General features: G+C 70.5%; 50 protein-coding genes, 1 tRNA gene and 1 pseudogene (2 of these 52 running past the window's edge). 26 read left to right on the top strand and 26 right to left on the bottom strand.

The window, feature by feature from the left end:
• The 3 genes in view from drmA to drmC are tightly spaced (each overlapping or abutting the next) and all read left to right on the top strand, a layout consistent with a single transcriptional unit that may run on beyond the window.
• Positions 1-642 carry the 3' portion of a DISARM system helicase DrmA gene (drmA, locus tag OG370_RS19075; protein WP_328465866.1) on the top strand. Its footprint begins 3,102 nt before the window's first position, so only the last 642 of its 3,744 coding nucleotides appear in the window; its start codon lies off the left edge, out of view; the stop codon is at positions 640-642.
• On the top strand, positions 639-2,672 hold the full coding sequence (locus OG370_RS19070; protein ID WP_328465864.1) for a DUF1998 domain-containing protein: 2,034 nt from the start codon (positions 639-641) through the stop codon (positions 2,670-2,672). Before drmA ends, OG370_RS19070 begins: the two co-directional genes overlap by 4 nt.
• Positions 2,669-3,415 carry a DISARM system phospholipase D-like protein DrmC gene (gene drmC, locus OG370_RS19065; RefSeq protein ID WP_328465862.1) on the top strand — a complete coding sequence of 249 codons (747 nt, stop codon included), beginning with the start codon at positions 2,669-2,671 and terminating at the stop codon, positions 3,413-3,415. The genes OG370_RS19070 and drmC overlap by 4 nt, the downstream gene beginning before the upstream one ends.
• A gap of 1,616 nt (positions 3,416-5,031) precedes the next feature.
• Here drmC and OG370_RS19060 read toward each other — a convergent pair.
• The 8 genes from OG370_RS19060 to OG370_RS19025 form a co-directional block, all read right to left on the bottom strand.
• Positions 5,032-5,997, bottom strand: coding sequence for a thiopeptide-type bacteriocin biosynthesis protein (locus OG370_RS19060; protein ID WP_328465860.1), 966 nt, complete (start codon positions 5,995-5,997; stop codon positions 5,032-5,034).
• The gene (locus tag OG370_RS19055; protein WP_328465858.1) at positions 5,979-7,205 is read right to left on the bottom strand and encodes a lanthionine synthetase C family protein; all 1,227 of its coding nucleotides are present in this window, start codon (positions 7,203-7,205) and stop codon (positions 5,979-5,981) included. The genes OG370_RS19060 and OG370_RS19055 overlap by 19 nt, the downstream gene beginning before the upstream one ends.
• Positions 7,202-10,279 (bottom strand): lantibiotic dehydratase, encoded by a 3,078-nt coding sequence (locus OG370_RS19050; protein ID WP_328465856.1) that lies wholly within the window; start codon positions 10,277-10,279, stop codon positions 7,202-7,204. The genes OG370_RS19055 and OG370_RS19050 overlap by 4 nt, the downstream gene beginning before the upstream one ends.
• Before the next feature lie 82 nt (positions 10,280-10,361).
• A complete protein-coding gene (locus OG370_RS19045; protein WP_328465854.1) occupies positions 10,362-10,556 on the bottom strand; it encodes an FxLD family lanthipeptide in 195 nt (64 codons plus the stop codon).
• A gap of 97 nt (positions 10,557-10,653) precedes the next feature.
• Positions 10,654-11,892, bottom strand: coding sequence for a methyltransferase, FxLD system (gene fxlM / locus OG370_RS19040; protein WP_328465852.1), 1,239 nt, complete (start codon positions 11,890-11,892; stop codon positions 10,654-10,656).
• Between the two features lie 151 nt (positions 11,893-12,043).
• Positions 12,044-12,610: a DUF6907 domain-containing protein gene (locus OG370_RS41510; RefSeq protein ID WP_443060703.1), complete on the bottom strand. Its 567-nt coding sequence runs from the start codon at positions 12,608-12,610 to the stop codon at positions 12,044-12,046.
• Between the two features lie 65 nt (positions 12,611-12,675).
• Entirely contained in the window at positions 12,676-13,077 is a 402-nt protein-coding gene (locus OG370_RS19030; RefSeq protein WP_328465848.1) for a hypothetical protein, read from the bottom strand.
• Between the two features lie 188 nt (positions 13,078-13,265).
• Entirely contained in the window at positions 13,266-14,249 is a 984-nt protein-coding gene (locus OG370_RS19025) for an ATP-binding protein (RefSeq protein WP_328465846.1), read from the bottom strand.
• 206 nt (positions 14,250-14,455) lie between these two features.
• Between OG370_RS19025 and OG370_RS19020 the strand changes: the two genes are divergently transcribed.
• From OG370_RS19020 to OG370_RS19005, 4 genes are all read left to right on the top strand, one after another.
• Complete coding sequence (locus tag OG370_RS19020) at positions 14,456-15,700, top strand: helix-turn-helix domain-containing protein (protein WP_328465844.1); 1,245 nt, start codon at positions 14,456-14,458, stop codon at positions 15,698-15,700.
• Positions 15,697-16,233 carry a GNAT family N-acetyltransferase gene (locus tag OG370_RS19015; protein ID WP_328465842.1) on the top strand — a complete coding sequence of 179 codons (537 nt, stop codon included), beginning with the start codon at positions 15,697-15,699 and terminating at the stop codon, positions 16,231-16,233. The genes OG370_RS19020 and OG370_RS19015 overlap by 4 nt, the downstream gene beginning before the upstream one ends.
• Positions 16,234-16,312: 79 nt before the next feature.
• Positions 16,313-16,459 carry a hypothetical protein gene (locus tag OG370_RS19010; RefSeq protein WP_328465840.1) on the top strand — a complete coding sequence of 49 codons (147 nt, stop codon included), beginning with the start codon at positions 16,313-16,315 and terminating at the stop codon, positions 16,457-16,459.
• A 9-nt stretch (positions 16,460-16,468) separates the two neighbouring features.
• Positions 16,469-17,422 carry an FAD-dependent oxidoreductase gene (locus OG370_RS19005; protein ID WP_328465838.1) on the top strand — a complete coding sequence of 318 codons (954 nt, stop codon included), beginning with the start codon at positions 16,469-16,471 and terminating at the stop codon, positions 17,420-17,422.
• Between the two features lie 151 nt (positions 17,423-17,573).
• Here the strand turns inward: OG370_RS19005 and OG370_RS19000 are convergent, their stop codons facing one another.
• The 5 genes and pseudogenes from OG370_RS19000 to OG370_RS18980 form a co-directional block, all read right to left on the bottom strand.
• Entirely contained in the window at positions 17,574-19,271 is a 1,698-nt protein-coding gene (locus OG370_RS19000; RefSeq protein WP_328465836.1) for a relaxase/mobilization nuclease domain-containing protein, read from the bottom strand.
• Positions 19,268-19,834 (bottom strand): MobC family plasmid mobilization relaxosome protein, encoded by a 567-nt coding sequence (locus OG370_RS41505; RefSeq protein ID WP_443060702.1) that lies wholly within the window; start codon positions 19,832-19,834, stop codon positions 19,268-19,270. The genes OG370_RS19000 and OG370_RS41505 overlap by 4 nt, the downstream gene beginning before the upstream one ends.
• A 333-nt stretch (positions 19,835-20,167) precedes the next feature.
• Complete coding sequence (locus OG370_RS18990) at positions 20,168-20,965, bottom strand: DUF2637 domain-containing protein (protein ID WP_328465832.1); 798 nt, start codon at positions 20,963-20,965, stop codon at positions 20,168-20,170.
• Between the two features lie 109 nt (positions 20,966-21,074).
• Positions 21,075-21,767 (bottom strand): ATP-binding protein, encoded by a 693-nt coding sequence (locus OG370_RS18985; protein WP_328465830.1) that lies wholly within the window; start codon positions 21,765-21,767, stop codon positions 21,075-21,077.
• Positions 21,764-22,686, bottom strand: a pseudogene (locus OG370_RS18980) (hypothetical protein). The gene OG370_RS18985 and the pseudogene OG370_RS18980 overlap by 4 nt, the downstream one beginning before the upstream one ends.
• A gap of 363 nt (positions 22,687-23,049) precedes the next feature.
• Between OG370_RS18980 and OG370_RS18975 the strand changes: the two are divergent.
• From OG370_RS18975 to OG370_RS18960, 4 genes are all read left to right on the top strand, one after another.
• Positions 23,050-23,568, top strand: a complete 519-nt coding sequence (locus tag OG370_RS18975) for a helix-turn-helix domain-containing protein (protein ID WP_328465828.1) — start codon at positions 23,050-23,052, stop codon at positions 23,566-23,568.
• 164 nt (positions 23,569-23,732) lie between these two features.
• Positions 23,733-24,080: a helix-turn-helix domain-containing protein gene (locus OG370_RS18970; RefSeq protein WP_328465826.1), complete on the top strand. Its 348-nt coding sequence runs from the start codon at positions 23,733-23,735 to the stop codon at positions 24,078-24,080.
• Positions 24,081-24,103: 23 nt separating this feature from the next.
• The gene (locus OG370_RS18965) at positions 24,104-25,612 is read left to right on the top strand and encodes a tyrosine-type recombinase/integrase (RefSeq protein WP_328465825.1); all 1,509 of its coding nucleotides are present in this window, start codon (positions 24,104-24,106) and stop codon (positions 25,610-25,612) included.
• A 121-nt stretch (positions 25,613-25,733) separates the two neighbouring features.
• On the top strand, positions 25,734-26,168 hold the full coding sequence (locus OG370_RS18960; RefSeq protein WP_328465823.1) for a hypothetical protein: 435 nt from the start codon (positions 25,734-25,736) through the stop codon (positions 26,166-26,168).
• Here OG370_RS18960 and OG370_RS18955 read toward each other — a convergent pair.
• The 6 genes from OG370_RS18955 to OG370_RS18930 form a co-directional block, all read right to left on the bottom strand.
• Complete coding sequence (locus tag OG370_RS18955) at positions 26,112-26,378, bottom strand: hypothetical protein (RefSeq protein WP_328465821.1); 267 nt, start codon at positions 26,376-26,378, stop codon at positions 26,112-26,114. The genes OG370_RS18960 and OG370_RS18955 overlap by 57 nt on opposite strands.
• A 270-nt stretch (positions 26,379-26,648) precedes the next feature.
• On the bottom strand, positions 26,649-27,491 hold the full coding sequence (locus tag OG370_RS18950; protein ID WP_328465819.1) for a hypothetical protein: 843 nt from the start codon (positions 27,489-27,491) through the stop codon (positions 26,649-26,651).
• Complete coding sequence (locus tag OG370_RS18945) at positions 27,488-31,567, bottom strand: AAA domain-containing protein (protein ID WP_328465817.1); 4,080 nt, start codon at positions 31,565-31,567, stop codon at positions 27,488-27,490. The genes OG370_RS18950 and OG370_RS18945 overlap by 4 nt, the downstream gene beginning before the upstream one ends.
• Positions 31,568-32,139: 572 nt before the next feature.
• Entirely contained in the window at positions 32,140-32,838 is a 699-nt protein-coding gene (locus OG370_RS18940; protein ID WP_328465815.1) for a hypothetical protein, read from the bottom strand.
• A 205-nt stretch (positions 32,839-33,043) separates the two neighbouring features.
• Positions 33,044-33,117 (bottom strand) — tRNA-Pro (locus tag OG370_RS18935).
• Positions 33,118-33,213: 96 nt separating this feature from the next.
• Complete coding sequence (locus OG370_RS18930) at positions 33,214-34,137, bottom strand: metallophosphoesterase (protein ID WP_328465813.1); 924 nt, start codon at positions 34,135-34,137, stop codon at positions 33,214-33,216.
• A gap of 210 nt (positions 34,138-34,347) precedes the next feature.
• Between OG370_RS18930 and OG370_RS18925 the strand changes: the two genes are divergently transcribed.
• Positions 34,348-34,809: a GatB/YqeY domain-containing protein gene (locus OG370_RS18925; protein ID WP_328465811.1), complete on the top strand. Its 462-nt coding sequence runs from the start codon at positions 34,348-34,350 to the stop codon at positions 34,807-34,809.
• 209 nt (positions 34,810-35,018) lie between these two features.
• Here the strand turns inward: OG370_RS18925 and OG370_RS18920 are convergent, their stop codons facing one another.
• Complete coding sequence (locus OG370_RS18920) at positions 35,019-37,397, bottom strand: transglycosylase domain-containing protein (RefSeq protein WP_328465809.1); 2,379 nt, start codon at positions 37,395-37,397, stop codon at positions 35,019-35,021.
• A 621-nt stretch (positions 37,398-38,018) separates the two neighbouring features.
• Between OG370_RS18920 and OG370_RS18915 the strand changes: the two genes are divergently transcribed.
• Positions 38,019-38,357: a WhiB family transcriptional regulator gene (locus OG370_RS18915; protein WP_328465807.1), complete on the top strand. Its 339-nt coding sequence runs from the start codon at positions 38,019-38,021 to the stop codon at positions 38,355-38,357.
• Positions 38,358-38,468: 111 nt separating this feature from the next.
• Here OG370_RS18915 and OG370_RS18910 read toward each other — a convergent pair whose 3' ends face one another.
• Both OG370_RS18910 and OG370_RS18905 read right to left on the bottom strand, forming a co-directional pair.
• Positions 38,469-39,764, bottom strand: a complete 1,296-nt coding sequence (locus OG370_RS18910; RefSeq protein WP_328465805.1) for an ArsA family ATPase — start codon at positions 39,762-39,764, stop codon at positions 38,469-38,471.
• Positions 39,765-39,830: 66 nt separating this feature from the next.
• Entirely contained in the window at positions 39,831-41,015 is a 1,185-nt protein-coding gene (locus tag OG370_RS18905; protein WP_328465803.1) for an ArsA-related P-loop ATPase, read from the bottom strand.
• 87 nt (positions 41,016-41,102) lie between these two features.
• Here OG370_RS18905 and OG370_RS18900 point away from each other — a divergent pair, with 87 nt between their 5' ends.
• The 6 genes from OG370_RS18900 to OG370_RS18875 all read left to right on the top strand — a co-directional run bounded on the left by OG370_RS18900 (position 41,103) and on the right by OG370_RS18875 (position 45,407).
• The gene (locus tag OG370_RS18900) at positions 41,103-41,261 is read left to right on the top strand and encodes a DUF4177 domain-containing protein (protein ID WP_107503983.1); all 159 of its coding nucleotides are present in this window, start codon (positions 41,103-41,105) and stop codon (positions 41,259-41,261) included.
• Positions 41,258-41,725, top strand: a complete 468-nt coding sequence (locus tag OG370_RS18895) for a RidA family protein (RefSeq protein ID WP_328465800.1) — start codon at positions 41,258-41,260, stop codon at positions 41,723-41,725. Before OG370_RS18900 ends, OG370_RS18895 begins: the two co-directional genes overlap by 4 nt.
• 107 nt (positions 41,726-41,832) lie before the next feature.
• On the top strand, positions 41,833-42,258 hold the full coding sequence (locus tag OG370_RS18890) for a DUF952 domain-containing protein (RefSeq protein ID WP_328465798.1): 426 nt from the start codon (positions 41,833-41,835) through the stop codon (positions 42,256-42,258).
• A gap of 91 nt (positions 42,259-42,349) precedes the next feature.
• The gene (locus OG370_RS18885) at positions 42,350-43,258 is read left to right on the top strand and encodes an NUDIX hydrolase (protein ID WP_328465796.1); all 909 of its coding nucleotides are present in this window, start codon (positions 42,350-42,352) and stop codon (positions 43,256-43,258) included.
• Positions 43,255-44,088 (top strand): MBL fold metallo-hydrolase, encoded by an 834-nt coding sequence (locus OG370_RS18880; protein WP_328465794.1) that lies wholly within the window; start codon positions 43,255-43,257, stop codon positions 44,086-44,088. Before OG370_RS18885 ends, OG370_RS18880 begins: the two co-directional genes overlap by 4 nt.
• Positions 44,085-45,407 carry a cytochrome P450 gene (locus tag OG370_RS18875; RefSeq protein WP_328465792.1) on the top strand — a complete coding sequence of 441 codons (1,323 nt, stop codon included), beginning with the start codon at positions 44,085-44,087 and terminating at the stop codon, positions 45,405-45,407. The genes OG370_RS18880 and OG370_RS18875 overlap by 4 nt, the downstream gene beginning before the upstream one ends.
• Positions 45,408-45,439: 32 nt before the next feature.
• Here the strand turns inward: OG370_RS18875 and OG370_RS18870 are convergent, their stop codons facing one another.
• Positions 45,440-45,613 (bottom strand): hypothetical protein, encoded by a 174-nt coding sequence (locus OG370_RS18870; RefSeq protein ID WP_328474900.1) that lies wholly within the window; start codon positions 45,611-45,613, stop codon positions 45,440-45,442.
• 18 nt (positions 45,614-45,631) lie between these two features.
• Here OG370_RS18870 and OG370_RS18865 point away from each other — a divergent pair, with 18 nt between their 5' ends.
• Entirely contained in the window at positions 45,632-45,841 is a 210-nt protein-coding gene (locus tag OG370_RS18865) for a hypothetical protein (RefSeq protein ID WP_443060701.1), read from the top strand.
• Positions 45,842-45,925: 84 nt separating this feature from the next.
• Here the strand turns inward: OG370_RS18865 and OG370_RS18860 are convergent, their stop codons facing one another.
• The gene (locus tag OG370_RS18860; protein ID WP_328465790.1) at positions 45,926-46,753 is read right to left on the bottom strand and encodes a diacylglycerol kinase family protein; all 828 of its coding nucleotides are present in this window, start codon (positions 46,751-46,753) and stop codon (positions 45,926-45,928) included.
• Between the two features lie 134 nt (positions 46,754-46,887).
• Here OG370_RS18860 and OG370_RS18855 point away from each other — a divergent pair, with 134 nt between their 5' ends.
• Positions 46,888-48,171, top strand: coding sequence for an adenylosuccinate synthase (locus tag OG370_RS18855; RefSeq protein ID WP_328465788.1), 1,284 nt, complete (start codon positions 46,888-46,890; stop codon positions 48,169-48,171).
• Positions 48,172-48,254: 83 nt separating this feature from the next.
• Here the strand turns inward: OG370_RS18855 and OG370_RS18850 are convergent, their stop codons facing one another.
• Complete coding sequence (locus OG370_RS18850) at positions 48,255-50,084, bottom strand: serine/threonine-protein kinase (RefSeq protein WP_328465786.1); 1,830 nt, start codon at positions 50,082-50,084, stop codon at positions 48,255-48,257.
• 163 nt (positions 50,085-50,247) lie between these two features.
• Here OG370_RS18850 and OG370_RS18845 point away from each other — a divergent pair, with 163 nt between their 5' ends.
• Complete coding sequence (locus OG370_RS18845; RefSeq protein ID WP_328465784.1) at positions 50,248-50,931, top strand: GntR family transcriptional regulator; 684 nt, start codon at positions 50,248-50,250, stop codon at positions 50,929-50,931.
• A 55-nt stretch (positions 50,932-50,986) separates the two neighbouring features.
• Positions 50,987-51,634 (top strand): hypothetical protein, encoded by a 648-nt coding sequence (locus tag OG370_RS18840; RefSeq protein WP_328465782.1) that lies wholly within the window; start codon positions 50,987-50,989, stop codon positions 51,632-51,634.
• A 274-nt stretch (positions 51,635-51,908) separates the two neighbouring features.
• On the opposite strand, the gene OG370_RS18835 is transcribed toward OG370_RS18840, so the two are convergent.
• Positions 51,909-52,658, bottom strand: coding sequence for an SLATT domain-containing protein (locus OG370_RS18835; protein WP_328465780.1), 750 nt, complete (start codon positions 52,656-52,658; stop codon positions 51,909-51,911).
• Between the two features lie 217 nt (positions 52,659-52,875).
• On the opposite strand from OG370_RS18835, the gene purD reads away from it, so the two are divergent.
• The 3 genes from purD to OG370_RS18820 form a co-directional block, all read left to right on the top strand.
• Complete coding sequence (gene purD, locus OG370_RS18830; protein WP_328465778.1) at positions 52,876-54,135, top strand: phosphoribosylamine--glycine ligase; 1,260 nt, start codon at positions 52,876-52,878, stop codon at positions 54,133-54,135.
• Positions 54,136-54,438: 303 nt separating this feature from the next.
• The gene (locus OG370_RS18825) at positions 54,439-56,079 is read left to right on the top strand and encodes a hypothetical protein (RefSeq protein WP_328465776.1); all 1,641 of its coding nucleotides are present in this window, start codon (positions 54,439-54,441) and stop codon (positions 56,077-56,079) included.
• 227 nt (positions 56,080-56,306) lie between these two features.
• Positions 56,307-57,267 carry the 5' portion of a N,N-dimethylformamidase beta subunit family domain-containing protein gene (locus OG370_RS18820; RefSeq protein WP_443060700.1) on the top strand. Its footprint extends 539 nt past the window's final position, so 961 of the gene's 1,500 nt are visible here — the first part of the coding sequence; the start codon lies at positions 56,307-56,309; its stop codon lies off the right edge, out of view.

The raw sequence follows: 57,267 nt of genomic DNA, 5'->3' as shown, positions 1-57,267 counted from the left end.
CTTGCGGACAAGCCTGGGCTGGTCCTCGCCCTCGGGAACTGGGCGCGGCCCAGGGACCTCGCGCACTTCGAGCAGTTCCGCCACTACCACGAGACCTTCTACGCCCAGGTCGAAGCACTCTCCGTGACGCCGTTCTCGGTGACCTCACTGGAGCGTGGCCTGGACGGCGTGCTGGTAAGCGCCGCGCGAGTCCTCCAGGCGACGAAGGCCGGCCGGGGGCTCTCCCCGGAGAACGGGGCGGGGTGGATCGAGGCCGAGCAGCACTTCGCCGGCGAGCTCATCGAGGCTCTCGTACGGCGGACACACTCAGCAGGCGGAGAAGACGCGGCAAACCGGGCCCGCCTGCGGCTGGAGAACCGGCTCGACCAGTGGGTCAAGCGGCGCAAGCAACTGATGGAGGACCGCAAGGCACTGGTCTACGAGAGGGTGCTTGACGACGGCCTGCACGACGCGCTGATGATGAGCGCGGAGAATGCCAAAGCGGGCATCGTCACACGCGACGCCCCACCCTTCGTCGTGGCGAACTCGATGCGCGAGGTGCAACCGGAGATCAATCTCCTCGTAAGCCCGATCAAGGAACGACTGGTGTACCGAGCACCCGATAACGCCCCCCAGTGGACGATGCAGGAGGACGACTCGTGAGCGACGAGACGCGTTATGTCTACGACGTCGCCCACGCCGTCGATCCGCTGGGCGATCTGGAAGAGGAAGCGGAGAAGGCGACCAAGCACAACCGTGCCAAGGTCGGCTCGGCCCGCCCCTCGTCTCTCCTCTACACCTACGGCCCCGGCGCGATCATGGACCTTCCGCAGTTCACGATCATGCCCACCGGCCTCGACGAGTGGGACCGCATCTGGAGCCGCCGCGAGTCCGCGCCGCCACAGATCCACGCCCCGCGCCTGCGCGACGTGGTGCGACTGATGCTGCGGTCGCCGGACGTGCAGTTGCGGCCGTATCCCTGGCAGCCGAAGAAACACAGCCGCTCCACGGAAGGCAACGACCTGGGAGTCCCCGCGCGGGTCTTCCCGCAGTGGTTGCGGTGCACAGGCTGCGACATGCTCGGACTGGTCACGCAGTTCGACTACCGCAATACACACCCGTTCCGAACCGACCTAGCCGTCTTCGAGCACGCCAAATGCACGGGCCGCGCAGGCGCCGGCGGGCGCAAACCCATGCGGCGTACCGCCATCCCGGCACGGTATCTGCTGGCCTGCGTCGACGGGCACCTGGACGAGTTCCCCTACGACCTGTGGGTGCACCACGGGCAGCCCTGCGCGCAGGCGGAACTGCCCGCCCTGAAGATGGTCGACCGGACCGCCGGCAAGGGCGCCTCAGCCCTGATCCGCTGCGCTTCGTGTGACATGCGGCGGCCGATGAACGAGGCCCAGGGCGAGGCCGGAAGGGCGAAGCTCCCCCGCTGCCGCGGCCGCCATCCGCACCTGGACGCCTTCGAGCCCAAGGGCTGCGGGAACGAGACCAGGCTGATGCTCGTCGGCGCCTCCAACCTGTGGTTCCCGGCCACGCACTCGATCATCGTGATGCCGGAGTCGAAGGAGGAGAAGGAGAGCGACCTGGCCGACCGGGTCCGGACGTCCCTCGGGGACAAGCTCGCGAAGTACCGGAACAGCCTGGACATGGTCAGGGACCTGCTCGGGATGCCCGGCGGCGTCGATGTCACCGGTTTGACCGACCACGACCTGGAGCAGGTCCTCCAGGCGGCCTCAGCGCCCACCGACACCCCGGAGGAGCAGGAGCGGAGGCTTCGGGACTGGGACCCAGTGGACCTCCTCGTCCCCGAATGGAACTACCTGCTACGTGACATCATCGGCCTCGGAGTGGAGGACCCCACAAGCGGCCTCGCCCTCGCCACCCGGGCGCGGGGTGAGTCCCTGCCGGCGGAGATCACCCGTGTACTCGCGGTCGAGCGCCTCCGCAAGGTCAACGCCCTCGTCGGCTTCACGCGTATCGACGACATGGAGCGCGCCGGTGACCTGCCGCGCCGCCTGGTGCCGCTCACCCGCACACCCAGGCCGGCCTGGACCGTGGCCACCGAGGACCGGGGCGAGGGGATCTTCCTCCAGCTCGACGAGGGCGCGGTCGCGGCCTGGGAGAAGCGCGTCGAGAACAACGCCCTGTGGACGATGCACCGCGAAGCGCACGACAGGAACTTCGAGCGCCGCTTCTCCGAGACCGCGGGCAAGATCAAGCCCAGCAGCCGCCTCAAGCCACCGCGTTACTGGCTCGTGCACACCCTTGCCCACGTCCTCATCCGCGAACTCGCTCTGACCTGCGGCTATTCGGCCGCAAGCCTCAGCGAACGGCTCTACGCCTGGCCTGCCGACGGGGACCGCCCCCCCGCCGCCGGCCTGCTCATCTGCACCACGGCCTCCGACAGCGACGGCACCCTCGGCGGCCTCGTCCAGCTCAGCGAACCGCAGCGCCTGGAGGGCGTCGTCGCCAATGCGCTCCGCAAGGCCGCGCGTTGCTCGTCCGACCCGATCTGCGCCAAGCGCGCCCCGCAGGACCCCGAGGATTTCCTGCACGGCGCCGCCTGCCACTGCTGCGTCATGGCATCGGAGACCTCCTGCGAACGCGCCAACCGCTTCCTCGACCGCCGCTTCCTCCTGGACCTGCCCGGCAGCACCCTCGGCTTCTTCCAGGCCGCTGAATGAGCGGACCTTCGACCGCCGCGAACGCGCCGCGGCTACTCGGCCGGCTCCTCACCGGCACCGAGGCCAAGGACGTCGCCGATCGCCTGGCAGACGGCGACACCTTGACCACGGCCCTCAAGGTCGTTGCCTCCGGTCGCAGGGCAGAGGCTCGACAACTCCTGGAGGCCATGGGGCACGGCTCCACGGCGAGGGGCCAGCACGTGCTCGTCCTGCGCGCGATCGAGGGCGCACGGGCACTCCCCAGCACGCTGTCCCCCCTTTGGACGATGCCGGGCCATCTCGCCCAGAGCGGCCCGCTCACCACGTCCGTACCCCGCATAGTGGACAGCGCTCGCCACGCGATCACCTGCTCCACCTTCAACTTCCAGCGCAGCTCGACTCTCTGGACCTCCCTCCGATCGGCGTCCCAGCGCGATTCCGTCGCCGTCCGCGTCTACCTCGACGCACGCGCAGCCGACAACAACAGCCACCACTGGTCCCCGTCCACCTCCGAGGTGGCCGCGCACCTTGCTCCGGCCGAGGTGTGGCGGACGAAGGAGTTCGACGGCGGCTACGTCCGCAACCACGCCAAGTTCTTGGCGATCGACCATCGTCTCCTGCTGGTCACCAGCGCAAACTTCTCCTGGAGCGCTGAGAACAACAACGTCGAGTTCGGCATTCTCATCGACAACCCGAGCCTCACCGAGGCTGTTGAACGGGAGTTGCGTGAGGTCGAAGGGATCCTTTATGAGGAGGTCCACTAACGGCGTTGTGCGCTTTCGTAAGGCGGAGCATGTGGGCTCGGACCCGAGGCATATGCGGCCGACGGTGGCGCACTGGCTCCTCCCTCTGTCAGTCCTCGCTCTTATCCTTGATGCATGGCTAACGGCGTGTGGCACACCCGGTATGGTATAGAGATCAACTTATCGCTGCCCGACCTCGGTCACCGGGGGCGGCCGGATCTCCTCCGTGAGATCACCGCGAGCGTCACAGAACGCGACCCGCGACTACTGGAATGCCTCGCACATCACCGCGGGGAACGATGCCTTTCGGAATCGGGCGGCAAGTCGCCCTGGATGTTCATCCGCCGCGGTCGGGTCGGCGGCAATCGTCCTTTGGTTGCTTCGCATCTACCGGTGACCCACAAGGCGACCCCGGCGGAGAGCGCGCAGCACAAGGCCACGAAAGAGCGGGTCGTCGACACCGCCACCAGGTATGGCCTGGAGGCCGAGGCAGAGGTGGCCACCGCGAACCGGAGGAGCGTCTCGGATGCCGTCGTCACGGGGCCCGACGGTCTGCGGATCGGGTGGGAGATCCAGTACCACCACCTCAGCCCGAGCAGCGTGCACAGGCGGTCGGTCAACGCAGTGGACCAGGGCATCACGCCGCTGTGGGTGGCAAAGGACCGCACCGCTGCCCTGATCGACAGGGCGCCGTGGGTTCGTGTCGATGACATGCCCTGGAGGGATATCGCCGACGGCAAGGAGATTCTGATCCGCGGTGGATACCGGCACCTTGAGGTCTGGAGGTGCGTGCCCAGCAGCGAACGTCACTGCCTCGTCAGCGAGGGGGCCGGACACTGCGGGGCCATCCACGCAGACTGGTTCGTGCCGGCGCTGTGCCTGCCGGAGAAGAAGCCGGTGCACTTGGAGGATCTGGTTCTGCGGAGCGCCACAGGCGAGAGCGTTCCGGTCTACGTGCCGAACCGCAGCGGCGGCCGTGCGGGCCGCCACATGTGGGTGTCGGCCGACGATCGAGATAGCTGGGAGGAGTTGGTCGGGGAGAAGACATCGCTGCCCGAGGCACCTGCCCAGGAAGACGACGATCGGATCACTTTCGCCGAGCAGGAGATCGACTGCACTTGCAGGGCCGGGAAGAGGGGTGGTTCGCTGGCGATGCTCGGCCGGTCCGCGATCTCGGTCAGCCGACGGGCGGCTTCACCCTTCCCTGTATGCCCATCCAGCCGCCCCGAGACCCCCTGCGCATCACCGATGTTGAGCGGGCCGCCGCCTCCGCGGCCCTGGGGTGCCCGCCGTATGAGCTCGGGCCGTGCTCGGGGTGCGGCCAGCTCATGCACAGGTACGGACGGTTCGCCGCAATGTACTGCCGCGCCTGCCGCAACGTTCTCAATGGCCTGTAGCGGGAAGCTCGCCGGGGCAGCCGTCCGCCGAGTCGAGGGCTCGGCGGACGACGCAGGCTGCCGCCCTCATCGCGCAATTCCTATGATCATTGCTCCATGTGAAAGGGGGGTGGGGTTGCGGAGGCGGGCAGATCTGCGGAGCGGCGCAAGGAGCGGGAATTACGGGAGCGGTGGCAGGCCGCGCGGTACCCGGTCCGGCGGTGGGAACGGGCCGCTGTCTTCGGCCAGAGGTGCCGTCGCCTAATCCCCCTCGAAGATTGCGCTTCGGGCTGCTGAGGCGAGGTGGCTCTGTGCACGGAGGGGGAGGCCGAGGCGGTTCCAGTGGAAGATCACGTGGAGGCTGAGGACGTGGCGGAGGCCGCGGCCGAGTGTTCCGTGGTTGGCGGCCTGACGCAGGCTGCGGCCAGCACTTTGGAAGGCCGCCGCCCAGTTTTCGAACTGGCCGAGCGGGCCACTGCTTGCGAAGAGGGCGCTGGTGTCGGCCAGAAGTAGTGCGCGGATCTGCTGGGCTCGATCGGTCAGGACGGCCGGGTCCAGGCCGGTGAGGGCGGAGCGGTGTTCGGCGGCGATGATGCGGCTCCAAACGTCGCCGGTCTCATACCACTCCAGGCCGGCGATGCGCATCATGGTTGTGCAGAGGAGGATGGACAGCTCGCGGAGTCCGATGGGCAGGCGGATGTCTTGGGCGGCGAGCTGCTGGATGTGGAGGCTGTCGGCCGCGAAAAGGTCGTGGGCGATCTGCATGCTCGTCTCGCCGCCGAAGGCGACGGTTTCGGGCTCGTAGATGATGGTCTGCCACTCCTGGATGTCTCCTTCGGCGACGAGTTGGTCCAGGGCAGCCTTCGCCGTGGCTTTCGCTGAGGGGCTGGCCAGGACACGCACGCGGTAGCCGGGGTGTTTGCGCATGAACCACCAGCTGTCGACGTCGGTCGCTCGCAGTAGGGGGAGTAGATGGGCGGCGAAGGCGCGGTCGCCGGTAGAGGGGTCGGTGAAGGCGAGGTTGATCTGCCACCACTTGCCCACGGCAGCGTGCTGCACCAGGGCTTCGCGGCCGGCTGCCGTGAAGAGGGATACGGCGTCGCAGAGATGGTCGGGCGTGAGGCTGTGGTGCAGGGCGACCTCGTCCACCGCGTTTCCGGCAAGGACTTCGCGGACGGCTCCTTCGATGTCGCTCGTGGCTGCGGCGCTCAGTCGATCAGCAGGCATGCGTCCCATCCGTTGTCCGGGGGCTTGCTGTGGGCGAGGGTCGAGAGGGCAAGGGCCGTGCCTGCAGCGCCGTCCAGAAGCCCTCTGCCCTTGGCGGTGTTCGGGCGAGCATGGGTGATGAGGGCTTTGGCGAGCTGGTGGCGCAGGTGAGGTAGGCGGGGATCGTTGGAGTCGGCGGCGGCGCGTACGACGGTTTGGTAGATGCCCGCCCAGCCGTGGCAGAGGCCCACGTCAACGACGGCTCGGAACTGTGCCCGGTCGGTCAGCGCCCGGTACAGGGCGTCCTCGTAGAGGGCTTGGAGGTTGGTGTCCCCGAGGGCGATCCCGGCGAGTTGGCCGGAGCGGGCGATGCCGGTAGTGCCGTAGCACCAGCTCGGCTTCCCGGGAATGTCCTGTCTGGGGTGACGGCGCTGCAGGTCCTCATGTGAAAGGTAGTTGGGCCACCAAGGGCCCTTGGGGGTGTCCTGGCGCCAAGTGTCGAGGAAGTCGCAGATGGTGCGTATCGCGGCACAGTGGCCGTCGACCTGGATACCGGCGCGGAGGGCCTTCGCCAGGAGGAGTAGCGGGCCGGCGATGCCGTGGGCAGTGCCGAGGTTGGTGTGGCCTCCGGGGAAGCGGTCGCTTTGGGCACGGCGGGGGTCGTGGTGGACCCACCAGCCGGGCAGATCGGAGCCGTTGAGGCTTCGGGGGCGGGTGAGAGCAACGAGGTACTCCAGTACGCGGCCGAGCGCGCTGCTGCCCGGGTCGGTCTGCAGGAGGTAGGCGCCGATGCCGGTGAGGCCGTAGAAGAGGTCGTAGTCGGCGAAGGACAGGGGACCACCGGCCCGAAGCCGTAGGTGGGCCACATCGGAGCGACGGTGTGCGAGAGCCGTGACCTGCCGGTGGAGGACGGCGCGGGCGTCGGCGTAGAGGTGGTCTCTGTCGGGTGGGGTGGTGCTCAGGAGGAAGGCGATGGCCGTGGCACCGAGGAACAGGCCGCCGGTGTCGCCTGCGTTGATTGCTCCGGCTGCGGCTTCGGTGATCAAGCGATGGGCTGGGCCCCACGGTTGGCCGTGCCAGGCCCCTTCGACGAACAACAGAGCCGTTCCGGCGGCGCCGACCGCCAGGGACTGGCCCGCGTCGGAGGGTTCGGGCGGATGCGGTCCCTTCTCGTCTACCAGGGCGGTGAACTGACGTAGCAGGACGGAGGCGGAGACGGGAGCCGTCATCGTGTCACCCTCAAGTTGCGTAGAGCCGCCGCCCGCACCAGCCGGACGGTGACCGCTTCGCTCATGGGGTCGGTATTCAGGGCCCGTAGGTGGTGCTGGTGGATCAGGGATCGCGCGGCGGTGAACGGGTCCCGTTGTGCGGCCAGGGCATCGCGGTAGGCCTCGGCGGCGTGGGCACGTGACTGCCAGGCGGCGACGACCTGCGACCCGCAGGGGAGGTCGTCGAGGTTCCCCGCAGCGTAGGAGTCGGCCAGGTGCAGGGCCTGGTCGCGTAAATTCCGGTCGAGCGGGCCGACGGCTCGGGGCAGGGTGTCCACGAGGCGCTGGAAGCCGTCGTCCGGGCAGGGGGCGAGCCGACTGGCGAGGTGGAGGGCGCCCGCTGCGGCGAGGGCCTGCGGTGCCAGGCGGTTGCGGTCAGTGAAGGCGAGTTGCGCGAGGACGGCGGTGGAGTCTTCGGTAAACAGCCGTTGCGCGGCATTCATCGCCTCGTCGTAGCCCCATCGCCCGGTCTGGGGCTGGTAGGGGACGAGGGCGAAGCCCGACGACAGGCCGAGGCGGAACAGCTCTGCGGCCCAGGCGTTGAAGGCTTCCAGGACCTGACCGTGGGCGCCGGGCCGCGGGCGCATGGTGAGGGTGAGCTGCTGGTCGGCGTCGGCGCGGGAGAGTTCCCGGCGGCGGCTGAACCACCACGTAGGGGCACGCTCGTCGAGCGTGGTGAGAAGGCGTGGAAGGTGGCGGGTGAGGATGTCCCCGAAGCGGAGGGGATCGGCGTGGATACGGGCGTGGAGCACGTCCCCGCCGGGCAGTTGGCGTTCGCTGGAGGAGACGGTGCGCACGGGGGCGGGCAGACGGGGAGCCAGGGCCTGGGGCAGGGCGAGGGAGATCCAGAACTCGGTGGCACGGCCGGTCCATCCGTCGGCGGCGTCGCCGTCAGGGGTCTCCCGCAGCTCCAGCTCGTGGCCGTCGCCGAGCTGGGTGCGGACGAGTTGGCGGTGCACGGGGTGGGTCAGGTCGACGGGAAGCACCTGGTCGTAGTCGACGACGGAGACCTGGTTCGGGACAGCCATCCGCGCCCGCCACGAGTCGAAGGCCGTGTCCCACTGCGCGCCAGTGGCTCGGCGACCGGGGAGGTCGGTGGTCTTGAGGAGCCAGCGGGCCGGGCGCAGGACGGTGCGGCCGTGGCGGACGCGGGGCAGGTAGGGCAACCGCGAGGCTGCGCCGAAGTCGAAGAGTCCGTAGACGGCGCTGCGGGCCGTGCCGATCTCGGCGAGGAAGCGGGCCAGTACGGGGGTCTGGAGGCGGGCCTCGAGGGCGTGTACGACCTGGAGGTGGATCGTTCGGCCGGTGGGGAGGTGGACCAGCCGGAGGGTACGGGCATCGGCTGTCACGCCGATCTCCGTGAGGGGGAGGACCGATTCGCCGGGAACGCCGGAGCCGCCGTCAGCGTGCTTCCAGCCGGAGATCTCCAGTACGCGGGGCAGGAGGAGCGGGGTGCGGGCCACGTTCGTGTTGCGGGCCCGCCGGGGTGTGAACACCAGTTGCGCGTCGAGCGCTTCCGGGGTTCCCGCGTAGGTGGCGGCGAGTGCCGCTCGTTCGTCAGGTGGCAGGGCGTGGGCGAATCGCCCTGCCAGGCTGCTGGCCGGCCGCGGCATCGCGGTGAGCACCGCCCGGAAGTCGCCGCGTGCGAGGGCAGCACCGCTGCGGGCGTGGATCTCGAAGCCGGCTTCTACGCGAGGAGCCGGTATCCGCTCGTCGCTCCCGGCTGCGGCCTCCAGCGTGGCGACGGTCTCCTTGGTGAGCAGCAGTTCGTTCCGACCCTCCATGAACGCGCGCTGCACCAGGGCGAGCAGCACGTCGTCGCGTGCGGTGTGAGCCTTCGGGACGCTCTCACGTGTCACACCGTCGTAGCCGGTCGGCAGGCCGAGTCCGCTGTCCGCTACCAGGTCCGTCACCGGCACGACGGCGCCCGGGCCGTACCGGTCGCGGAAGCGGTTGTGGTAGTTGAGCCAGGCCCAGCGCCCGTAAGGCTGCGGGGTGGTCCGGTAAGTGGCGGTGACGGCTGCCGTGACTTCGTCGATCACAGCGGGTGGGATCTGCACATCGCAGTCGAGGGCCGTGTCGACGTGCAGGGGCCGGTCCGTGACGTCGGTGACGGCCGTCATGCGGGAGGCGATGGCGTCCAGGCCGTCCGTGGCGAGGGTCGTCCGGCGCCCGGACAGGTCCTCCCGGATCGCGTGCAGGGCTCGGACGGTCTCCTGGACGTCGAGCACTTCGTCGGCGTGCACGGCGTCCAGCGCTCGGCACAGGTGGTCGAGGGCGTCGGTCGTGGTCATCGGCGCTGGCAGCAAGGTGAACAGGAACTGCTGGTCGACCAGTTCGGCGAGCAGGGTGTGGATCTGCTCGCTCCGTGCCTTCGGGAACTGGGTGCGCAGGCGTGCGTGCAGGTCGGGGTAGGGGATCGGGGTGCGGGCGGCTTCCATCGCGGCGGCAACCGGCGGCCGGTTCCGGGTGGATATCTCGATCGGACCGAGCGTGTGGTCGAAGGCGAGCGAGGGCGGCCCCGGGGCGACGAGACGGTCCCCTCGCACGCGGGCCGCGTCGTTGGCGAGCAGCGGAAGACGCTGCAAGAGGCAAGGACTGCGGTGAAGGTGCTTGATCACGGCGGTGATCCACTCGCCGTCGGCCCGGACCGTCACCGGGTGTTTGTCCTGCCACTGTGCGCCGGCTTGTGGGCCGACCGTGGCCGGGGCGACGCCGGAGAACAGGCCGAGGGGTGTGGCCCGGTGCTGCCAGCGCAGGAGGTAGGCAACGGTGGACAAGGCGGTCCGCCGGACGTCCCTCGCGCTGCGGTTCGGGTCGGCGAGCAGCGTGTGAACCGCGGTGCTCAGCCCCGGGGATGCCAGGCTCAGCGCCTGGTGGGCCTCGGGACGCCGCCAGACGCGCTGTAACCAGTGGCGAGTGCTTACCGGGTCGTCGAGGTCCAGCGTGCGGGGGATGTCGGCCGCGCCCGGCAGGGTGCTGGCGCGCAGGAGAACGAGACCTTGCCATGCGTACGTGCTCGCCCGGGAGGTCATGCGGGCTCCTTCGCTGAAGTCGGAGGCGGTGCCGGTGGGCCGGGCGCGAGGCGCGACCGACCCACCGGCTGGAGGACCTGGATCAGGCGGGGTCCCCCGCGACGGAGTCGCACGCGGACGCGCCGTTCGAGCAGGTGCTTCCGCAGCCGTCGCCGGTGTCGCACATCAGAGTGCCGTTGAGCTTCGTGCTGACGACGACCGTGACGTCCAGCGGCGCGAAGTCGTCGTCCTCGTCCAGCAGGGGCGGGGCCGTCGGCAGCAGGGTGGCAGTGGGCATGGTTCTCGTCCTTCCTTGTCGGTTGTTGCGGTGACGACCTGGCCCTCGTCGGGCATCGCGGGGAGCTCCCGGCGGCCTTCGCAGAGAGCCCCGCCGACTACGCCGGGGGCCAGGAGAGGGAGATCCGGCTGTGCCGCTTCTCGATGACGCGGTCGCCCGGAACCGCCTCGTCGGGCGTGCCGGCCGGGTAGACCCGGATGAGGGGGTCCGAGCCGCCGCGGTGCTCGCGGTCCCACGCGCGCACGCTGCCCGCGACGGTGTCCGCGAAGGTGGGGGCGTCCGGACCGAGGGCGTGTACGCCGAACTCGGCGCCTTCGTCGTCGGGGGTGCGGCGCGTGGTGACGTAGGCGAAGGTGCCGCCGTCCACGGCGGCGGCAGAGAACCCCTTGTGGCGGGGGGAGACGATCCCGGTGTCGAGCTGGGGGTCGACGGACATGACGCAGAACCCGGGCAGATCGATGGCCAGGTGCATCTGGAGGCCGGAGAAGGGTTCGCCGAGCGCGACGGTGACGCCGGTCCACTGTTCGACGCGCGGTGTGCGGACGGCGTTGTCGAGGAGGTGGGGATCGGCGGGGGCTCCGTCGTCGAAGCGCAGGGCGATCTCGGGGGTGCCGTTGACGAGGACTTGGGTCTCGTCGTGCTGGTCGGAGCCCTGCATGGCGACGAAGCCGCAGACCAGCGCGGAGGTGCTCTCCAGATGGCCGCCGTGGGAGTCGGTGACCCGCTGGAAGGCGACGGAACGGGTCAGGCCGCGCATGCGGAGCGGCACCACGAGTCGCGCGTCGGGATTGAGCTGGTCGATCCAGGCGGGCGGGATGTCCCAGGCGCCGACGGTCACCATGATGACGTCGACCTCGCCGAGGGCCGGGATGGGCTGGGAGGCGTCGGCGGTCACCACGCGCACTTCGGTGTAGCCGTGGGTGTCGAGGAGCCGGCGGGCGCGGCCGGTGACCTCGGGGTCGATGTCGACGCTGGTGACGTTCCCTTCCTCGCCTACGAGTTCGGCGAGGTAGGCCGCGTTCAGGCCGCCGGAGCCGATCTCCAGGACCCGGTCGCCGGCCTTGACTCGGGCTTGCTCCAGCATCATGGCCTGGATCTGCGGTGCGGAGACCGAACTCAGCTGCACCCCGTTCTCGCCGGTCTTGGTGATCACGGCGGCGTAAGGGGAGTACGCGTCGTCCAGCGAGGCGTGGGGCGCGAACGCGTGCCGGGGCACACGTCGCATCACCTTCTCGACGGCGGACGACACGATCACCCCGTCAGCCTTCAACTGGTCCACGCAGCCGTCGCGCAGATGCGTTGCCTCGGACGGCTCGGTGGTCATGCTGGTGTTCATCGATCGTTCCTTCGTAAGCGCAGGGGGAGGTAATGGCGGCTGCCGTGGGCCGGGAAACTATCGGCCTGCGCGACCCGCGTAGGCGGATTCGCTGAACCGTCGGCGATTCGCGTCGTGACGGTTCCGCAGGTCTGCCGTGGCGTTGCCCGGGTCACTGGACGACCTCGGCGGTGGTGAGAGGCCCTACCTCGGATTCGGTGGTGGTCGCGTCGGGACTCTGGCCGGTCCATTCGGCCCAGTCCGAGCGGGCGGTGATCAGTGCGGGCCGTATCTCTCGGTCCAACCGGTACGCCTGCGCGCGCAGTTGTGCGGCCAGAGCGGCGAGGGCGTCCGGGGTGAGGTCGGTGATCCAGCAGTCGTCGGTCAGGCGCAGGTTGACCACGGGTACGCAGGAGGCGGGCTGTTCGGCGAAGGGGACGCAGTCGATGCTGCCATGCAGGATCTCGACGTCGCAGGGTTGGCCACTGGCGTGTGAGGGGCTGTACACGGTTACGGTCTGTCCAGGGAACGCAGTGTGGTGCGTGATGTCTGACAGGCGCACGGGCAGCTCGGCGGGCGGGACACCGTCCTCGCTGGGATCGCAGCCGGCCCAGGACGGCAGGGGCCCTGCCACGGTATGGCCGTCGCGGGTAGTGATCCTCCAGTGGCGGCGGCAACTGCCGGGCAAGGCGGTCGGCGGGGTGCCGCCGCCGCGCGAGCTGGATGCGGTCGAGGACATCGGTTCGGCTCCTTGCTGTGGTGCGGCGGGTCGGCGGGCGGTACGACGCCGTGAACGTGGGAGTTTCACGGCCATCGCGGTAGCCGAGTTGCTGGTCGCCGTGGTGACGGGAGTTCGCTCAACTCCCAGCTGTGTCCGCCGGGGTGGCCCTCGAACTCGCTGCATGCGGCATCGTCGTCGCTGTGGACGGCGGAGCAGTCCGGCAGTTCGAGGACACTCACCGGCTCCACGCGGTCCCGCCACAGAGCCCACAGCGTTCCGGCTGTCACGCCGCGGAGGTTCAGCAGCACCCCGTAGTGGACCGGACCCCGGTGGCGGATCGTGCAGACGAGAAAGCCCTGTACGTCCTCGGCCGTGTATTTGCTCGACGACTTGGCGTTGGCCATGGTGAGCGCAGTGCCCACCAGCGAGTTGGGCACCAAAGCCCGTTGGCCGCAGATGTATTGCTGTCCGATGCGCTTGGGCACTTGCTCTCACCTCCTTGTCCGGCTCGATGGGTTGTCGTGCTCGCGGTCGTGGGTCGCGGGACGAGCGGCACGGTTGTGGACCCGCCCCGGCCGCTGCGAAACGGGCCCGAGCCAGTCCGCGCGAGGGGAGATCGGGCGGGCTGTGGTCGGTCCGCGCGGCCGGAGCGGGAGTCAGGGACGAGGTCGTCCTATGGCGAGCGGGCGGTCGCTTCGTAGCGTGCCGCTGCCTGTTCCAGCAGGTCCTGCACCGCGAGGGCCCATCGCCTCAAGCAGGCCACGTCGGGAGGCGCATGGTCGTCGTGGCGTACGTCGTCCATCACCGACTGCACGATGGGGACGAAGCCGGCGCTCGGAGGTACGCGCGACGCGAGGCGGCGCAGCGTGCCGAGTAGCCCCGGTGCCAGCTCGCGGATGCGCACGCCGTCAAGGACGCCGAACTCCGGCTCTGCGAGGACCGCTTCGAGGGTGTCGAGGTCGGTGTCGTCGACCGGCAGGTCGGCCAGGTAGCGGTCCGCCTGCGACAACGCCAGCAGCGTGTACGTCCTGGCGATGGTGGCCGCGTCGTTGCTGTAGCCAGTCTGCGGAGGGCAGATCCTCCTCGTCGTTGTCCGAGGTGTGCGCGTGCGAGCTTCGTGCACGGTACGGAACGCGGCCGACGCGGATAACGCGCCGGGTCGTTCCTCGGTCGGGACTCCGCCGTCGATCTCCTCACCTGCGAGCGGGTGCGGCATCGACAGAGGCAACCGCGCCCAGACGACCTTTCCGGGGCGACCGTCGGGGTACGTGAACCCCCATGCGTTCCGGCACAGCTCGGCGACGACGTGGAGCCCGCGGCCGCTCTCCGCCGAGTAGGACGGCAGCCGGAGGACCGGCGCCTGGTTGCTCTCGTCCCAGACCGAGATGCACAGGCCCCGAGGAACGGTCCACAATTCCAGAAGGCACCTGGACGTACCGGACCGGCCCTTCTCCGATTCGCTCGGTGCGACCCAACCCCCGGCATGGCTGACCGCGTTCGTCGCCAGTTCCGTCACGATCGTGAGCGCGTCGTAAGCGGAGTCGTCCGGGATTCCCCACTTCGCGAGGGTGTCCATGGCGTATCTACGGGCGGCTGGAACGGCTGCCGGCTCACAGGCCAGAGCCAGGCTGCTGTGGTAGCCGGATTCGGGAGCCATCTTCACACCTCTCGCAGGATTGCGAACCGGTCGCCGTGCTTGCTGTCGACGCGGGGTCTCGGCGACGGCTTTGTCCAGTGAACGGCGGTCTGGCGTACGGCGGACAGGAAGAGAGCGCAGCCCCCGCACGCCCCGGGCCGGAAAACTTTGCGGCCTCGTTACTCGTGCTCTGGTGCGGAACGCATTGGTGTCGTTACTTTCGGCGCATGGCAGCGAACGCCTTGCTGAAGAAGCGCATGGCCGATCTGGGCCTGACGCAGGAAGAACTCGCGGCCCGGATGAACGACGTGATCCTGAAGGTCACCGGGCGCCCGGGAGATGTGTCCGACCGGACGGTCCGCAACCTGCTGAGCGGCAGCACCGTTCGCCCGATCGCGCGCACATGCGCTGCCCTGGAGGCGGTTTTCAGTTGCCATGTCGAGGACTTAGGGTTCAAGCCACCACGCTCCGCAGCACCGCAGGAGGATCCTGTGCGGCGTCGCACGTTCATGGCCTCGGCCGCCGGCACAGCAACTGCCGGACTAGCTCCCGCACTTGTCGGACCGAAGAGGGTCGGTTCCAGCGATGTCGCCCGGCTGGAGACGAAGTTCGCGGCGATCATCGCCGAGGACCACAGGTACGGCGGCCTGGTCAGCACCGAGACCCGCGCATCGGCCATGGCCGGTGAAGCGCTGTCGCTCCTCCAACGGGGCTCGACCAGCCAGCGGGTGCGGAACAAGCTCTACGCCTCCGCGGCGGGTTTCACCTCCAGCGCGATGTGGGCGGCGATCGACGGCCGGCGGTTCAACGAGGCCCAACGCTACCTCGACCGCGCTTCCACCCTGGCGGCCATGTCCGGCGACGCGACGATCATGTTCCGGATCTGGTCCCACGCGGGCACTCTCTACCGTCACCTCGGACGCCCCATTGACGCTTTGGCCGCGAACGACGTGGCCAGAGGGCTTCCCGTCGCACGCCGCGACCCGATGTTCGCCTCCCTCGGGCACTCGCGGCACGCGGCGATTCTCGGTCTCACACGGGACTCGGTGGCCGTTGAGCGTTCCATCGCCCGGGCGCAGACTTCCTACAGCCGTGCCGATCCGGACGCCCAACGACCCGCGTGGATCACGGCGTTCTACGACCAGGCCGAGATCGAGAGCCTCGCTCTCACCGCGTACCTGGCACTCGGCGACTTCGAGCGGGCCGAGGCTCATGCCCACCGCGGTATCGCCCGTCTCCGCCCCCACATGAGACGCAGCCGCGCCATCGCCACCGCCCGCCTCGCGCATGCCCAACTGGGGCAGGGCGATGTCGACGCCGCCGTTGCGACCGCTGTCGGTACTCACAGCACGCACCCGCGCGTCACGCGCATGCTCGAAGAGTTCGGCAACAAGTTGTCCATCCAGGCGCCGCGCAGCGATGCGGCGAAGTCCTGGAACGACCACGCCTCGACGCGAAGGGACGCCTCGTGACGTCAACGGCCATCGACCTGCGCCACTTCCGCGACATCGAACCGGTCTGGGACACGCTGATCGAGCTCTACGCCGAGGTGCGCGCCGACAAACTCCACGACCCGCACTACTCCGTGGAGCGCTACGCCGAACGCCTCGCCCGCCACGCCCACGAGCCGGGCTGGGAGGCGGTCATCGGATACGACGGCGACGAAGCCGTCGGATACGCGTACGCCAACACCGTCGAGCAGGACGACCGGTACTGGAAGAGGATCACCACGCCCCTCGCCGATTCCGTGACCGCGGTTCCGACGCTGGCGCTCAAGGAGATCGGCGTACGCGTCCCCTGGCGCAAGACCGGCGCGTCGAAGGCCATCCACGACAGCCTGCTCGCCGCGCGAAGCGAGACGCAGGCGACGCTGATGGTCAACCCCCAGGCAGGAGACGGCAAGGTCCACAACCTCTACGTATCCTGGGGGTACGGGGATCTCGGCGAAAGCCAGCCGTCGCCGGACTCACCGGTTCTGATCGCGATGGTGCGGGCGCTTCCCTGACGGATGCCTGGGTCAACTCTGACAGTCACGCCAGGCGGCCTGCGAGGTCGGCCAGATCGCAGCCAACCGCCTCGACGTCGTGCGTTCACCAAGGAGCGAGGCCCTGCTCCACCGACTCGCCGCCGACCTGCCGCGCCGGCAGCGCAATCCCCATGTGCGCAGCTTCCTGCCGGTCCTGGAGGACGCCCTCGCCCACTACGCACCCTCGGCGCCACCCGGCCATTAGGGTCGGATCATGACCGCAGGGGAGCGCTTTGTCGTTGTCGGTGCCGGGGTGGCAGGGCTCACCACCGCCGTCGTTCTCGCCGAGGCCGGTGCCTCGGTCACGGTGCTTGCCGAGCACGTGCCGGGCGTCACCTCGCTTGCGGCCGGGGCGATGTGGGGGCCGTACCTGGTCGAGCCGAAAGAGAAGGTCGACCTCTGGGGACAGCGGTCTCTGGAGATTCTCCGAGAGCTGGCGCATGACGCAGCCACGGGCGTCCGGCTCACCAGCGGCATCGAGGCATCACGCACAGCCGTAACACCGCCGGACTGGGCCACCACTCTGCCGGGCTTCCGCCCCTGCGAACCGGCTGCACTCCCGGGCGGTTTCACCGCGGGGTACCGGTTCACCGTGCCGCTCATCGACATGCCCGTCTATCTGGACTACCTCCTGCGTCGGCTCCGCACCGCCAGCGGGACGGTGGAACAGCGACGCCTCTCCTCGCTCGCGGACGCCGGCCCCGCCGCAGTGATCGTCAACTGCACGGGCCTCGGCGCCCGCAACCTGGTCGCAGACCCAGAGCTGCGGCCGATCCGCGGTCAGCACGTCGTCGTCACCAATCCGGGGCTGACCGAGTTCTTCTCCGAGGACACCGGTATGTCGCCAGATCTGCTGTGCCTCTATCCGCACGGCGACACCGTGGTCCTGGGCGGCACCGCCATCGACGGCGACGGGAGCCTGCAACCCGACGACAAGGCCGCAGCCGGCATCCTCGCCCGCTGCATAGAGATCGAGCCCCGCCTCCGCAACGCCCGCGTCTTGGAACACCGAATTGGCGCCCGGCCGACCCGAGCCGTGGTCCGCGTAGAGGCGGAGCAGCGGGAGGACGGCACGGTGGTCGTACACAACTACGGGCACGGCGGTGCCGGCGTCACGCTGTCGTGGGGGTGCGCCGAGGAGACTCGAAAACTGGTCTCCCTCAAGTGAGCAGAGGTCCCTTGTCGATACAGCTATCGCGCGGGATTTTCTGCTCGCCTCCGTTGCCAGATCATGCCGATCCATCATCGTTCACGGCATTGCGAGCAGAGCCGATCTCGCAAATCCTCATCATCCGACGACGCGTCCGGGGGCGTTCGGTTCAGCGGTTCCGACGGTGGTTGGGTGCGGAGTTGGTACTCGGCGGCTGGGGTGCTGAAGCTGCTGACGAGGCAACGCCTTGGCGTGCGGGCGCGCTGCGGGCCATTGCCGCTCGGGCCAGCGGGCTCGGCGCGGGGCGTTGGGCTAGGCGCTGGAGGCGCCAGGTGAGGACTTGGGCGGGGGAGCGGGCGTCGTCGAGGGTTCGTTGGTCGGCTGCTTGGTGGAGGAGGCGGGTGGGGTCGTGGCCTGCGGCTTGGGCGTTGGTGAGGGTGGTGGCGAGGGCGGGCCAGATGGGGTCGGTGACGATCTGGTCGGCGTGGGTGGGGACGGCCTGGTGGATGAGGTGTTCCCAGCGTTGGACGGTCTGCTGTGGCGGTGTGCGCTGGGTAAGCACGGCCAAGGGCGCTGCGGATGCGGTGCCGTAGCTGGCCTGGAGATGGAGAAGCGTTTGGTGGGTTGCCGCGACTTGCTGATCATGGTGGCGGGATGAGTGCCAGCGCTGGATGGCGATCACGGCGAGGACAGCGGCGTCGAGGAACATCGCGAGCCCGGCGCCGTCGCCGGCGACGGGCTGCCTGGCGATGGTGCGGATGGCCGCTCGTAGCGCGCGGGCGTGCTGGTGGTCGGCTTGGATGCGGGAGCGGCTGGCGCGTTCGAAGGCGATGGCGGCCTGACGGAGTTGGGGTCGCAGGTTCGCGGGGGCGTGGAGGGGGAGGGCGTCGAGGGCTTCGGCGAAGGCGGTGATGTGGGCCTGGGCGGCTGCGTCGTCGGTGCCGGCCAGGTGGTGGGGTATGCGTTCGGTGGCGGCGGTGGCCTGGTGCCAGGGGTTGGACTGACGCGAGATGCTGGCTGCGGGTTCGATCGCGCTGAGGCGGGCGCGTATCTGTGGGTAGGACAGGTCGGGGGCGAGGGTGGAGCCGGAGAACCAGATGGGCTGGCCTTGGGCGTTGGTGTCGCCGTCGAGGGCGACTTTGAAGCCGCGGATGTCCCCGGAGGGGAAGCGCAGGATTTCGACCTGCATGCCGCTGCCGGCCAGGTAGTGGAAGAACTCCTCGGGGCTGGTGGAGACGGCGACGACGGTGCGGATGGTGGCGCGGAGCTGTTCGCGCGGCGTACGGGCGCGGCCTGCGCGGTGGGCTTTTTCGGTTTCGGCGCGGGTGGGGCGTTTGGCGGCGGTGCCGTCGCCGGGGGTGACGCGGCGCAGTCCGTAGTCGGCTTCGATCTGGCGGGCCTCTGCTTGGGCGCGCTTGTAGGAGTAGGAGTCGCGGGGTTTGGTGCCGTCCTGGCGGACCTTGGTGGCGAGGATGTGGATGTGATCGTCGGCGTGACGGACGGCGATCCAGCGGCATGCGCTGTCGTCGCCTTCGGGTGCGATGCCGGTCGCGTGGACCATGCGGCGGGCGATGTCGGCCCATTGCGTGTCGGTGAGGGTCGGGTCTTCGGGGGCGGTGCGGACGGAGCAGTGCCAGACGTGCCGGGAGGGGCGCTCGGAAGGGTCGACGGCCTGGACGGGCAGGTCGAGGTAGTTGGCGAGCTGTTTGAAGGTGGCCTCCGGGTCGCGGGCGGGGTCGGGGGCCAGACTGTCGAGGGAGGCGACGAGGTGGGGGTCGGTGTGGGCTTCGTGGCCGCGGCCGGTGCGGTAGAGGTAGCCGATCGCGCCGGCGGTGTTGGAGCCCGGCTTGTGGATGGAGGGGATCATGCCCGATCGGCCAGTGTCTGGGCGGCGGCTTCGAGGCGGGCGGCTACGCGGCGGACGTCGGTGAGAGCGGCTTCGGCGCCGATGGGGTCGGCGCCGGAGTTGAAGGCGTGGGCGATCTGGTTGATGTTGTTGCCGATGCGGGCCAGGTCGGTTCGGGCGGCGACGAGTTCGCGGATGGTGCCGCGCAGGTCGAGGAGGTTCGCCGCGACGCGGTTGATGTCGTGGGCTGCTGCGAGGGATGCCTGGGCCATGAATTTCGCCAGGCTCGCGCCGGTGTGGTCGGCGGCGGCTTTGACTTGGGCGCGTTCGGTGGTGCTGAGGCGGACGCTGACAGCGGCGCGCTGCTTGTTCTGACGCGCACGGGTACGGCGCTGCGGGCGCGTAGGCGTCGCGCTTGTCCCTGGTGCGGGGCCGCCCTCGGCGCCGCACCCCGCTCCGGCCGCCCCCTGGCGGCCGGGGTCCTGCGCCACCCCCGGGGCGCAGGACCGCGTGCAGGGCGCTCCCCCCGCGGGGGAGTGTCCGATCGCACAACTTGCTCCGCCTGGAGCTGGGTTGGGCTGCATCTTTTCGGGGCGGGCGGGAGTTTCGTGGCGATGACCGTGCACGGTGTGGGTCTCCGTTCGGGGCTGGGGTGGTTCGGGGCGTTGTCGGTGGTGGCGCTTACGGTGCGGGGTGTTGGGCCGGACGGAGATCGTGAGGGACTCGCGGCCATGGGGGGTGGGTGGGAAGGTCCCCGGCAGCCGGTCCGGGACTGGATGAGGTATCCGTGACCCCACCCCCTTTCCGGCCCCTTGCTTCAGTGCGGCTGACGGGCGTGGTCCCTGCCCTGCCGGTGGGGCGAGCGGATGGGCGGACCACGACGGGTGGTCCGCCGGTTGGCCTGCGGAGACTTCCGGTCAACGGTGGTTGCGCTCGGCGCGGAGGATGGTCATGACCTGGGTCAGCCGGTCCTCACTGAGGGTGTGGCCTCCGGTCCGGATGTGGTTGCGGACCACGGCCCGGGTGGGGCTTTCGTGCGCTGCGAAGAGCGGGCGGACCAGGTCGGCCAGTTCGTGCAGTTCGGCGCTGGGCGGGCGGCCGATACGGCGGACCCGGGCCGGCTGTGCGGAACGGAGCTGAGAGTCGGGGACCATGCCGTGCTGCGGTTCGGATCCGCAGGCCGAGCCCGACGGGGACGGGGGCTGCGTGGGCTGCGTCCGAGTGAGGTCACATTCGACCTTCGGTTCAGGGTGTGGATCGACGGAAGCACGGCGGTTCGGTGCGGGCTGCCGGGTAATGAGGATGTGGAGGTGGACGGCTCCGGCGAGGGCGAGTGGGGCGATGGTGGACAGGATGCCGACGGTGGTGTCATCCAGGTGGAGGCCGCTGGTGTGGGTCTGTTGGTTGAGGCGGACGGCGTGGAGGGCGTTGGCCCAGACGCTGGCTGTGGTCGCGGTGGCGAACAGGGTCCAGATGTAGAGGCGGGCGCGGAAGGGGGCGTTGCGCAGGACGAGGAGTGCGCGGACGCCGTAGGCGATGAAGCCGTCGATGACCAGGGGGAAGAGGTAGGTCAGGGCGGGGCGGACGTGGATGGCGATGGCGATCTGCTGGAGGGCGTCGTAGGAGAGGGTGCAGCCGGCGGCGCCGAGGAGCGCGACGGCTGCGCGGTCCCAGGCGGTTGCCTGGTGGGCTGTGGTGCGGGTGTTCGGGGGCATGCGGGAACTCCGGGTGTGGGTTCTGCTTCCGCGCGCGGGCAGGCGTCAGCGGAGGAGCGAGGCGGTGGGAGTGGCGTGACAGCGGGTCCGCGGGGCGGCCCGGGGCCGGTTACGAGGCGGTGGTGCGCCTTCTGCGGTCGTGGCCGGTGAGGATGACGCGGTCGGTCATCTCGGCGAGGCGTGAGGCGACGCGGTCGCCGACGGCATCGCGGAGTTCGGCGACGGGCAGGTTGGTGGTGGCCAGGGTCGGCAGGAGCTGGTTGTAGCGGTGGTTGACCAGGCGGTAGGTCAACTCTTCCGTCCACGGCGACTGCTTGGCCGCGCCGAGGTCGTCCAGCAGCAGAAGTGGGCTGCGGGCCAGGCGCCAGAGCTGCTGCTCGGGGTCGCTGCCCGGTTGGGGGCGTTGGGCGGCGTACAGGTCGGCTACGGTCGTTGCCTCCCACCGCAGCCTGACCCCAGCCCGGAGCAGCGCGCGGATCGCGCCGTACGCCTGGTGGGTCTTGCCGGTGCCGGTCGGTCCGGCGATCAGCAGCGACGGCCCCGTCGCGATGCCGGATACCCCGCCGGGGCCTGGCCTGCCCGTGTGGGCGATCTCGGTGACCCAGGCGGTGATACGCGGGTGGTCGGCCAGTGCGTGGCGGTAGCGGGGCGGGATGCGGGCGTCGGCAAGCTGCAGCGCAGTGACCGGCTCCGGCTCCGGGATGACCTCGGCTCGTGGGTCGATGCCCCGGTCGGCGAGGATCGCGGTGAGACGGCTCACCGCCCCGGCGGCGGTGCGGGGTTCGCGGGTGGCGGTGGTCACAGGTCACCGCCGTAGGCGTCCTCGACGTCTGCCGGGTTGGTCCACGCGCGGTGCACCGTCCGGGGGTTGGCCCCTGCCGGAGTGGCGTTCATCGCTTCGTTGACCAGGCTCGGCAGGACGCTCGGGCTCAGCCCCTTCGCCCTGAGCCGGTCCAGTCCCGCGCGGACGTAGTCGGCGGCGATGCCCTCGCCCAGGAGCTGGTGGATTTCCCGGCCAAGGTGCCCGAGGATCTTCTCCGGTGGGCGGTGCGCGCATGCCGCGACGTACTCGCCGATGAGCTGCTTCGCCGAGACGGTGGGGCTGGCCGCGGGGGCGCTTGCGCCCCCGAAGGGATTGATCCTAGGTCCAGGATCCTAGGTCCTAGATCCGGACCCTGAGGGCTCATCGACGGCTCACTGAGTCCTCCGTGAGCCCTCGGTGAGGGCTCGTTGAACCCCGCCTGACCTGCGGGTCCGCGATTCAGTGAGAGTGCATGCGTTTGCTGTGAGTCCTCAGCGAGTCCTCCGTGAGGGCTCACTGACTCCTCACGGAGGGCTCGCCTATCTCGTCGTGACGGCTCACTGCTCCCGGCGGCCTCGTGGTGGGGGCAGACGGGTGCGCGGACGCCGCTGGGGCGGTTGATCTTCTGGTGGTGGTGCCAGGTGACGATGTGGAGGTACTGCTTGGCGTCGTCGCCTTCGTAGCGGCAGATGAGGTCGGCGGCGGCGAGCTGGGTGAGGTCGTCCTCGACGCCGAGGGGGCCGTGGTCGGGGCGCAGCGACCACAGCAGGCCGGCGATGACGGCGGGTTGGTCGCGGAAGCGGCCGTGGTCGTCGGCCGGGGTGAGCAGGCCGAAGAAGGTCCGCTCGGCCGACAGGGATACTGCGGCCAGGGACTCCGAGGCGAAGGCTTCGGGCTTGATGGTGCGTATCCGGGCCATGCCTCAGCACCCCGCCTTCGGGGCGGGCTGCGGTGAGGGGGGTGCGAGCACGGCGGGCGGGGCCGTACGCTGGTTCACAGAAGTTCCTCTCCTGGCGGGCTTCGGGGCGGCAACCCCGGGGCCGTATGCCGGTACTGGTCGTTCAGGGATGGGCGGTCTTCGAGGGTTCTGCTTCAGCCCCCGGCGTGTCAGCGCCGGGGGCTTTGTCGTGTGTGGGTGGTCGGTGGGCAGGGTGCGGGGGATGATAGGACGATACCACATCTCTGCGGATCGCAGCAACTACTTGCAATCGGCAGAATGGCGTGTATCCTAGTAGCCTCCCTGCGGATTGCAGTGAGGTACTACGAACGGAAGGAGTCGTGGGTGGGCGACAACGAGGAGGACCTGCCAGCCCCGAGCATCAACCAGCTCGCCGGCGAGGAGAACGTCGCGGTGCGCATCAAGCTCGAACGGGACTCCCGCGGCTGGAGCACCAACGCCCTGTCCGACCGCCTCAACGCCGCCGGCTACGAGATGAACCCCTCCGCCGTGTGGCGGATCGAGAACGGCCAGCGCCGGGTCACCGTCGACGACGCTCTCGGCTTCGCCGAGGTCTTCGGCATCTCCCTGACCAACCTCGTCGGCCCCCCGAGGCTCGCCGCCCACGCCCGCGCGACGGAGCTTGTCGAGGACATCAGACGCGCCTACCGCGCCTCCCACATGGCCAACCTCGCCGCCGCCCAGGCCCGCGACGCCCTCGACGCCTACCTCGACGAACACCCCGACGTCCGCGAAGAAGCCGAAGCCGCCGCGTCCCTCGCTGTCGCCGAAGAACTCACCGGCCTGCCCCAGCCGTACCAACTGCGCAACCGCCCCAGCCCCAACCTGAAGGACACCGAATAGCCCCGCCTGCAAGCCCCCGCACCGCACCGCCCATCCCTGAGCACCACACCGGCGAGCCCACGGAGTTGCCGCTCCCCACGCCGCCAGAAGAGGACACCCCGTGCGTCACCCCGCCATGCCCGCGACCTCCCCTGCCCGCGCCCGCGCGGAGGAGGCGACCGCCCATGCCTGAACGTCCCCAGCACGAGGCCCCGGTGCCCCGGCTCTACCGCCCCGAGGAGATAGCCCACGTCCTCGGCTGCTCCGCCTGGTGGGTCCAGGACCGTGCCCGCCGACGCCTCATCCCCTTCACGCGGGTCGGCCGCGCGTACCGCTTCACCGCAGAGCACCTCGCCGAGATCATCCGCCTCAACGAGGAGCGCCCGGCGGGGATGCCGGCGCTCGACGTGGCCGTTCAGAGGCCGGTTCCCCGGCCGCCCGCGTCCAGGGCTGCCCATCCCATCCAGGTGGAACGCCTTCGCGCGCGTTCTCCCCGTCGGCTACGCCGCGACCAGTTCGATACGGCCGCGTAGAGCGACACTGGAGAGGAGGAACCATGGGTTTCGCGGAGAAGCGGGGAAGCTACTGGCGCGGCCGGTTCAAGACCGCGCCAGGCAAGCACGGCACCGTCGTCGACGCGGCAGGCGCGGTGGTCAAGTTCCCGACCAAGCGGGAGGCGAAGCGGGCCGCGGACGAGGCCGAGTTCGCGTTCCGGCGCGGCAAGTGGCGCGATCCCGCGCTCGGTCAGGAGACGTTCGGTGAGTACGCCAGTCGCTGGTATGCCGTCCAGGACCTGGCTGCATCGACCATGCAGAACTATCGGCGGCACATCGAGGAGCACCTGCTTCCGGACTTCGAGGACAAGGCACTCGGCGGCATCCTGCGGACCGACGTCGCGCTGTGGGAGAAGAAGGAGAAGGCGCAGTACGCCGCCGCCAGCGTGAAGACCTGGCGGGCGGTGCTCCACCTCATCCTGGCCGACGCCGTCGACGAAGGCCTCATCGAGGCCAATCCGGCCACGACACGGCGCGGACGGGGCAAGCGCGCCGGCCGCTCCCGCAACCGCGGACCGGAAAAGACCATCACCGATCCGCTCGGCGCCCTGCTCATCGCCGAGCGGGCGGCTCTCCTGTCCGGGCGCGACGACGAGTTCGTCGCCGTGATCCTCATGGCCTTCACCGGCATGCGCTGGGGTGAAATCGTCGGCCTGGAGACCGGCTTCGTACGCCCCGGCGCCATCCGCGTCGAGTGGCAGCTGTACCAGCTCGACGACGGCGAAATGGTGCGCTGCCCGCCCAAGGACGACAGCTACCGCACCATCGACCTGCCGCCCTGGCTGACAGCCCTGCTGGCCGACCACATCGCCCGAACCAAGCCGACCCCGTGCTCCTGCCATGGCACGACGTACGTCTTCCGAGGGCACCGGGCAGCACGCACCGGGGGCCACCACGGCGCGAAACTCGTCGACGTCGCCCGACGGGCCGGCACCTCCGCCGGCACCGTGTCTAACGTCCTCAACCATCCGGACCGGGTCACCGAAGCCACCCGCATCCGTGTGCAGAAGGCCATCGCCGACCTTGGCTTCGTACGTGGCGGCACCATCGTCGGACACACCCCGCACTGGCGCCGCAGCAGCTTCGCCTCGTGGCTGTTCGTCCCGGCCGTCTCGGGGGCGTACCGGTCGAGGGGCGGGTCCCGACCTGTGCCGCTCGTCGGCGAGCCCTGGCCAGGCATCCCGGTGCGGGGACGCAACTCCGAGGGCCGAGCCGATGCTTGCTGGACCCCGATCGCCAAGGGGCTCACCCCGCACGGCCTGCGGCACACCCACCGGACTGTGATGGAGGACCTGGGCACGGAGAAGGTCCTCATGGACGACCGCATGGGCCACTTCGACGGCTCGGTCTCGGCTCGCTACGCCCACGTGACGCCGAGCATGCGCAAGCGGCTGACGGCCGGACTCACCGCGCAGTGGGAGGCCGCGCTCGACGCCCGGTTGAGCATGCATCCGACCTCACCGGTCGACACGCTCGATCGGTTGCTGTGTGCACGGGAGGGGAGCCCGTAGGAACAAGTCGCTGGGCACGGCCGGTGCCACCGAAGGACGTAGATTCGGTGGCACCCGGTCTGGTCGGGGTTCCGTGAAGCCGCCATCGGCCGCCAAGCCGCCCTCGGGGTAGCGTGCTTCAGTGATCGAGCTGGATTTCGTAGGCCCGACCTTCGTGAACTTCCGGGAGCAGGTGTTCCCCGAGGGCAGCACCCACGGCTTTCGGGGGGTCGACCTGAAGTCCTTCCGCTTTCGGCAAGGCGGCCAAGACGGGGAACTGCTGGCAGCGGTCATCGGCCACGAACAGTTCCGCGATGACTACGCGGGCGGCGGCGTCGCCCCGGACGGCACCCGCCACGGCCCCTACTGGCTTCGCTCGGTCAGCCCGGACGGGTACCAGCCTCTCAGTTGCAACGTGGCCACGCAGACGCTGCGGCGCTGGGCGTGCCAGCACGGCGACCTTCCGAACTCGCTGGGGGACGTACTCGGAGCAATAGTCAATACCTGTGGATGGGCTTGGTCATGGCGGCGGGTTGATCCCCTGGATCGCCTGCCAGCCGGAGCGCGGAGTGGCTGAGGTCAGGAGTTGGACTCCTGTGCCCCGGAGGGTCACCAGCGCGGTGTGGATGGGGTCGAGTTCGTCGACGGAACGTCCGAAGTGGGCCAGGATCTGCGTCAGCTCCAGGTCGATTGCTCCTGCCGAGCCGCGGATGCGGTCGAAGCGGGCGCCGCGACGAGCCGGCCCCAGGATGCAGCGCACGGTGGCAGTGGCCTCGTCCGGGTTCACGACGGTGACCTGGTCGATCTCTGACTCTCCTCGTCGCGGCCGACGACTACGGCGGCGAATGGCCCTGCGGTAAGTCGGGTCTGGCAGGCAATCCACACTCGGCGAACAGAACAGAGAGAGGCCCCGCCCCGCAGTGGGGTCCTCCACGGGCGTGGCGGACCCGCAGCCGACCTGGCCGCCCAGGAGCAAGCAGTCGATGGTCCTCGCCGAACAGCTTTGCCCTTCGGCCATGTTGGGCGAAGGGCCGCTGAGTACTCGAATACGCGGGGCCTACCGCTTACTGGCCTCCAAGTCATTGATGACGGCGAGGACCGGACCCCAGCAGAGCCCCACAGTGTCTCGGTCGGGATCCACGCCCCGCTTCTGCTGTGCGCGCAGGTGTACGAAGTTCCGGTATTCCCGCACGATGCTCATGAAGTCGTGAGCATCCATCTGTATCCACCCGCGGTTCCTGGCAGTGTCCAGTAGCAGCGAGAAGCTGGCACGCTCGGGGGCAGAGGTCTTTGTGGTGTTGGGCACGGGGATGCCTTGCAGGAGGCTCGGATCCCGATGTGTGAGAACGTCAAGCAGCATGGCCTCCGTGAAACTGCCAATACCGATCAGGGCCAGGCCGTAGGCGCCGTGCTCCTCGCAGATGCGCGCTTCCTTCACTCGAGTCATCAACTGCGCCAGGAAGGCCTCGCTGCTGACGAGCTGACGGATGCGTGATTCGAGGTCGTCGGGAACGTTGAAGACCGTCGAACTGCCGTCGGTCGTGACTTCGCTGAGGACCGGGCGGCCGGCAACGTAGATGACCGCCAGTTGTTCCGAGGCGAGCACAAGGTTCAGTTCTTTGCGCATGACGTCCGCCGAGGGCAGTCCGTCGTCGTACTCGATCGGGTCGCAGACACGGCAGAGCAGCCTGCTTACAGCAGCGAAGTCGTCGGTACCTTCCCTGATCACGGTGGTCAGCCAGGCGACGCGAGGTGAGCCGTCGTACTCCTCCCTGCCCGGCCAATCGACTCGCTCCAAGAGCTGGGCAAGTTGGTAGCCACGACGCTCGAACGGACCATCAATGTCGACGATGAGGCGGGCGAGGCGTTCCACCGTCATCGGGTCGAGTGTCTGCGTCATCCCAGGTTCTCCTTGTCAGAGATCTGCTGAGCACGATCAAAGGCTCGCTCCAGACGATCGACGATGACCTTGCCGCGCTTCTTGAAGCCCAGCTCGGCCATGGCTTCCGCTACGCGCGCATCGCGGTCGAGTTGGAAGCCGTCGCTTAGAATCCAGGAAGCGATGGCGGTCAGGTCGCTGTCGGAGTACTCAATGATGCGCATGCCCGCCACGACCGCCGGGCGTGGCCGGCGCCGAGCCTCACTCTGGTCTTCGGAGGCAGGCGGTGGCGGTGCTTGTGGTTCTGATAGGGCCGGGGTTCGCTGAACGTCCTGTACAGCACCCTTCCACTCCTCGACCAGCCTTGCAGTCTCGTGGGCTGGGTTGCGGAACCAGTCGGCGGCCCAAATGCGGTGGAAGCGCCACCCGAGGCGCTCGAGATGAGCTTGACGCAGCCGGTCCCGGTCACGGGCACTGGGTGCTCGGTGGTAGCGGTCGCCGTCCGTCTCCACGGCAAGAAGCATCTGACTCGGACGTTCGGGATGCCCGAGGGCGAAGTCGATTCGATACTCACCCACGCCCAATTGGGGCGTCACCGGGATGTCTTGCGCTTCCAGTACGTCGAATACTTGCTGCTCAAACGGATTCAGCTGGTATTCCGCATGCAGTGTGCTCGTGCGCCCCAGGTCTCCGCGGTTGGCACAGTACTCGATGAAATCGCGCAGCAAACCCGGTCCCCGGTGCTTGGTTGCCCTGAGTCGCTCTGGATCGAAGTCCTGGTGGGTGAATGAACTGACGAGGGTCATGGACTCTCTGGCTCGCGAGACGGCGACGTTCAGTCGCCGCTCACCGCCTTCATTGATCAGCGGCCCGAAGGACATGTTGAGCCGACCGCTGGCGGCCTTGGCGTACCCGATGCTCAGGATGATGGCGTCGCGTTCGTCACCCTGGACGCGCTCGAGATTCTTGACGAAGAATCGCTTCCCAGGACCTGCCTCCGGACTGAAAAATTCCGAGAGTTCCGGGCGGTCGCTCAGTGCGCTGCGCAGGGCGGCTTCAATGCGGTCGCCGTGGCGTTGGCCCATGGTGATCACGCCCAGGCTCTTGTCCGGACGGACGGTTGCATGTTCAAGAACCAGCTCTACGACACGCTGGACTTCCTCTGGGGCCGAACCTGCTTGACCGGGCTCCGCGTGACCGTCCACCGAGACAAGACGGACCGGACTCTCGACCGTCGTTCCTGGAAACGTGACCAGGTCGTCGTCGTAGATATGGTGATTCGAGAACGCGATCAAGCGCTCGTCGGTGCTCCGGTAGTGCCAGCGCAACCGATGAACTTGCGGGAGCTTGCTACTGAGCATGTCCAGCAGCGACTCGAAGGCGTCGGGTGGGACATCGACGAGCTCTTCCTCCTCACTCTCGTCGTTCTGGTCAACAGCACCGCTGTGCTGTCGAGTGAAGAAGAACGTGGGAGGCAGCTGATGAGGGTCGCCCGCAACGATGACCTGCTGCGCGCGCATGATCGACGCGATGGCGTCGTGCGGCAGGACCTGGCTCGCCTCGTCGAAGATCACCACGTCGAACAGCCGGCGAGCTGGTAGGACGCGGCTGACGACCAACGGCGACATCGCCCAGCAGGGCTTTGCCGCAAGCAGGACGTCCGGGGCGCTTTCGAGTAGTTTGCGCAGCGATAGGTGGCGTGTCTTGCGGCTTGCCTGGCTGCGTACGAGCGCGTTCTGGTCCTTCTTCACGTCACGGACCTGCCGTAGCCGGGTGGCCACCTGATAACGGACACGTTGAGCGTTAGCGGCCAGATGCTCGCTGTCACTCCGCCGAAATTCGGCGACATTGTGCTCGTGCTCACGTGCGTTGAACCCGCGGATGTAGGAGGACTTGAGTGTGATCTCGTCGAGAACCGACGACCACCAGAGAAAGTGCAGTGTGCCCACGGCTGTGTCGGGATCAGCGTTCAGGCGCGCAAGGTCGTCGAGCAGTGGACCGAGGCCCGCGGCTTGCAGACGGTCGGTGAGCTGGTTGTGCTCGGGCATATGGAGCAGCGTCTGCCGGTCGTTGTCCAGGTTTTCGATCTCGTCGGCGACCTCTTGAGTCGGCTTGGTCTCCCAGCCCTCCAGCCGTGCACACATCGCCACCGCGAGGAGACGTTCGCGGACGAGGCCGAAATGCTGCATGGCATCTGCCAACCCCGGTACGGCCGCAGGTGTGGCGTCCGCCGTAGCTGCAAGGGCCTTCCAGCGTTGACTCTGTGCCCAGGCACCGGAGAGCGACTGATGAAGCGCCCGACGATCCCGTAATCCGTCGCGTCGGAGAGAGCGCGCCACCTTGAGCAGTGGGCGCCGACGGGTCCATCCCAGCTTCGCGTTGTTGCTGCGCCGCCACGCGCGATCGGCCGTTGCCGCGACGAGATCAGGCAAGAGCGGTCCGTATACACCCTCCTGAAACTGCTCGAGAGTCGCTGCGACTGCCTGCAGAAGGCTCAGGACTTCCTGCCACCCGGCTATGCCTGCAGGAGGCCGTAGCCCTGCCGTGAATATGAGCTCGTCCATCTCGCGGCGGGTGTCATAGAACACAGCACCAGTCAGCACATCCAAGCCGTCCAGCGCCGGTCTCAGTTCGTCGATGTCCCGCGCTGCGGTGCGCGCCCATGGTGACTCGCCACGGCGGATTTGCAGCCCATCGGTGGAGACGAATCTCCGAAGGTCCCGCTCAGCGCGCTCCAAGGCGGTGCGATCCATACTCTGCAGGGCCTGGCCGCGTATCCGTCGACGGGTGTGGTGCGCCGGCGGACAGCCGGGCAAGGCAGTCAACGCGTCGTAGGCGCTCACCTGCCACGGGCTGTGGGGCTGGTGGTACTCCTGAACGTGGACTCCCGACCGTTGTCTGAAGTAATCGAGTCGATGGTGCAGGTCCCCCAAGCGCGGTTTCTGTTCCTGGCCGGCACGCTCCAAGCTCTCCTGAAGCTGCTGCGCAATCTGGCGCCGGTTCAGCTTGCTCGCGTGGAGGTCGAAAACAAGACCGCTCAGTTCCACTCGGGCCAGCCGGTCGGTCACCGCCTCGATGGCAGCGCGCTTCTCCGCGACGAACAGCACCTTGCGCCCCTGCGCAGAGAACGCCGCGATGAGGTTGGCGATAGTCTGGCTCTTGCCTGTTCCAGGGGGTCCTTCTACGACCAGGTGCTCTCCGGCCAGCGCAGCACTGATAGCCCGTTGCTGGGAGGAATCCGCGTCGTGGACGAGGTACTCCGAGCGGGGGTGGATCTCATCCGCGCCGACAGGTTCACGACCGCCGCTGGGGGCCTCGAGAGACCGGGTTGCTTCCTCCTCACCGGCCAGTGCGGCGATGACCGGGTGCTCAGCGAGCAGTTCTGCTGAGTTGCGGAGGTCGTTGACCATGGGCAGCCGGTCGAAGTTGAAAACGCCTGCGACGAGTCGGTTCTCCAGCGTGACGGTCAGCCTGCTTCGGCGGAGTGCCTGCTCGAACAGCTCGTATACGGTTCCCAAGCGGTCGCCTGGAACAACACATTCTTCCAACGCGTTGGCCGCCTTCACGGCTAGATCTTCCGCGTTGCCGTCCATCCCGTACTGCCGGTCGAGAGCGTAGAGCAGGACGGGATTGATCTCGACCTCGCCACCCGTCTGCAGTACGAAGTCGTTCTCAGCCACGGTGCGCGGCAAGATCGTCAACGGCTGCAGGAGGAGCGGGGCGCGAAGCGGCGGCACGGGCACAACGCCCCTGGTCGTCGGAACAGCGATGTTGAGTAGGCCATGGGCCAGACGCCCCGCCTCCACACCCTGCTCCTCGTCCAGTTCTACGACCTTCCGGCGCAACCCGCGTGCCCGAGCACACGCGGTGCTGTGGTCCACAGAGTCAGGAAAGAGGGATGCCAGGCGGACCTTGCCGCCGGCCACGACGCGGCCCAGGGCCTCCTGGGGGCAGTCAGTGATGTCGACGGTGGTGCTCTTGGTGTCCCTGAAATGCAACAGTGTGTTGTACGGGCCTAAGTCGATCAGTGCGTCAGCCCACTTCTGCGCCTCGGTATGCATCCTTTGCACCCGAGCACGCCGCGCGATGCCGTCCACCCCTTTACCCCTCTGGTTGGTTCCTCGTCTTGTGGCATGGGATCTTCCGGAGTCCGCTCCCCCAGCGGACGGCGAACAGGACAGCTTATGGGATGGGCAGGGACAAGGGGCTGAAACCGGCTACCTGCGAGGGAGTGAAAGAAGCTCAACAGGCGCAACCTCGCTGCGGTGTGCACCCTCCGGCAATCAGCGACGCGGCCAAGTTTGTCGCCGGGCAGTGGGATCCGAGCACCCTGCCGGAGTCCCTCGACCCGGCCGGCCTCGCGGACAACTGCTGGGACCTCTACCTCAAGCGCGACAGGTTCGAAGCCTTCGTCGCCAGCACGAACGGGTGGTCGTCGCGATCCGCGGGGGCTGGCCAGCGGAGGGGGTGTCGGGCTTGCTGCGGCCTTGGCCTAATAAGGCTGTAACGGTGGCGGTGGGTGCGGGAGGGGGTGGGCGCCCTCGGGGCGCAGGCCGTCGAAGACGACCATCAGGTAGCGGCGTCAGAGTTCCGGGTACGCCTGGCTGAGGGGCTCGGCCGGGTATGCGGAAGCTCGAAGTCCATACGTGCATGATGCCAAAGCGCACCGTCAGCTCTGGCTGGGCTGCGGATCGGTGAAGACGGGGAGGTAGCGGAACTCTCCGCTGGGGCCGCCTTGTACGGAGTACGGCTGCCAGTTGAGGGGGTAGGTGCCGCGGAGGGTTCGGGTGTTGTCTGTGTAGTCGCCGCCGCCCCAAAGGAGTTGGCCCGTGAGGGTGCGGCCCTGGTGGATACGGAAGTCGCGGTCCCGGGTGCTGTCCCGCTTCGGCGGGGTCCACAGGCCGTATTCGTTGGTGATGAGGAGGGCCAGGCCGTTCTGGTCGGGGTGGGTGCCGAAGCGCTCGAGCCGGGCGATGTCGGTGACGAAGCCCAGGCGGGCCAGGTCGGTGGCGGCGTGGGACTTCAGCGCGTACTCCTCCGGGGGGTGCCCGGCCGTTCCGGTCCACTGCGTCGTGAAGTACTTGAACTCGATGGCCGTGCGGGCCGACGTTCCGATGCAGAGCAGGTCTAGGTACTCGGCGCCGGTGGCGTCCGGGGCGTTCTGGCGGACTTCCAGCCTGGACTGGATCTTGGGGGCCAGCTCCCACAGCACGCGCGCGAAGCTGTGCTGGAGGTCCGCTTCCGAGTGGAAGACCGGGCGGTCCTGCTGGAGCCGGGCCATGACCTCCGGCAGCGAGACTTCGCCGGCGATGAGAGGTCCGGACGTCGTCACGGCACCCAAGCCCTGTTCCGCTGATCTTTCCTGCATGTGGCATCCCCCGGGGTCGGCAATCCGTGGAGGCGACCGTAGCGCCGTCGTGAGGGCCGTCTCAGGCGTTCCGCCGAGCCGGGCAGTTCCCGCCTGGGGAGCCAGATGTTGAGGTTGGCTCCCAGATGGCTCCCAAGACGCCTCCGGGAACGACTCAGGGCCCTGATCCTCGGAAGAATCAGGGCCCTGACCTGCTGCTTTGGAGTCGGGGTGGCGGGATTTGAACCCACGGCCTCTTCGTCCCGAACGAAGCGCGCTACCAAGCTGCGCCACACCCCGGTGCAACGAGGATTACTTTAGCGGACCCGGAGCCGGAGGCGAAATCCGGTTTCGGGGGAGCCGGGGGAGAGGCCAGGGAGGGGGCCCGGGGGAAGGTCAGGTGAGGGTGAGGAGGGTGGCCTCGGGGGGGCAGGCGAAGCGGACCGGGGTGAAGCGGTTGGCGCCGCAGCCCGCGGAGACGTGGAGGTAGGAGGTGGAACCGGTGGCGGTGTGGGTGGAGAGGCCCTTCACGCGGTCGGCGTCGAGGTCGCAGTTGGTGACCAGGGCGCCGTAGAAGGGGATGCAGATCTGACCGCCGTGGGTGTGGCCGGCCAGGATCAGGGGGTAGCGGTCGGCCGTGAAGGCGTCCAGGACCCGGAGGTAGGGGGCGTGGACGAGGGCGAGGTTGAAGTCGACGTCGGGGTCGGGGCCACCGGCCACGGCCGCGTAGCGGTCCCGCTTGATGTGCGGGTCGTCCAGGCCGGTGAGGCCGAGCACGGGGCCGTGGTCGAGCTTGAGCCGGCCGCGGGTGTTGCTCAGACCGACCCAGCCGGCCGCGTCGAAGGCGTCGCGCAGGTCGCCCCACGGGTTGCGGATCGCGCCGTGGGCGGTGCCGCTCTTGCCGTTCAGCCCGTGCTGGCCGCGGGCCTTCTCGACCAGATAGCGGCCGGGGTTGCGGAACTTGGGGCCGTAGTAGTCGTTCGAGCCGAAGACGTACGCGCCGGGGAACCGGAGCAGCGGGCCGAGGGCGTCGAGCACTTCGGGGACGGCGGTGGGGTCGGAGAGGTTGTCGCCGGTGTTCACCACGAGGTCGGGGCGCAGCCCGGCCAGGGACTGCAGCCAGCGGCGCTTCTTGGTCTGGCCGGAGACCATGTGGATGTCGGAGAGCTGGAGGATGCGGATCGGCCGCATGCCCTCGGGCAGCACCGGCACCTCCACCCGGCGCAGGCGGAAGGACCGCGCCTCGAAACCTGCCGCGTAGGCCACGCAGGCCGCGCCTGCCGCCGTCACACCGAGGGGGATTCCGTATCGCGCGCGCATGCGTCCATCGTGTCAGAGTCGGCACCTCAGGTGTGCGCTGGTACGGCTGCGGTACGACGGTACGACGACTAAGGGATGGCCTTACGCCGACCGCGGTACGGCCGCGCGCCGACCGCGGCGAGCCTTACCCGCCTACGGGAACTTCCGCGGGAGCGGCCCCTGCGACGTTAATACGGCGCACCCGCCGCGCCGTGATGCGAAAATCGCCCTATGACCACGACCCTCAAGCAGCGACTGCACGACGACCTGACCGCCGCGATGAAGAGCCGCGACGAACTGCGCTCTGCCACGATCCGGCTGACCCTCAGCGCCATCACCAAGGAGGAGGTGGCGGGTGACACGGCCCGGCAGCTCTCCGACGACGAGGTGCTGAAGGTGATCGCCCGGGAGGCGAAGAAGCGCCGGGAGGCCGCGGAGGCGTTCGCGCAGGGTGGCCGGGAGCAGTCCGCGCAGCGGGAGCGGGAGGAGGGCGAGGTGCTGGCCGAGTACCTGCCCAAGCAGCTGGGCGACGAGGAGCTGGCGGGGATCGTGCGGTCGGCGATCGAGGAGTCCGGCGCGTCCGGGCCCAAGGCGATGGGCGCCGTGATGAAGGTCGTGAGCCCCAAGGTGGCCGGGCTCGCGGAGGGCGGCCGGGTCGCCGCCGAGGTCAAGCGCCAGCTCGCGGCGGGCTGAGCCCAACGCCGCCACCCCACCGCCGGCACCCGAACCACCGCGGCCGCACCCGCCGCCCGCGCCCGCGCCCGCGTAAAGCAGTGGCACCGCGGAACCGCGGAGCGGATGACGTAAGAGGCGTGACGTAAGGGGCACCCACCAGAGTGGGTGCCCCTTACGTCACGCCTCTTACGTCATGCCCGTTCACCGGGTGCGGCGCTCGACCGCCGCTATGGTGTCCCGCCCAGTTGCCCGCCGGTCTGCCCGCCCGAGGGGAAGAGCCCCCCTGCCCCGCCGCCGGTCGTCCCGTCCGTGGTGCCCTGATCCGCCCCCCCGGTGGTCGCGCCCCCGGTCGTCACCCCGCCGGTGGTGGCCCCGTCGACCCCGCCCGTCGTCCCGCCGACCGTGCTCGTACCGGTGCCGCCGCTGGTGATCGCGCCGGTGGTCGCGCCCATCACCGTGAAGCCGCCATGGCCACCGTGCCCGCCGTGGGCCTTGCCGTTGTCGCCGCCGTTGTCCCCGGTGTTGTCGCCGTTGGGCGGCTGCTGGGAGTCGCCCGGGCTCGGCACGTTGAGCGGGACGGTGGTGAAGTTCTCCGCGGGCGTGCCCTCCAGGGCGCCGCTCATCGCGTCCTTCCAGATCGGCGCGGGTCCGTCGGCGCCCTGCACCTTGTCGTAGCTGCGCGGGCCGATGGTGATGTCGATCATCTGCCGCTTGTGCGCCGGGTCGCCCATCCACACGGCGGACGCGAGGTTCGGCGTGTAACCGGCGAACCAGGCGGCGTAGCGGTTGTCGGTGGTACCGGTCTTACCGGCCGTCTCCCGGCCGGGGAGGTTGGCCGCAGTACCCGTACCGTCGTCGACGACGCCCTTGAGCATGGTGTTCAGGGTGTCCGCGGTCTGCTGCGACATCGCCTGCGAGCAGAGTGACTTGGGCACCGTCAGGTGCTTGCCCTGGGCGTTGGTCACCGAGTTGATCACGATCGGCGTGCAGTAGACGCCGCGGTTGGCGAAGGCGGCGTACGCGGCGGCCACGGTCAGCGGCGACACCTCATTGGTGCCCAGGGTGAGCGAGGCGCCCTGCACCAGCGGCTTGCCGTCGGCCCGGCCCACACCGAGCTTGTCGGCCATCTTCACGATCGGGCAGAGGCCGACGTCGGCTTCGAGCGCCACGAAGTAGGTGTTGATGGACTGCTTCAGCGCGTCCGGCATCGAGTACGGGCCGCGTTCCGACGGCATCTCGTTCTGCGTGGTCTTGTCGCTGTGCAGGACCGCGCCGTTGCAGTTGGTCACGTCCGGGTACTGCATCTTGTTCGGCGCCGGGTAGGTCTGCGAGGGCTTGTAGCCGGCTTCCAGGGCGGCCGCGGCGGTGATCGGCTTGAACGTCGAACCGTTCTGGAAGCCCAGCCCGCCGTCCATGTCCTGGTTCACCGAGTAGTTGATCTGCGTCTCGTTCTTGCCGAGGCCGTACGGCTTGCTCTGGCCCATCGCGACGACCTTGCCGGTGCCGGGCTGCACCATGGTCATCGCCGCGGCGATCGTGTCGCTCTTGTAGACGTGGTTGCTGATCCCGTCGAGCAGCGACTTCTGCGCCTTCGGGTCGAGCGTGGTGGTGATGGTCAGACCGCCGGTGTTCCAGACCTTGGCGCGGTCCTCCTTCGTCTTGCCGAAGGCGGCGTTCTGCAGGAAGGTCTCGCGGACGTAGTCGCAGAAGAAGCCGGCGCCGTTGACGGCGGTGATGCAGCCGTTCTTCGGGGTGCTGACCTTGAGGCCGAGCGGGGCCTTCTGCGCGGCGGCGGCCTGGGCCGGGGTGATGTCCTTGAGCTGGGCCATCCGCGCCAGCACGGTGTTGCGCCGCTGGGTCGCGGCGTTCGGCGCGCTGATCGGGTCGTACCCGGTCGGGGACTGGACCAGCCCGGCGAGCATCGCGGCCTGCGGGAGGGTGAGGTCCTTGGCGTGGGTGCTGAAGTACCGCTCGGAGGCGGCCTCGATGCCGTACGCCTGCTCGCCGAAGAAGGTGATGTTGAGGTAGTTCTCCAGGATCTTCTTTTTGCCGAGTTCCTTCTCGACCTGGATCGCGTACTTCATTTCCTTGATCTTGCGGCCCACGGTCTGCTGGGTGGCCTCGGCGACCTTGCTCGGGTCGTCGCCGGCCTCCTCCACGAAGACGTTCTTCACGTACTGCTGGGTGAGCGTGGAGGCGCCCTGGGTGCCGCTGTCCGAGGCGTTGTGGCTCAGGGCGCGCAGGATGCCCTTGAGGTCGATCGCACCGTGCTCGTAGAACCGCGAGTCCTCGATGTCGACCAGCGCGTTGAGGATGTTGGGGCTCATCTGGGTGATCGGCACGACGGTGCGGTCACGCGAGTAGACGGTGGCGATGAGGCCGCCGTTGGCGTCGAGGATCTTGGACGCCTGACTCAGGGGCGGCTGCTTCAGCTCTCCTGGCAGGTCGTCGAAGCCCTTGACGGTGCCCTTCGCGGACAGCCCGAGAGCGCCGGCGGCGGGCAGCGCGATTCCCGCGAGCACCACGCCGGCCAGCACGCTGACACCGAGGAACTTGGCGACCTGCTGGGTCGTCGACAATCCCCCACCGGAACGCTTGTGAGCCATGCAGAGCAGCCTAAACCGTCATCCTGGGAGTTCCCGAGGCTTGGTGGCTTTTCTGGGCGGACGCGTACGAGACCGTGACAATACGAGGCCGTGACGTTCGTGACGGAAACGGGTCACGGCGTGGACGGGTGGTGAGGGGACGCGGCGGCCGCGACCGCCGGCGGCGGACCCGGATGCAGGGGCGTACGCCGGCGCGAGGCGACACGGACGCGACGCGGGACCCCTCACGCGGCCTACGGGGTACGGGCGTTGCGATTTCCCGGACGCGCGGTGGGGTGGTCGCCTACCCTGGAGCAGGCGGGGCGCGAAGGGATCGCGACCTCTTGCCTTCCTTTGTCACTCTTGTGAGTGATGAGAACTGCCCGAATTTCGGTATATGCCTGGGGTCTTGGCGCCTCCAGGCGGGCGGAGGGCATGGTTTCTCCGGATATATCCGATTTCGTCGCGGCTCACTCCGTTGGGTGATCTGCCGCGCACGCATAGTCCATTCGGGCCATGCAAGATTGGGCCTGAAAGGGCTGTTGCGCCGCGCCTACCTTCCGTAACGTCCTCAACTGGCAACGGTGAATATGCCGTTTGCCGCCGTGGGGGAGCCTCGATTCGGGAGAGGACGGCGCCAGCATGAGCAGCTGGGTAACCGACTGGAGCACGCAGGCCGCGTGCAAGACGACTGATCCGGACGAACTGTTCGTCCAGGGTGCGGCCCAGAACCGGGCGAAGGCGGTGTGCACGGGATGCCCGGTGCGCACCGAGTGCCTGGCGGACGCCCTCGACAACCGGGTCGAGTTCGGTGTGTGGGGGGGGATGACCGAGCGTGAACGCCGCGCTCTGCTGCGCCGCCGTCCGACCGTGACGTCCTGGCGCCGGCTGCTGGAGACCGCCCGTACCGAGTACGAGCGCAGCAGCGGACTGCTGCCGATCGGCGACGAGGCGGACGAGGACTACGCCGCGGCGGGCTGATCGCCCCTGAGAGGCCGACCGTCCTTGCGACGCCGACCGTCCCTGAGCCGCTGATCGTCCTTGCGACGCCGACCGTCCCTGAGACGGCGGGCGAGGACGGACGAGGACGGACTACGCCGCGGCCGGCTCATCGCCGCCGAGACGCAGGCCGATCGCCCGCAGCCCTTCCAGGTCGTGCACGTCGCCGGGCAGCGCCGTGACTTCGACCACAGGGACTTCGGGGTGCACCGACACGAAGCGGTCACGCGTGCGCCGCTCGCGGGCGACCACCTGCATCCGCTCGGCGTGCAGGCGCAGCAGCCCCGCGGCGAGGAGTTCCGTACGGTCCTGGGGGTCTGCCTCGACGCGGTCCCGGGCGCTGTCCGCGGCGCCCTTCCCGGCGCCTTCCGCGGCGCTGCCGGAACCTTCGTAGTCAGCTTTCCCGGTGGGGAGATCGACAATGCCGTCGTCGGCGAGATTTTCCGCGACCGCGTCCTCCAGCGCCTCGGCGGCGGCCAACGCCCGTTCCGCGGTGAGCTGATCGGCACCGCTGCCGTGCACGCGGTTGAGCACCAGCCCGGCCAGCGGCATGTCCTCGGCGGCCAGCCGCTCCACGAAGTAGGCCGCCTCGCGCAGCGCGTCCCGCTCGGGGGCGGCGACCACCAGGAACGCGGTGCCGGGCGCCTGGAGCAGCCGGTAGGTGGCGTCGGCGCGGGTGCGGAACCCGCCGAACATGGTGTCCATGGCGGCGACGAACGTCTGCACGTCGCGCAGCAGCCCGGCGCCCATCACCTTGCTCAGGGTGCCGGTCATCATCGACATGCCCATGTTGAGGAACTTCACCCCGGCCCGGCCGCCGACCTTCGCCGGCGCCATCAGCAGCTTGATGAAGCGGCCGTCGAGGAACGAGCCGAGCCGCTTGGGGGCGTCGAGGAAGTCCAGCGCGCTGCGGCTCGGCGGGGTGTCGACGATGATCAGGTCCCAGGCGTCCTGGGCCCGTAGCTGGCCCAGCTTCTCCATCGCCATGTACTCCTGGGTGCCGGCGAAACCGGCCGACAGCGACTGGTAAAAGGGGTTCTCCAGGATCGCCCGGGCCCGCTCGGGGTCGGAGTGCTGCACCACGACCTCGTCGAACGTCCGTTTCATGTCCAGCATCATCGCGTGCAGCGAGCCGCCGGCCGACCGATCGATTCCAGCCACCTCGCGCGGGGTGTTGTCGAGTTCGGTCAGGCCCATCGACTGCGCCAGACGGCGCGCGGGGTCGATGGTGAGCACCACCGCAGTGCGCCCGCGCTCGGCGGCGCGCACGCCCAGCGCGGCGGCGGTGGTGGTCTTGCCGACACCGCCGGAGCCGCAGCAGACGATGATGCGGGCCTTGGGGTCGTCGAGCAGCGGATCGATCTCCAGCGGGGGGCTTTCCAGGCTCATCCGTGCGACCTCAGAACTCGGGCTCGTTGTACGCGGGGCCGGCGTCGGCTCTTCAGGCGGGCGTCGTCAGTCATCGTCCACGTCCACGTTCGCGGCGCGGGCGTCTTCGGCACCCTCGGCGTCTTCGGCATCGTCCGGGGCTTCGTCGTCGTCCGGCGCGACGGGTGCGTGGGCGTCCTCGCGGGCGGGCGCCACCGCCTGGTGGCGCAGGCTCTCGGCGAGCCGGTAGAGCCCGCCGAGGTCCACTCCGTCGCCGAGCAGCTCCAACTCCCTTACCGGCAGGCCGAGTCCGGCGATCTCCGCGCGCTGCTCCCGCTCCAGCACCACGCGCTGGGCGTGCTCGTGGGCCTGGGCCAGGAGCGGCTCGACGAGGCGTTCCGCGACGCCGCCGCGGCGCGCGCCGCCGAGCCCGGCCTGGGACAGCGCCTTGGCGACGGCAGTCCTGCGCTTGCCGTTGCCGGCCGCACCGCCGCCGTTGCCGCTCGCCCCGCTCTCGGTGCCGGCCACCTCCGCCAGCTCGGCGTCCGCCAGCATCACCGGCCGCACCATGTTGACGATCACCGCGCCCACCGGCAGCCCGGCCGAGCGCAGTTCCGCCACGCCGTCCATCGTCTCCTGGACCGGCATCTCCTCCAGGAGCGTCACCAGGTGGATCGCGGTCTGCGGGGACTTCAGCACCCTCATCACGGCCTGCGCCTGGTTGTGTATCGGGCCGACCCTGGCCAGGCCCGCGACCTCGTCGTTGACGTTGAGGAAGCGGGTGATGCGGCCGGTCGGCGGGGCGTCGAGCACCACCGAGTCGTACACCGGCCAGCCCGCCTTGTCCTTGCGGCGCACGGCCTCGCACACCTTCCCGGTGAGCAGGACGTCGCGCAGGCCGGGGGCGACGGTGGTGGCGAAGTCGATCGCGCCGAGCTTCCTCAGCGCCCGGCCGGCCCGGCCGAGCTTGTAGAACATGTCGAGGTAGTCGAGCATCGCCAGCTCGGCGTCGATCGCCAGGGCGTGCACCTCGCCGCCGCCCGACGCGGAAGCGATCCTGCGTTCCTCGTACGGCAGTGCCTCGGTCTCGAAGAGCTGGGCGACGCCCTGCCGCTCCTCGACCTCGCACAGCAGCACCCGGCGGCCCTCGGCCGCGAGGGCGAGCGCCAGTGCGGCGGCGACCGTGGTCTTGCCCGTGCCGCCCTTGCCCGTCACGACGTGGAGCCTGACGGCTGATGACTGTTGAGGGCTCACCCTTGCGAGCCTAACCATTCGGCGGCCCCGTCACCCCTCCGGCCGCCGGTTCGCCCTCCGGAGCCGCCGCACGAAGCGGGCCGCCCCAGGCACTAAAGTCGCGGTATGGCGAAGAAGTGGGAGTACGCGACCGTACCGCTGCTGGTGCACGCGACGAAGCAGATCCTGGACAACTGGGGCGAGGACGGCTGGGAGCTGGTCCAGGTCGTCCCGGGCCCGAACACCGAGCAGCTGGTCGCTTACATGAAGCGGGAGAAGGAGTGAGCGGGGCCGTCGCGTCGCGGCTCGCCGAACTGGGGCTGACCCTGCCGGACGTGGTGCCGCCGCTGGCCGCGTACCAGCCGGCGGTCCGCTCGGGCGCGTACGTGTTCACCTCGGGGCAGCTGCCGATGATCGAGGGGAAGCTGCCGGCGACCGGAAAGGTCGGCGCCGAGGTGTCCCCGGAGCGCGCCAAGGAACTCGCCGCGACCTGCGCGCTGAACGCCCTCGCGGCGGTCCGCTCGGTCGCCGGCGACCTGGACCGGATCGCCCGCGTGGTCAAGGTGGTCGGCTTCGTCGCCTCCGCGCCGGACTTCACCGGTCAGCCCGCGGTGGTCAACGGCGCCAGTGAACTGCTCGGCGCGGTGCTGGGCGACAAGGGCGTGCACGCGCGCAGCGCGGTCGGCGTCGCGGTGCTGCCGCTGGACGCGCCGGTCGAGATCGAGATCCAGGTCGAACTGGCCGACTGAGCCCGGCCCGGCCGCCGCGTGCGCGGTGGCCGGACGGGTGGCCGGGCGGCGCTGGTACGGCGATGCTCGTACGGCGACGGTTGAGGACGCGACGGGAGGGCGGCTCGGTGGGCGAGGGTACGCACGAAGGTGCCGGCGCTGCGGATGACAGCGCGGACTCGGGCACAGGCACGGGCAGGGGTGGCGGCGCCGCACCGGCGCGGTCCGACCTGATCCTGCACCTCACCGAGCGCGCGCTGTGGGACGAGGCTCGCGCGGTGGGCAGCTACGAACTGTCCACCCGCGACCGCACCCTCGGCGACGTCGGCTTCATCCACTGCTCGCTGCGCCACCAGCTCCCGGCGGTCGCCGCGCTGCTCTACGGCGCCAAGCCGGCCCGTACCGACCTGGTCGTCCTGGTGATCGCGGTGGACCGGCTCGACGTGCCGGTCCGCTACGAGCCACCGGTCCCGGGCGGTGAGGAGTTCCCGCACATCTACGGCCCGCTGCCGGTCACCGCGGTGGTCGCGGTGGAGCCGTGGCCAGGGCCGTAACCAGGGCCGTCGCCGGGGCCGTGGCGCGGGGTTGTCCACAGCCGTTCGGGTGACCCTCGAACAAATCGCCGCGGGCACGTAGGCTCCGGCCATGAGCAGCATGAACGGTGCCTCCTCCACTGCCGACTGGGCCGAGCGCGTCCGCGCCCTGGCCCGCGGCGAACTGGTCCCGGTCGACGCGCGACCCGCCGCGACCGTGCTGCTGCTGCGCGACCCCGAGGCGGGCGGCACCCGTGCCGGCGAGGCGGGCGGCGCGTCCGCGGGGGAGAGCGGCGGCCCCGCCGTCCACATGCTGCGCCGCCGCGCGTCCATGGCCTTCGCCGCGGGTGCGTACGCGTACCCCGGCGGCGGGGTCGACCCGCGGGACGAGCGGCCGGTGCGGTGGGCCGGACCGCCGCTGGAGTGGTGGGCGCGCACGCTCGGCGTGCCCGCGGGCCAGGCGCAGGCGGTGGTCTGCGCGGCGGTCCGCGAGACCTTCGAGGAGGCCGGGGTGCTGCTGGCCGGGCCCGACGGCGAGAGCGTGGTCGCCGACACCACCGGGCCGCGGTGGGAGGCCGACCGCGCCGCCCTGGTCGCCCACGACCTCGCCTTCGCCGACTTCCTGGCCGCCCGCGACCTGGTGCTGCGCTCGGACCTGCTCACCCCGTGGGCGCGCTGGATCACCCCGGAGTTCGAACGGCGGCGCTACGACACCTGGTTCTTCCTGGCCCTCCTGCCATCAGGCCAGCGCACCCGCGACGTCTCCGGCGAGGCCGACCACACCGTCTGGCTGCGCCCGGCCGCGGCGGTCGAGGGCCATGCCCGCGGCGAGATGGCGATGCTCCCGCCCACCCTCGCCACCCTCCGCTCGCTGCTGCCGTACGGACGCGCGGCCGACGCCCTGGCCGCGGCGGCCGACCGGGACCTGACCCCGGTGATCGCGCGGGCGTCCCTGGACGACGACGGCCGGGTCGTCCTGACCTGGCCCGGCCACGACGAGTTCAGCCGGGAGCAGCCGTGACCGCCGCCCAGCCGCCGGGCCGCCCGCAGCCCACCGTCGGCGGCGCCGCCACCGCCCGCGCGCTGTGCGTCCTGGCGCCCAACCCGTCGCCGATGACGCTCGACGGCACCAACACCTGGATCGTCGCCGAGCCGAACTCCCCGCTGGCGGTCGTCATCGACCCCGGTCCGCTGGACGAGGAGCACCTGGCCCGGGTGATCGCCACCGCCGAGCAGCACGGCCGGCGGATCGCGCTGACCCTGCTCACCCACGGCCACCCGGACCACGCGGAAGGCGCCGCCCGCTTCGCGGAGCTGACCCGCACCCCGGTCCGCGCCCTCGACCCGGCGCTGCGGCTGGGCGACGAGGGACTGGCCGCGGGCGACACCGTGACCACCGGCGGCCTGGAACTGCGGGTGATCGCCACCCCCGGCCACACCGCCGACTCGCTCTCCTTCCACCTGCCGGCCGACCGGGCGGTGCTCACCGGCGACACCGTGCTGGGGCGCGGCACCACCGTGGTCGCCCACCCCGACGGCCGCCTCGGCGACTACCTGGACTCCCTGCGCCGGCTCCAGTCCCTCACCGTGGACGCCGAGGTGTCCACGGTGCTGCCCGGCCACGGCCCGGTGCTCGACGACGCGCGCGGCGCCGTCGAGTTCTACCTCGCCCACCGCGCGCACCGCCTGGCCCAGGTCGAGACCGCCGTCGAGTCCGGCCTGCGCACCCCTGCCGACGTGGTCGCCCACGTCTACGCCGACGTCGACCGCGCGCTCTGGCCCGCCGCCGAGCTGTCGGTCCGTGCCCAACTCGACTACCTGCGCGAACACGGACTCATCGAACTGCCATGACACTTCAGCCCTCGCCCTCGCCGTCCTCTCCCGCGTCCCCGGCCACGTCCCCGCCCGCCGAGGCCACCGCTCCCGCCACCGCCCTGTTCGCGCCCTGGTCACCCTCCTTCGTCCAGGACCCCTACCCCGCCTACGCGGCCCTGCGGGCGGCCGGTCGCGCGCACCGCTTCGACCCCACCGACCAGTGGCTCGTCCCGCACTACGACGACGTCAGCGCCCTGCTGCGGGACCGCCGGCTCGGCCGCACCTACCTGCACCGCTTCAGCCACGAGGAGTTCGGCCGCCAGGCGCCGCCGCCCGCGCACGAACCGTTCACCACCCTCAACGGCAACGGGATGCTGGACCTCGAAGCGCCCGTGCACACCCGTATCCGCCGCCTCGTCGCCAAGGCGTTCACCCCGCGGATGGTGGACGACCTCGCGCCGACCGTGCACCGGCTCGCCGCCGAGCTGATAGCCGCCCTGCGCGCGGACGGCGGCGGCGACCTGCTGGCCCGCGTCGCCGAGCCGCTGCCGGTCGCGGTCATCGCCGAGATGCTGGGGGTGCCGCCCGCCGACCGCGCCCTGCTGCGTCCGTGGTCGGCGGCCATCACCGGCATGTTCGAGCTGAACCCGTCCGAGGAGACCGCCCGGCTCGCGGTGCGGGCCAGCGAGGAGTTCTCCGACTACCTGCGCGGCCTGATCGCCACCCGCCGCCGCGCCCCCGGCGAGGACCTGATCAGCGCCCTGATCGCCGCACACGACGACGGAGACGTGCTCAGTGAGCAGGAGATGATCTCCACCTGCGTGCTGCTCCTCAACGCCGGCCACGAGGCCACCGTCAACACCACCACGCTCGGCTGGCTCCAGCTCTTCCGGCACCCCGACCAGCTGCGCCTGCTGAGCGACGCCACCGCCGGCACTTCCGCAGGCGCCTCGGCCGGGGACGAACTGCTGGGCGGCGCCGTCGAGGAGATGCTGCGCTACGACACCCCGCTCCAGCTCTTCGAGCGCTGGGTGCTGGACGACATCGAGATCGGCGGGACCACCATCCCGCGCGGCTCCGAGGTGGCCCTGCTCTTCGGCTCCGCCAACCGTGACCCGGCCCGCTTCCCCGATCCCGACCGCTTCGACATCACCCGGCCCGCGGCCGGCAACAAGCACGTCACCTTCGGCGCCGGCATCCACTTCTGCCTGGGCGCGCCGCTGGCCCGGCTCGAACTCACCGCGTCCTTCGGCACCTTCCTGCGCGAAGCCCCCGGCATGCGGCTGGTCGAGGAGCCCGCCTGGCGCCCCGGCTACGTGATCCGCGGCCCGGAACAGCTGCTCGTCACCTGGTGACGGCGGTCTCCCACCCGGGCGGGGGCCGGCCTTCAGTTCCCGCCCAGGTCCCGGCGCCGCAGCCCGGCCAGGCCCGCCGTGAGCGCCACGGCGGCGGCGCATATCAGCCAGGCGTACGGCGACGCCGCCACGCTGGTGCCCGGTTCGACGGGCAGTTCGGGCAGGTGGGTGAAGGGCGACACGTCCATCACCGGCTGCGGCAGCACGCCCGTGAGCGGTACCGGGTGCGCAGCGACCAGTGGTACGAGACGTTCACCCAACGCGACAGCCTGCTGATCCGCTGGGAGAGCACCCTGCGTTCGGGGATGAGCAGCGTCGGCGAGGACACCGACGCGGGTCGGCGGCTCGCCGAGACCGCCGAGTTCTTCGAGTTCCTCCAGGAGGAGCTGAACGGAATGATGGCGCGCTGGCGCACCCGCAAGGCCGAGAGCTGACCTCAAGATCAGCCCGGGCAGGGCCGCGGACCGAACTCCCGGCCGGCCCTGGCGACCCGCCTCATGCCCGCCCCCGGGCCCGGCCTACCGCGGCACCGTCAGCCGCCATGCCGACGGCTCCACCGTCCACGTACGCGACCGCACCGGACCGGTGATCGCCGAGTCGGCCCGGTAGCGGAAGTCGCGGCCGGAGACGGTGATGGTGCGTGCCCGGGCGCGCACCTGCGCGGAGCCCGGGGTGCGGCGGACGAAGATCTCGGCGAGCCCGGTGGGCGCGGGCCGCACCGACACCTCGTGCACCGGCTCGTCCAGGTCGGCGAGCAGCACTCCGTCGGCCTCGACCCGCAGCCGCTGGCGGCGCGGCGGCGGATTGCCGTTGACCGGGATCGGTGAGGTGAGCGTGCGCACCAGGGAGCGGGCGGTCTTCTCCACCGGCGTCCACCAGTGCGCGGCGGTGTGCGCGACCGGTGTGCCGCACGGCAGGCTGAGCGTGCCGAGCACGATGCCGCCGCTCTCGTCGACCAGCAGGTCCAACTCGCGCTCCACGCCGTCGAGCACCGCGCGGGCCGCCGCGGGCACCTGCACCGGCACCCCCAGCGCGCGCACCAGCGTGGAGCGCGGCCCGATCGGCACCACCGACAGCGGGGAGTCGTGCAGGGTGCGCTCGCGCCGCAGCGCGTTGACCGTGCGCAGCAGGGCCGCGTCGTCGCCCAGCAGCACCAGATGGCGCCGGCCGCGATGGGCGAGCGCCCGCTCGGCCTCCTCGGCGGACTCGGGGAACGCCATCTTCACGGAGGCCGCGCCCGCACACAGCACATCCTTGGCGATCCGGACGGATTCGCCGTCGGTGGCGCGTGCGGCGGGGTCGATGACCACGAGCAGGGGATGCCCGGCCGGGACGTGAGCCGACACCTTGGTCCTTCCTCAGGTAAAGTCTTGGTGCAAGAGCCCCTTGCGCCTTTGCGTCAGGGGCTTCGTCTATTCCGGGGCAGGTTCGACGGCTCTCTGCACGTTGGACATGCCCCGCCCGGAAGGGGTGTACGCCTGTGCCCGCACTTGTGCTGCTCGGTGCTCAGTGGGGTGACGAGGGCAAGGGGAAGGCCACCGACCTGCTCGGTGGCTCAGTGGACTACGTGGTGCGTTACCAGGGCGGTAACAACGCCGGTCACACGGTCGTCGTCGGCGACCAGAAGTACGCACTGCATCTGCTCCCCTCCGGAATCCTGTCACCGGGCTGTGTCCCGGTGATCGGCAACGGTGTCGTCGTCGACCCGAAGGTCCTGCTCTCCGAGCTGAGCGGACTCAACGAGCGCGGCGTCGACACGTCCAAACTGCTGATCAGCGGCAACGCCCATCTGATCACGCCGTACCACCAGACCATCGACAAGGTGACCGAGCGCTTCCTGGGCAACCGGAAGATCGGCACCACGGGCCGCGGCATCGGGCCGGCCTACGCGGACAAGATCAACCGGGTCGGCATCCGGGTGCAGGACCTCTTCGACGAATCGATCCTTCAGCAGAAGGTCGAGGCCGCGCTCCAGGACAAGAACCAGATCCTGGTCAAGATCTTCAACCGGCGGGCCATCACGACCGAACAGGTCGTCGAGGAGTACCTCGGCTACGCGGCGCAGATCAAGGACTTCGTCGCCGACACCACGCTGGTGCTGAACAACGCGCTGGACGCCGGCAAGGTCGTACTCATGGAAGGCGGGCAGGGCACGCTCCTGGACGTCGATCACGGCACCTACCCCTTCGTCACCTCGTCGAACCCGACGTCCGGCGGTGCCTGCACCGGCAGCGGTGTCGGCCCCACCAAGATCACCCGGGTGATCGGTATCCTCAAGGCGTACACAACGCGTGTGGGCTCCGGACCGTTCCCCACCGAGCTGCTGGACGAGGACGGCGACAAGCTCCGCACCATCGGACGCGAGTTCGGCGTCACCACCGGGCGCGACCGTCGCTGCGGCTGGTTCGACGCGGTGATCGCCCGTTACGCGACCCGGGTCAACGGCCTCACCGACTTCTTCCTCACCAAGCTGGACATCCTCACCGGCTGGGAGCGTATCCCGGTCTGCGTGGCCTACGAGGTCGACGGCCGCCGGGTGGACGAACTCCCCTACAGCCAGAGCGACTTCCACCACGCCAAGCCGATCTACGAGTACCTGCCCGGCTGGTCGGAGGACATCACCGGCGCCAAGTCCCTCGCCGATCTGCCGAAGAACGCGCGGGACTACGTGAAGGCGCTGGAGGAGATGTCGGGCGCGCCGATCTCGGCGATCGGGGTCGGCCCCGGCCGGGACGAGACGATCGAGATCAACTCCTTCCTCTGAGGACACGCCGCCTCGCGTTCCGCGCACAGGTCAGCCCCGCCCACCCTGGTGAGCGGGGCTTACCCGTAGGCCCGACCGACGTGTCAGCCGTCGACCTTGGTGTACGTCAGCGGCGCCTTGCCGTCGTCCAGGTCGCTGCGCTGCAGGTGGGTCGAGTCGACCAGGCTCAGCACGCTGGCGTCGCCCGGGGCGCAGGAGGACGCGGGCGTGCCGCTGACCACCTTCGACGCGCTCAGCTCCACCGGCGGCCCCGACGTGGTCACCTTCATGTCCCAGAAGCAGGAGTACGACGCGCTGTCACCCGACAGCTCCACGTCGCCGTTCTCGTGCACCGTCAGCGTCCGCGTGTTGTCGCCGTTGTCGGCGCTGGTGAACGAGGTCCGCCAGGTGCCCACCATCTCGCGCAGCCCGCCGACGCCTATCGGTGCGGGCTTCTGTGTCGGCTGATCGGTCGACGCCGTGCCGGAGGGGGCCGTCGAGGGCGCCTTCGTCGAAGAGGTCGGCCCCGGGCCGGCCTTGTCGTCGGTGCCGTCGCGCGTCGCGACGTACGCGGTCGCCCCGCCTGCCACGAGCACGAGGGCCACCCCCGCCGCCACGAGCGGCCAGCGCTTGCGGCGAGGCGGCGCCGGCTCGGGTTCAGCCGGCCCAGGCGGCACGGGCAGCCCGCTCAGCGCCTTGGGGGCTCCAGACGGCGCTACGGGACCGGGCATCGGCCCGTGCGCGTCGGTCATCGACGGCGGCGCGTAAGGCGACGCCGCTGCCTGCGCGACCACCTCTTCCTGTGTGGCCGCCGGCTGCGCGATCACCGGCAGCGTGACTATCGGCTGAGTGGTCACCGGTTGCGCGGGCACCGGCTGCGCGACCACCGGTTCCCGCGGGTCACTCGCCGTGGGCCCGGCCGGCGGCTCCTCCGGCCTCTCGGCGGGCCGCGCCTTGGCAGGGGTCAGCACCATCGTCTCGGCCGACTCCGCGGGAGCCTCCAGCGGCGCCTCCACCTCGGCCTCCAACTCCAGCAGCCGCACCGCGTGCCGCCCCAGCCGCGCGACGATCGCTCCGGGCAGCCAGGGCTCCCCGTCCGGGTCGGCGTCCTTCGTACCGTCCTCGCCGAGCAGCTGCCGTACGTCCGCGAGGGACGGCCGCGCGTCCGGTTCCTTGGCCAGGCAGGCGGCCACCAGGGCGCGCAGCCCCTCCGGTACGGCGTCCAGGTCCGGCGGTTCCTGCACGATGCGGAACATCTGCGCGTGCACCCCGCTGGAGGCCGCGCCGAACGGCTGGAGTCCGGTGGCGGCGTAGGCCAGCACCGAGCCGAGGCAGAAGATGTCGCAGGCGGGGGTGACACGGTCGCCCCTCACCTGTTCGGGTGACATGAACGCCGGTGACCCGACCATCGCGCCGGTGGTGGTCAGCGACGCGTCCGCGACCGTCTCCAGGGCGCGGGCGATGCCGAAGTCGATCACCCTGGGGCCGTCGATCGTGATCATCACGTTGGACGGTTTGAGGTCGCGGTGCACCAGCCCGGCGCCATGGATGTCGGCCAGGGCATGGGTCAGCCCCGCCGCCAGGACGCGGACCGACTGCTCCGGCAGCGGCCCGTACTCCTTGGCGACGACCTGCTGGAGCGACGGCCCGGGCACGTAACCGGTGGCCACCCACGGGACGTCGGCCTCGGTCTCGGCGTCGAGCACCGGCGCCGTCCAGCGCCCGCCGACCTTCCGTGCGGCACGCACCTCGCGCCGGAATCTGGTGCGGAACTCCTCCTGCTCCGCCAGATGCGCCCGCACCACCTTCACCGCGACCGTCCGGCCGCGCTGCGACCTGGCCAGGAAGACCTGCCCCATCCCGCCGGAGCCGAGCCTCCCCAGCAGTCGGTACGCACCGATCCAGCGCGGATCGTCGGCCCTCAGCTCGTCCATCGCCCGTCCTGCCCCCGCTCTCCGCCACCCCGGCCGCAGATCGCCGCCGGTCGCAACGGCCCAGCCTTCACGGCGAAGAATAAGCATACGAACGCCAGTCGCCTATGGTGTGCGAGGGTGCGGCGGGCACCGCAGTGACGGCTGGTTACGGCGAGGAGGCGGTATGCGGGACGGCGGGCCGCAGGTGCGGCGCAGCAGCCTGCGCCAGCAGATCGCCGACGCCCTGCGGGACGAGATCCTCACCGGCCGGCTCCAGGCCGGGCGGCACTTCACCGTCAAGGAGATCGCCGAGACCTACGGGGTCTCCGCCACCCCGGTGCGCGAAGCCCTGGTCGACCTCGCCGCGCAGGGCCTGCTGGAGGTCGAGCAGCACCGCGGCTTCCAGGTCCGGCAGTTCACCGCCGCCGACTTCCGCTCGCTCACCGAGGCCCGCACCCTCGTGGTGGACGCGGCCTTCCGCTGGATGACCGAGTACGGCGCCGCCGACCCGTCTCCCGACGCCATCGCGTCCGTACGGCGCCGCGCCGAGGCCGCCGTACGCGCCGCGCAGGCCGGCGTCCTGGACGTACTGATCGGCTGCGACCTGCGGTTCTGGCGCGAGCTCGCGGCCATGGGCGGCAACCCGCACCTGAGCGAGTTCCTGGACCGGGTGCGCGCCCAGGCGTGGATCTACGCGGTGCCCCACCTCCGCTCGCTGACCGACCTCGCGGGCGTGTGCTGGTCCGGCCACGTCGCCCTGGTCGACGCGGTCGCCGAGCGCGACACCGCCACCACGCTCCAACTCACCCACGAGTACGGCGAGCACACTCTCGCGCTGGTCGAGAGGCTCGCCCTGGCACGCTCCTGACGCGACCTGTCCCGTCGCCTTAGGCTGTACGCCCCCGACCGGATGGAGTTGCTTCGTGGCCTGCGACCTGTGGCTCGTGCCTCTCGTGGATGTGCTGTGCCACAGCCCGGAAAACCCGTTCTCCGAGGAACTCGCCCGCTACGACAAGGCGTTGGCCGAGGCGGGCCAGCCGCCCGTGCCCGTCTACAACTACATGCCGGGGCTGTCCGGCGACGTGGCGCCGGTGGCCTGCTTCGACTACGACGCGCTGCACTTCCTGCGCCGCGCCTACCTGCTGGCCCTCCAGGGCCTCGAAGTCACCCCGGTCGACGCGCTCGGCGGCGACTACGAGGAACTGCTGGAGATGTTCGAGACCACCGCGCAGACCTCGCACCTGGTCTGGCACTACGACCACGCGGGCGCCTACGTCCCCCTCGACTTCCCCCAACCCGTCGTCAACGACGAACTCCTCGAAGGCGGCGGTCCGCTCGGCTCCAGCCACGGGCTGCTGCGCGAGCTCGACTTCGTCGCGCCCGCCATCGGGATCGACCCGGCGAGGCCCCCGGCCGCCCCCGAGCCCCCACCCCGCCACACCACCCTCGAAGAGCCCGCGCTCACCCCCACCGCCACGGGCCCCTTCGCCCGCGAACACCACGTCTGGCTCGGCCTCCACGCCGCCGCCACCCGCTCCCTCGGCCAGGGCTCGATGATCGTCTTCAGCTGAACCGGCCCCCGACAGCCAGCCGTTCCGTGCCCAGGACCGGGTACGCACGCGTAAGGACGGTTCGCCGTTGTAGCCGGCGAGCCAAAGGGCGCGCCGGTGTCGAAAAGGAGAACGCGCGGAGATCCTGAGGAACGAAGGATCGAGCACGATCGACTGTCGACACCGGATTCAAGCGCCCGGCGGCGAGCCGGCGGCAAAAAAGGGGCTGAGCGGGTGCCCACACGTAAGAACAGCTCCCCCGCACCCCAACCCCGCACCCCACCCCCCCCACATCTCACCTCGGCGCTTCGGGGGGGCGTTGGCGGGGCATGGTGGGGCGGGTGCTGGGGTGGGGGAGGCGCAGGCCCGAGGGCGGGGTGGGGCGGGGAGCGGGGGGTGGGGCGGGGGACTGGGTGCGGAGGGCGGCCGCGGCGGAGTGGGCGCCGAAGTCCACCATCCAGTCGGAGGTCTCCACGCGGACGAGGTCGGCGACGTCCTCGCAGAAGCCGCGCAGGACCGTGAGGCAGCGCTCGGCGGCCTCGGCGGCGGTCCCCTCGGTGGGCCCGAGCACTTCGCGGACGCTCTCGGCGGCCCAGTCGAAGCGGAGCGCCTCGATGCGGCGCTGCACGGCCTGCGCGGTCGCGACGTCCCGCATCCAGCCGTTGGTGAGCCCGAGCAGGCGGTCGGCGGCGACGCAGGCACCGGCGAGCAGCAGCGCGAGGTAGCCCCAGCGGGCCGGCGACCTGCCGCCGTCGGCGAGTTCGATCAGCGGGAGCGCGGCGGCGGCCGCGCCGCAGACGGTGGCGCCGAGCCGGAGCGCGCGGGCGGCCCGCCGCTTCGGCAGGCGACCGCGCAGGTACCAGTCCGCGGTGCGCAGGGCGCCGTCCTCGGCCCAGCGGTACAGCTCCTGGAGGCGCTCGGCGGGCTCGGCCCAGTCGCCGAGCGGGAGGGGCAGCGCCCGAAGGTCGTCGGGGTGACGGTGCAGCGCCCGCCGCGAGGGCTCGTCCCGAGAAGCCCCCTCGGGAAACATGTCAGGCTGGCTCACTGCGAAGGCTCCCTCGACTGCTGCGCACCGGGCGTACCCGAAGTACCCGGCACCCGCCGGTTGAAGTTCCCTTCTTACCGCCGAACGGCTGAGCCAGATGCACCGATATCCGGAATTCGCCCCGTAAAGACCGTGTGATCAGGTATAGGCCGCTTGTCGCCGTCGCTCGAAAGAGTGAGGGCGGCCGGGCCCGGCCGGGCCCACTACCCTGGTGCGCGTGAAGGTCCTTGTCATCGGCGGCGGTGCCCGCGAACACGCCCTGTGCCGTTCCCTGTCCCTCGACCCCGAGGTCACCTCGCTGCACTGCGCGCCCGGCAACGCCGGCATCGCGGAGGTCGCCGAGCTGCACCCGGTCGACATCATGGACGGTGCCGCCGTCGCCGGCCTCGCGGTGGAACTCGGCGCCGGCTTCGTGATCGTCGGCCCCGAGGCGCCGCTGGTCGCCGGGGTCGCCGACGCCGTACGGGAGCGGGGCATCGACTGCTTCGGCCCGTCCCGCGAGGCTGCCGCGCTGGAGGGCTCGAAGGCGTTCGCCAAGGACGTGATGGCCGCGGCCGGGGTGCCGACCGCCCGGTCGTACGTCTGCACCACGCCCGAGGAGATCGACGCGGCGCTGGACGCCTTCGGCGCGCCCTACGTCGTCAAGGACGACGGGCTCGCGGCGGGCAAGGGCGTCGTGGTCACCGAGGACCTGGCCACCGCCCGGGCGCACGCGCTGGCCTGCGACCGGGTGGTGATCGAGGAGTTCCTGGACGGACCCGAGGTGTCGCTGTTCGCGGTGACCGACGGCGAGACGGTGCTGCCGCTCCAGCCGGCGCAGGACTTCAAGCGCGCCCTGGACGCCGACGAGGGCCCCAACACCGGTGGCATGGGCGCGTACTCACCGCTGCCGTGGGCCGACCCGAAGCTGGTCGAGGAGGTGGAGCGGACCGTGCTCCAGCCGACCGTCGACGAGCTGCGGCGGCGCGGCACCCCCTTCGCCGGGCTGCTCTACGCGGGACTGGCGATCACCTCGCGCGGCGTGCGGGTGATCGAGTTCAACGCGCGCTTCGGCGACCCCGAGACCCAGGTGGTGCTGGCCCGGCTGCGCACCCCGCTGGCGGGGCTGCTGCGGGCGGCCGCCACCGGCCAGCTCGCCGCCTGGCCGGAGCTGCGCTGGAGCGACGGCGCGGCGGTCACCGTGGTCATCGCTTCGTACAACTACCCGGACACCCCGCGCACCGGCGACCCGATCAGCGGGCTCGCCGATGTGGCGGAGCAGGACGAGCACGCCTACGTCCTGCACGCCGGCACCCGTACGGCGGACGACGGACGGGTCGTTTCGGCGGGCGGCCGGGTGCTGTCGGTCACGGCCACCGGAGCGAGCCTGGCCAAGGCCCGCGACCGTGCCTACCGCGCGGTCGGGCGGATCGGCCTCGACGGCGGCCACCACCGCGGTGACATCGCCGCGAAGGCGGCCGAGGCCGCCCAGGACTGAGCCGCCGCTCGCCCAGGACTGAGCCGCCCCCCGCACCGGGCGGCAGCACCGCGCGGTCACCCCGGCGGCACCCCTGCGGCACATCTGCGCGAAAGTGCGACGTCTGCCCGAAAGCCACTCCAAGGAGTGATGCCTGGGCCATACGGCTGACTCCTCCCCGGCGCCCAACTATGGTGCCCGAAAGGCGCACCCCGGGGGCATTGCGGCAAACAGCCGTACGGCATTGCGATGTCGGTGGGCGGTGCGACAGTGGGGAGAGGCCGTCACCGAGGCGGCCACCGCCAGCGCAGGGGGTGCCAGCCGATGGCCGGAGAAGCAGGTGAGGCCGCTGCGCGGGCACGTGCGGGCGCGGTGCTGAGGCTGCGGGGATCGGCGCTCGCCGTCGCCCTGCTGCCCGCGGCGGCCGCGGTGGTGCTGCACGCGGGCCGGGCCACGGGCCGGATCGACGGCCCGGCGTGGGACGGCGTGCGCTGGGGGGTGACCGGTGTCGCCCTGATCGTGCTCGCGGTGGCCGCGGCCGTCGCCGCAGTGATCGTCCGTGCCGAGCCCGCGGTCAGCCCCACCGTCCCGGTCGCCGAGTCCGCCGCGCCCGACCTGTATCTGATGGTCCGGGACCTCGCCGACCGGCTCCAGGTGCCGCCGCCCTCGTCGATAGAGCTCACCCCCGACTGCGACAGCTGGCTGGAGGACCGCAGGCACAAGGCCGGCGGGACCGACGCCGAGCGGCGCCCGGGACCGGTCCTCGTGGTCGGCTCGCCCTTCATGTGGTGGATGCGGGTCGCGGAGCTGCGCGCCCTGCTCGCGCCCGTCGTCGCCGGCACCGCCCCCTCGGCCGACCCGGAGATATCGGCGGCCCGCCGCTTCGTCCGCGGCCTGGACGCGGCGGCCGCTGTCGCCGCCCAGGGCAGCGCCCGCCCCGGCGGGCGGGGCGTGCTGGGCCGCCCGGTGTACGCCTTCCTCGGCTGGGTCGCTCGGCTGCTGCTGCGCGCCTGCCGGGTCCACGCGGCGGAGATGGAGCGCGGGGTCGCCGCCTCGGCCTCCGAGCGTGCCCAGGCGGTCGACTACGGACTGCGGATCGTCGCCCAGGAGCAGGTCGGGCTCGCCTACGCGGGCTGGGACCGGCTGCTCACCCGGGTCGCGCTGCCCGCCTGGCGGATCGGCCGCTGGCCGTCCCGGCTGCACGCGGGCGTGGTCGCCGCGCTCACCGAGCTGTCCCGGCGCGACCGGCTCGCCGACGGCTTCGAGACGCGGCTGGGCGAGCGCCCGGCCTGCGACCTGCTGGAGGAGCCCGGCACCGTCGACGAGGCGGTCTCCCTGCTGGCCGCGCGGATCTTCCACGGCGGCCCGGACCGGGCCAGGCCCGGCTGGGAGCCGGTGGGCTGGGCCCGCTACCCCGCCGAGGTCGTGGACCGGCTCTGGCGTGAGGAGGCCGGCCGCCTGATACGAGTGATCGAGGAGATGCGGCCGTCCGTCGAACCCGCGGCCGCGGTCTCCTCCCCGGCCGCCGCCGGTCGCGCGCTGCTGGTCGGCGGGGAGAGCGAGGCGCCCTTCGGCGCGGTGACGCTGGAGCGGGTCATCGACCGGCTCGCCGTCGCCGGCGGTCAGCGGGGCGAGGAGGTCGCCGCCCGGCTGGAGGCGGCGCCGCCGCTCGGGCCGTACGCGGAAGCGGCCGCCGCGTATCCGCTCGTACCCCAGCGGACCGGGCGCGAGCTGCTGGTCGACCACGTGGTGGCGCTGGTCTGCTGCGCCGCCGTCGACACCGCGGGCGCCGGCGCCGGGCTCGACTGGCTCGACGGTCCCGCGCTGCGCATGCCCGGGGTCCGCCGCAGCGAGCTGACCGCGGCCGTGCTGCACCTGGTGGAGAGCGGTGACCCGGCCCCGCTGCGCGCCTGGGTCGGCGGCACCCCCATCCGCCCGGACAAGCCGCTGCGGCTGCTGCCGTAGCGGGGACCGCCCGGGGTCGCCTGGTCCGGCCGGCTCCCGGACCGGCCCTCGGTGGCGCGCCGGGGGAGTACCGCAAACCCCCACCTCGCCGTACGGAACAACTTGAGAAGAGGGAAACTGTACGAAACGTGACTGTCACGGTGCATTGTGTGATGTGCTGGGCGTGAGCAGACCGCACCGTTGCACCCGGCGGAGCGGGAAGTGGTTGGCGCGGGGAGGCGATCGGCGTGGGGGAAGTACGGCGATGGGAGTCGGGGGCGCTGGCGCATGGGGTCTCGGACCCGTTCGGACAGGGCCCGCTGCCCTGGCTGAGGGGCGAGCCGCAGTATCCGGGCGACGACGGCCGGGTGGTGCCGTGGTACGTGGACCTCGCCGCGAGCAACGGCAAGGCGCCGCGCAAACCGCACCTGCCGGGCCCGCGCACCGCGGACGACGTGCGCCGCCAGATCAAGGGCTTCGCGGCGGAAGCTGCCGCGGCACCCGGGCAGGCGATCGACTTCAGGATCACCGTGGACCCGCCCCAGGAGTTCACCGTCGACGTCTACCGGATCGGCCACTACGGCGGCGACGGCGCCGCCCAGGTCACCGCGAGCCCCCGGCTGTCCGGCATCGCGCAGCCAGCCCCGCTCGCGGCGGGCCGTACCGTCTCGTGCCACCACTGGTGGCAGTCCTGGCGGCTGCACATCCCGCCGTACTGGAAGACCGGCGCGTACGTCGCGGTGCTGACCACCGCGGACGGCTACCGCAGCCATGTGCCGTTCACCGTGCGGGATCTGGAGGCCCCGGCCGACCTGCTGCTCCTGCTGCCGGACATCACCTGGCAGGCGTACAACCTGTACCCGGAGGACGGCCGGACCGGCGCCAGCCTCTACCACGCGTGGGACCCCGAGGGCCGGCTGCTCGGCGAGGAGGAGGCGGCCACCACCGTCTCCTTCGACCGCCCCTACGCGGGCGCCGGCCTCCCCCTGCACATCGGGCACGCCTACGACTTCGTCCGGTACGCCGAGCGGTACGGCTACGACCTCGCGTACGCCGACGCCCGCGACCTGCACGCGGGCCGGATCGACCCGACCCGCTACCGGGCGCTGATCTTCCCCGGCCACGACGAGTACTGGTCCCGCCCGATGCGCCGGGCCGCCGAGGAGGCCCGCGCGGCCGGCACCTCGCTGGTCTTCCTCTCCGCGAACA

The organism is Streptomyces sp. NBC_00448 (genome assembly GCF_036014115.1).
Taxonomy (GTDB): Bacteria; Actinomycetota; Actinomycetes; order Streptomycetales; family Streptomycetaceae; genus Actinacidiphila.
The sequence above is the reverse complement of the archived record's forward strand: the minus strand, read 5'-3'. Positions and strand labels throughout refer to the sequence as shown.

Excerpts from the sequence above, each read along its gene's own strand:
- drmC (WP_328465862.1), top strand. The coding sequence starts at position 2,669 with ATGAGCGGACCTTCGACCGCCGCGAACGCGCCGCGGCTACTCGGCCGG.
- OG370_RS19060 (WP_328465860.1), bottom strand. The coding sequence starts at position 5,997 with ATGCCTGCTGATCGACTGAGCGCCGCAGCCACGAGCGACATCGAAGGA.
- OG370_RS19055 (WP_328465858.1), bottom strand. The coding sequence starts at position 7,205 with ATGACGGCTCCCGTCTCCGCCTCCGTCCTGCTACGTCAGTTCACCGCC.
- OG370_RS19050 (WP_328465856.1), bottom strand. The coding sequence starts at position 10,279 with ATGACCTCCCGGGCGAGCACGTACGCATGGCAAGGTCTCGTTCTCCTG.
- OG370_RS19045 (WP_328465854.1), bottom strand. The coding sequence starts at position 10,556 with ATGCCCACTGCCACCCTGCTGCCGACGGCCCCGCCCCTGCTGGACGAG.
- fxlM (WP_328465852.1), bottom strand. The coding sequence starts at position 11,892 with ATGAACACCAGCATGACCACCGAGCCGTCCGAGGCAACGCATCTGCGC.
- OG370_RS41510 (WP_443060703.1), bottom strand. The coding sequence starts at position 12,610 with ATGTCCTCGACCGCATCCAGCTCGCGCGGCGGCGGCACCCCGCCGACC.
- OG370_RS19025 (WP_328465846.1), bottom strand. The coding sequence starts at position 14,249 with ATGGCTCCCGAATCCGGCTACCACAGCAGCCTGGCTCTGGCCTGTGAG.
- OG370_RS19020 (WP_328465844.1), top strand. The coding sequence starts at position 14,456 with ATGGCAGCGAACGCCTTGCTGAAGAAGCGCATGGCCGATCTGGGCCTG.
- OG370_RS19005 (WP_328465838.1), top strand. The coding sequence starts at position 16,469 with ATGACCGCAGGGGAGCGCTTTGTCGTTGTCGGTGCCGGGGTGGCAGGG.
- OG370_RS19000 (WP_328465836.1), bottom strand. The coding sequence starts at position 19,271 with ATGATCCCCTCCATCCACAAGCCGGGCTCCAACACCGCCGGCGCGATC.
- OG370_RS41505 (WP_443060702.1), bottom strand. The coding sequence starts at position 19,834 with ATGCAGCCCAACCCAGCTCCAGGCGGAGCAAGTTGTGCGATCGGACAC.
- OG370_RS18990 (WP_328465832.1), bottom strand. The coding sequence starts at position 20,965 with ATGCCCCCGAACACCCGCACCACAGCCCACCAGGCAACCGCCTGGGAC.
- OG370_RS18970 (WP_328465826.1), top strand. The coding sequence starts at position 23,733 with ATGCCTGAACGTCCCCAGCACGAGGCCCCGGTGCCCCGGCTCTACCGC.
- OG370_RS18965 (WP_328465825.1), top strand. The coding sequence starts at position 24,104 with ATGGGTTTCGCGGAGAAGCGGGGAAGCTACTGGCGCGGCCGGTTCAAG.
- OG370_RS18950 (WP_328465819.1), bottom strand. The coding sequence starts at position 27,491 with ATGACGCAGACACTCGACCCGATGACGGTGGAACGCCTCGCCCGCCTC.
- OG370_RS18940 (WP_328465815.1), bottom strand. The coding sequence starts at position 32,838 with ATGCAGGAAAGATCAGCGGAACAGGGCTTGGGTGCCGTGACGACGTCC.
- OG370_RS18930 (WP_328465813.1), bottom strand. The coding sequence starts at position 34,137 with ATGCGCGCGCGATACGGAATCCCCCTCGGTGTGACGGCGGCAGGCGCG.
- OG370_RS18925 (WP_328465811.1), top strand. The coding sequence starts at position 34,348 with ATGACCACGACCCTCAAGCAGCGACTGCACGACGACCTGACCGCCGCG.
- OG370_RS18920 (WP_328465809.1), bottom strand. The coding sequence starts at position 37,397 with ATGGCTCACAAGCGTTCCGGTGGGGGATTGTCGACGACCCAGCAGGTC.
- OG370_RS18915 (WP_328465807.1), top strand. The coding sequence starts at position 38,019 with ATGAGCAGCTGGGTAACCGACTGGAGCACGCAGGCCGCGTGCAAGACG.
- OG370_RS18910 (WP_328465805.1), bottom strand. The coding sequence starts at position 39,764 with ATGAGCCTGGAAAGCCCCCCGCTGGAGATCGATCCGCTGCTCGACGAC.
- OG370_RS18905 (WP_328465803.1), bottom strand. The coding sequence starts at position 41,015 with ATGGTTAGGCTCGCAAGGGTGAGCCCTCAACAGTCATCAGCCGTCAGG.
- OG370_RS18900 (WP_107503983.1), top strand. The coding sequence starts at position 41,103 with ATGGCGAAGAAGTGGGAGTACGCGACCGTACCGCTGCTGGTGCACGCG.
- OG370_RS18885 (WP_328465796.1), top strand. The coding sequence starts at position 42,350 with ATGAGCAGCATGAACGGTGCCTCCTCCACTGCCGACTGGGCCGAGCGC.
- OG370_RS18875 (WP_328465792.1), top strand. The coding sequence starts at position 44,085 with ATGACACTTCAGCCCTCGCCCTCGCCGTCCTCTCCCGCGTCCCCGGCC.
- OG370_RS18850 (WP_328465786.1), bottom strand. The coding sequence starts at position 50,084 with ATGGACGAGCTGAGGGCCGACGATCCGCGCTGGATCGGTGCGTACCGA.
- OG370_RS18845 (WP_328465784.1), top strand. The coding sequence starts at position 50,248 with ATGCGGGACGGCGGGCCGCAGGTGCGGCGCAGCAGCCTGCGCCAGCAG.
- OG370_RS18825 (WP_328465776.1), top strand. The coding sequence starts at position 54,439 with ATGGCCGGAGAAGCAGGTGAGGCCGCTGCGCGGGCACGTGCGGGCGCG.